The sequence below is a fragment of the Nocardia fodinahabitans genome (assembly GCF_052983615.1).
In genome coordinates this window covers 2,004,087-2,058,824 of the sequence record NZ_JBRJJC010000001.1, presented here as the reverse complement: position 1 = coordinate 2,058,824, position 54,738 = coordinate 2,004,087, and the positions used below count along the sequence as shown (strand labels likewise).

General features: G+C 69.2%; 62 protein-coding genes and 1 tRNA gene (2 of these 63 running past the window's edge). 22 read left to right on the top strand and 41 right to left on the bottom strand.

The features are described 5' to 3' along the window. Both NV348_RS09625 and NV348_RS09620 read right to left on the bottom strand, forming a co-directional pair. Positions 1-59, bottom strand: partial view of a hypothetical protein gene (locus NV348_RS09625; RefSeq protein ID WP_447146735.1) — the 5' end (the start) only. It extends 1,180 nt beyond the left edge of the window; only the first 59 of its 1,239 coding nucleotides appear in the window; its start codon is at positions 57-59; the stop codon falls past the left edge of the window. Between the two features lie 133 nt (positions 60-192). Next, entirely contained in the window at positions 193-678 is a 486-nt protein-coding gene (locus tag NV348_RS09620) for a hypothetical protein (RefSeq protein WP_447146734.1), read from the bottom strand. A gap of 73 nt (positions 679-751) precedes the next feature. Between NV348_RS09620 and NV348_RS09615 the strand changes: the two genes are divergently transcribed. After that, complete coding sequence (locus NV348_RS09615; RefSeq protein ID WP_447146733.1) at positions 752-955, top strand: hypothetical protein; 204 nt, start codon at positions 752-754, stop codon at positions 953-955. 512 nt (positions 956-1,467) lie between these two features. Here the strand turns inward: NV348_RS09615 and NV348_RS09610 are convergent. After that, positions 1,468-1,698 (bottom strand): hypothetical protein, encoded by a 231-nt coding sequence (locus NV348_RS09610; RefSeq protein ID WP_447146732.1) that lies wholly within the window; start codon positions 1,696-1,698, stop codon positions 1,468-1,470. Between the two features lie 177 nt (positions 1,699-1,875). Between NV348_RS09610 and NV348_RS09605 the strand changes: the two genes are divergently transcribed. Both NV348_RS09605 and NV348_RS09600 read left to right on the top strand, forming a co-directional pair. After that, positions 1,876-2,844: an XRE family transcriptional regulator gene (locus tag NV348_RS09605; protein ID WP_447146731.1), complete on the top strand. Its 969-nt coding sequence runs from the start codon at positions 1,876-1,878 to the stop codon at positions 2,842-2,844. A gap of 25 nt (positions 2,845-2,869) precedes the next feature. After that, positions 2,870-3,520 carry a hypothetical protein gene (locus NV348_RS09600; protein WP_447146730.1) on the top strand — a complete coding sequence of 217 codons (651 nt, stop codon included), beginning with the start codon at positions 2,870-2,872 and terminating at the stop codon, positions 3,518-3,520. A 431-nt stretch (positions 3,521-3,951) separates the two neighbouring features. Here NV348_RS09600 and NV348_RS09595 read toward each other — a convergent pair. From NV348_RS09595 to NV348_RS09585, 3 genes are all read right to left on the bottom strand, one after another. Further along, positions 3,952-4,025, bottom strand: a tRNA-Leu gene (locus NV348_RS09595). Positions 4,026-4,140: 115 nt separating this feature from the next. Beyond that, on the bottom strand, positions 4,141-5,649 hold the full coding sequence (locus NV348_RS09590; RefSeq protein ID WP_447146729.1) for an amino acid permease: 1,509 nt from the start codon (positions 5,647-5,649) through the stop codon (positions 4,141-4,143). Between the two features lie 49 nt (positions 5,650-5,698). Beyond that, positions 5,699-7,186, bottom strand: a complete 1,488-nt coding sequence (locus NV348_RS09585; protein ID WP_447146728.1) for a peptide MFS transporter — start codon at positions 7,184-7,186, stop codon at positions 5,699-5,701. 162 nt (positions 7,187-7,348) lie between these two features. On the opposite strand from NV348_RS09585, the gene NV348_RS09580 reads away from it, so the two are divergent. Beyond that, complete coding sequence (locus NV348_RS09580) at positions 7,349-7,795, top strand: SRPBCC family protein (RefSeq protein ID WP_447146727.1); 447 nt, start codon at positions 7,349-7,351, stop codon at positions 7,793-7,795. Between the two features lie 9 nt (positions 7,796-7,804). Further along, a complete protein-coding gene (locus NV348_RS09575; RefSeq protein WP_447146726.1) occupies positions 7,805-7,987 on the top strand; it encodes a hypothetical protein in 183 nt (60 codons plus the stop codon). Between the two features lie 6 nt (positions 7,988-7,993). On the opposite strand, the gene NV348_RS09570 is transcribed toward NV348_RS09575, so the two are convergent. The 3 genes from NV348_RS09570 to NV348_RS09560 form a co-directional block, all read right to left on the bottom strand. Then, complete coding sequence (locus NV348_RS09570) at positions 7,994-8,209, bottom strand: hypothetical protein (protein ID WP_447146725.1); 216 nt, start codon at positions 8,207-8,209, stop codon at positions 7,994-7,996. 29 nt (positions 8,210-8,238) lie between these two features. Continuing rightward, positions 8,239-8,394, bottom strand: coding sequence for a DUF6131 family protein (locus NV348_RS09565; protein ID WP_447146724.1), 156 nt, complete (start codon positions 8,392-8,394; stop codon positions 8,239-8,241). A 120-nt stretch (positions 8,395-8,514) separates the two neighbouring features. Then, positions 8,515-9,117 carry a TetR/AcrR family transcriptional regulator gene (locus NV348_RS09560; RefSeq protein WP_447146723.1) on the bottom strand — a complete coding sequence of 201 codons (603 nt, stop codon included), beginning with the start codon at positions 9,115-9,117 and terminating at the stop codon, positions 8,515-8,517. A gap of 53 nt (positions 9,118-9,170) precedes the next feature. On the opposite strand from NV348_RS09560, the gene NV348_RS09555 reads away from it, so the two are divergent. Beyond that, positions 9,171-9,296, top strand: a complete 126-nt coding sequence (locus NV348_RS09555; RefSeq protein ID WP_447146722.1) for a hypothetical protein — start codon at positions 9,171-9,173, stop codon at positions 9,294-9,296. Between the two features lie 43 nt (positions 9,297-9,339). Then, positions 9,340-10,932, top strand: coding sequence for a GMC oxidoreductase (locus NV348_RS09550; protein WP_447146721.1), 1,593 nt, complete (start codon positions 9,340-9,342; stop codon positions 10,930-10,932). A gap of 43 nt (positions 10,933-10,975) precedes the next feature. On the opposite strand, the gene NV348_RS09545 is transcribed toward NV348_RS09550, so the two are convergent. From NV348_RS09545 to NV348_RS09510, 8 genes are all read right to left on the bottom strand, one after another. Beyond that, the gene (locus NV348_RS09545; protein ID WP_447146720.1) at positions 10,976-11,254 is read right to left on the bottom strand and encodes a hypothetical protein; all 279 of its coding nucleotides are present in this window, start codon (positions 11,252-11,254) and stop codon (positions 10,976-10,978) included. Positions 11,255-11,317: 63 nt separating this feature from the next. Next, positions 11,318-12,049, bottom strand: coding sequence for a GntR family transcriptional regulator (locus NV348_RS09540; RefSeq protein ID WP_447146719.1), 732 nt, complete (start codon positions 12,047-12,049; stop codon positions 11,318-11,320). 163 nt (positions 12,050-12,212) lie between these two features. Continuing rightward, entirely contained in the window at positions 12,213-12,587 is a 375-nt protein-coding gene (locus NV348_RS09535) for an SHOCT domain-containing protein (RefSeq protein ID WP_447146718.1), read from the bottom strand. A 182-nt stretch (positions 12,588-12,769) separates the two neighbouring features. Further along, entirely contained in the window at positions 12,770-14,101 is a 1,332-nt protein-coding gene (locus NV348_RS09530; protein WP_447146717.1) for a serine hydrolase domain-containing protein, read from the bottom strand. 62 nt (positions 14,102-14,163) lie between these two features. After that, positions 14,164-14,679 carry an Rv2240c family protein gene (locus NV348_RS09525; protein ID WP_447146716.1) on the bottom strand — a complete coding sequence of 172 codons (516 nt, stop codon included), beginning with the start codon at positions 14,677-14,679 and terminating at the stop codon, positions 14,164-14,166. Between the two features lie 171 nt (positions 14,680-14,850). Then, entirely contained in the window at positions 14,851-15,474 is a 624-nt protein-coding gene (locus NV348_RS09520) for a DUF305 domain-containing protein (protein ID WP_447146715.1), read from the bottom strand. A 72-nt stretch (positions 15,475-15,546) separates the two neighbouring features. Continuing rightward, the gene (locus tag NV348_RS09515; protein WP_447146714.1) at positions 15,547-16,182 is read right to left on the bottom strand and encodes a hypothetical protein; all 636 of its coding nucleotides are present in this window, start codon (positions 16,180-16,182) and stop codon (positions 15,547-15,549) included. A 62-nt stretch (positions 16,183-16,244) separates the two neighbouring features. After that, the gene (locus NV348_RS09510) at positions 16,245-16,823 is read right to left on the bottom strand and encodes an AMIN-like domain-containing (lipo)protein (protein WP_447146713.1); all 579 of its coding nucleotides are present in this window, start codon (positions 16,821-16,823) and stop codon (positions 16,245-16,247) included. Positions 16,824-17,224: 401 nt separating this feature from the next. On the opposite strand from NV348_RS09510, the gene NV348_RS09505 reads away from it, so the two are divergent. After that, complete coding sequence (locus tag NV348_RS09505; protein ID WP_447146712.1) at positions 17,225-18,373, top strand: class I SAM-dependent methyltransferase; 1,149 nt, start codon at positions 17,225-17,227, stop codon at positions 18,371-18,373. Positions 18,374-18,528: 155 nt separating this feature from the next. Then, on the top strand, positions 18,529-19,389 hold the full coding sequence (locus NV348_RS09500) for a Bax inhibitor-1/YccA family protein (protein ID WP_218719499.1): 861 nt from the start codon (positions 18,529-18,531) through the stop codon (positions 19,387-19,389). A 180-nt stretch (positions 19,390-19,569) separates the two neighbouring features. Here the strand turns inward: NV348_RS09500 and NV348_RS09495 are convergent, their stop codons facing one another. Then, complete coding sequence (locus NV348_RS09495; RefSeq protein WP_447146711.1) at positions 19,570-20,790, bottom strand: acetyl-CoA C-acetyltransferase; 1,221 nt, start codon at positions 20,788-20,790, stop codon at positions 19,570-19,572. Between the two features lie 60 nt (positions 20,791-20,850). Beyond that, positions 20,851-21,720 carry an SGNH/GDSL hydrolase family protein gene (locus NV348_RS09490; RefSeq protein ID WP_447146710.1) on the bottom strand — a complete coding sequence of 290 codons (870 nt, stop codon included), beginning with the start codon at positions 21,718-21,720 and terminating at the stop codon, positions 20,851-20,853. 245 nt (positions 21,721-21,965) lie between these two features. Here NV348_RS09490 and NV348_RS09485 point away from each other — a divergent pair, with 245 nt between their 5' ends. Beyond that, complete coding sequence (locus NV348_RS09485; protein ID WP_447146709.1) at positions 21,966-23,354, top strand: cystathionine beta-synthase; 1,389 nt, start codon at positions 21,966-21,968, stop codon at positions 23,352-23,354. A 43-nt stretch (positions 23,355-23,397) separates the two neighbouring features. On the opposite strand, the gene erm is transcribed toward NV348_RS09485, so the two are convergent. The 4 genes from erm to NV348_RS09465 all read right to left on the bottom strand — a co-directional run bounded on the left by erm (position 23,398) and on the right by NV348_RS09465 (position 26,385). Then, positions 23,398-24,222 carry an ErmE/ErmH/ErmO/ErmR family 23S rRNA (adenine(2058)-N(6))-methyltransferase gene (erm, locus tag NV348_RS09480; protein ID WP_447146708.1) on the bottom strand — a complete coding sequence of 275 codons (825 nt, stop codon included), beginning with the start codon at positions 24,220-24,222 and terminating at the stop codon, positions 23,398-23,400. Positions 24,223-24,579: 357 nt separating this feature from the next. Continuing rightward, positions 24,580-25,764 carry an FAD-dependent oxidoreductase gene (locus NV348_RS09475; RefSeq protein ID WP_447146707.1) on the bottom strand — a complete coding sequence of 395 codons (1,185 nt, stop codon included), beginning with the start codon at positions 25,762-25,764 and terminating at the stop codon, positions 24,580-24,582. Beyond that, a complete protein-coding gene (locus NV348_RS09470; protein ID WP_447146706.1) occupies positions 25,761-25,997 on the bottom strand; it encodes a hypothetical protein in 237 nt (78 codons plus the stop codon). The genes NV348_RS09475 and NV348_RS09470 overlap by 4 nt, the downstream gene beginning before the upstream one ends. Further along, positions 25,957-26,385 carry a helix-turn-helix domain-containing protein gene (locus NV348_RS09465; protein ID WP_447146705.1) on the bottom strand — a complete coding sequence of 143 codons (429 nt, stop codon included), beginning with the start codon at positions 26,383-26,385 and terminating at the stop codon, positions 25,957-25,959. The genes NV348_RS09470 and NV348_RS09465 overlap by 41 nt, the downstream gene beginning before the upstream one ends. Positions 26,386-26,606: 221 nt before the next feature. On the opposite strand from NV348_RS09465, the gene NV348_RS09460 reads away from it, so the two are divergent. Next, positions 26,607-27,443 carry a mechanosensitive ion channel family protein gene (locus NV348_RS09460; RefSeq protein ID WP_447146704.1) on the top strand — a complete coding sequence of 279 codons (837 nt, stop codon included), beginning with the start codon at positions 26,607-26,609 and terminating at the stop codon, positions 27,441-27,443. Between the two features lie 50 nt (positions 27,444-27,493). On the opposite strand, the gene NV348_RS09455 is transcribed toward NV348_RS09460, so the two are convergent. Then, complete coding sequence (locus NV348_RS09455; RefSeq protein ID WP_447146703.1) at positions 27,494-27,766, bottom strand: DUF6401 family natural product biosynthesis protein; 273 nt, start codon at positions 27,764-27,766, stop codon at positions 27,494-27,496. 419 nt (positions 27,767-28,185) lie between these two features. On the opposite strand from NV348_RS09455, the gene NV348_RS09450 reads away from it, so the two are divergent. After that, positions 28,186-28,515 carry a hypothetical protein gene (locus tag NV348_RS09450; protein WP_447146702.1) on the top strand — a complete coding sequence of 110 codons (330 nt, stop codon included), beginning with the start codon at positions 28,186-28,188 and terminating at the stop codon, positions 28,513-28,515. 21 nt (positions 28,516-28,536) lie between these two features. Here the strand turns inward: NV348_RS09450 and NV348_RS09445 are convergent, their stop codons facing one another. After that, positions 28,537-29,718: an acyl-CoA dehydrogenase family protein gene (locus NV348_RS09445; RefSeq protein WP_447146701.1), complete on the bottom strand. Its 1,182-nt coding sequence runs from the start codon at positions 29,716-29,718 to the stop codon at positions 28,537-28,539. A gap of 99 nt (positions 29,719-29,817) precedes the next feature. Here NV348_RS09445 and NV348_RS09440 point away from each other — a divergent pair, with 99 nt between their 5' ends. After that, entirely contained in the window at positions 29,818-30,960 is a 1,143-nt protein-coding gene (locus NV348_RS09440) for a cystathionine gamma-synthase (protein ID WP_447146700.1), read from the top strand. A gap of 93 nt (positions 30,961-31,053) precedes the next feature. Here the strand turns inward: NV348_RS09440 and greA are convergent, their stop codons facing one another. Together greA and NV348_RS09430 are read right to left on the bottom strand one after the other, a co-directional pair. After that, positions 31,054-31,545 carry a transcription elongation factor GreA gene (gene greA, locus NV348_RS09435; protein WP_447146699.1) on the bottom strand — a complete coding sequence of 164 codons (492 nt, stop codon included), beginning with the start codon at positions 31,543-31,545 and terminating at the stop codon, positions 31,054-31,056. A 237-nt stretch (positions 31,546-31,782) separates the two neighbouring features. After that, positions 31,783-32,241 (bottom strand): DUF4307 domain-containing protein, encoded by a 459-nt coding sequence (locus NV348_RS09430; protein WP_447146698.1) that lies wholly within the window; start codon positions 32,239-32,241, stop codon positions 31,783-31,785. Between the two features lie 121 nt (positions 32,242-32,362). Here NV348_RS09430 and mca point away from each other — a divergent pair, with 121 nt between their 5' ends. Both mca and NV348_RS09420 read left to right on the top strand, forming a co-directional pair. Beyond that, on the top strand, positions 32,363-33,223 hold the full coding sequence (gene mca / locus NV348_RS09425) for a mycothiol conjugate amidase Mca (protein WP_447150989.1): 861 nt from the start codon (positions 32,363-32,365) through the stop codon (positions 33,221-33,223). After that, positions 33,223-33,483, top strand: coding sequence for a hypothetical protein (locus NV348_RS09420; protein ID WP_447150988.1), 261 nt, complete (start codon positions 33,223-33,225; stop codon positions 33,481-33,483). Before mca ends, NV348_RS09420 begins: the two co-directional genes overlap by 1 nt. A gap of 1 nt (position 33,484) precedes the next feature. On the opposite strand, the gene NV348_RS09415 is transcribed toward NV348_RS09420, so the two are convergent. Further along, positions 33,485-33,658 carry a hypothetical protein gene (locus NV348_RS09415; protein WP_447146697.1) on the bottom strand — a complete coding sequence of 58 codons (174 nt, stop codon included), beginning with the start codon at positions 33,656-33,658 and terminating at the stop codon, positions 33,485-33,487. A gap of 168 nt (positions 33,659-33,826) precedes the next feature. Here NV348_RS09415 and NV348_RS09410 point away from each other — a divergent pair, with 168 nt between their 5' ends. Then, positions 33,827-34,462 carry a Uma2 family endonuclease gene (locus NV348_RS09410; protein ID WP_447146696.1) on the top strand — a complete coding sequence of 212 codons (636 nt, stop codon included), beginning with the start codon at positions 33,827-33,829 and terminating at the stop codon, positions 34,460-34,462. Between the two features lie 27 nt (positions 34,463-34,489). Here the strand turns inward: NV348_RS09410 and NV348_RS09405 are convergent, their stop codons facing one another. The 8 genes from NV348_RS09405 to NV348_RS09370 form a co-directional block, all read right to left on the bottom strand. Further along, a complete protein-coding gene (locus NV348_RS09405; protein WP_447146695.1) occupies positions 34,490-34,888 on the bottom strand; it encodes an NUDIX hydrolase in 399 nt (132 codons plus the stop codon). 10 nt (positions 34,889-34,898) lie between these two features. After that, entirely contained in the window at positions 34,899-35,309 is a 411-nt protein-coding gene (locus NV348_RS09400) for a hypothetical protein (RefSeq protein ID WP_447146694.1), read from the bottom strand. A gap of 34 nt (positions 35,310-35,343) precedes the next feature. Then, complete coding sequence (gene eutC / locus NV348_RS09395; RefSeq protein WP_447146693.1) at positions 35,344-36,144, bottom strand: ethanolamine ammonia-lyase subunit EutC; 801 nt, start codon at positions 36,142-36,144, stop codon at positions 35,344-35,346. Positions 36,145-36,209: 65 nt separating this feature from the next. Continuing rightward, a complete protein-coding gene (locus NV348_RS09390) occupies positions 36,210-37,622 on the bottom strand; it encodes an ethanolamine ammonia-lyase subunit EutB (protein WP_447146692.1) in 1,413 nt (470 codons plus the stop codon). A 34-nt stretch (positions 37,623-37,656) separates the two neighbouring features. Next, positions 37,657-39,084, bottom strand: coding sequence for an ethanolamine permease (eat, locus tag NV348_RS09385; protein ID WP_447146691.1), 1,428 nt, complete (start codon positions 39,082-39,084; stop codon positions 37,657-37,659). 163 nt (positions 39,085-39,247) lie between these two features. Beyond that, positions 39,248-39,643, bottom strand: a complete 396-nt coding sequence (locus NV348_RS09380; RefSeq protein WP_447146690.1) for a DUF779 domain-containing protein — start codon at positions 39,641-39,643, stop codon at positions 39,248-39,250. Next, positions 39,643-41,160, bottom strand: coding sequence for an aldehyde dehydrogenase (gene adh, locus NV348_RS09375; RefSeq protein ID WP_447146689.1), 1,518 nt, complete (start codon positions 41,158-41,160; stop codon positions 39,643-39,645). Before adh ends, NV348_RS09380 begins: the two co-directional genes overlap by 1 nt. Positions 41,161-41,247: 87 nt before the next feature. After that, a complete protein-coding gene (locus tag NV348_RS09370; RefSeq protein ID WP_447146688.1) occupies positions 41,248-42,459 on the bottom strand; it encodes a helix-turn-helix domain-containing protein in 1,212 nt (403 codons plus the stop codon). A 150-nt stretch (positions 42,460-42,609) separates the two neighbouring features. Between NV348_RS09370 and NV348_RS09365 the strand changes: the two genes are divergently transcribed. The 3 genes from NV348_RS09365 (at position 42,610) to NV348_RS09355 (ending at position 45,036) form a co-directional block, all read left to right on the top strand. Further along, entirely contained in the window at positions 42,610-43,044 is a 435-nt protein-coding gene (locus tag NV348_RS09365) for a type II toxin-antitoxin system VapC family toxin (RefSeq protein ID WP_447146687.1), read from the top strand. A 66-nt stretch (positions 43,045-43,110) separates the two neighbouring features. Then, positions 43,111-43,944 (top strand): helix-turn-helix domain-containing protein, encoded by an 834-nt coding sequence (locus NV348_RS09360; protein ID WP_447146686.1) that lies wholly within the window; start codon positions 43,111-43,113, stop codon positions 43,942-43,944. Positions 43,945-44,118: 174 nt separating this feature from the next. Beyond that, positions 44,119-45,036: an alpha/beta hydrolase gene (locus NV348_RS09355; protein WP_447146685.1), complete on the top strand. Its 918-nt coding sequence runs from the start codon at positions 44,119-44,121 to the stop codon at positions 45,034-45,036. On the opposite strand, the gene NV348_RS09350 is transcribed toward NV348_RS09355, so the two are convergent. Next, positions 44,990-45,748: a TetR/AcrR family transcriptional regulator gene (locus NV348_RS09350; RefSeq protein ID WP_447146684.1), complete on the bottom strand. Its 759-nt coding sequence runs from the start codon at positions 45,746-45,748 to the stop codon at positions 44,990-44,992. The two genes, NV348_RS09355 and NV348_RS09350, sit on opposite strands and share 47 nt — an antisense overlap. 130 nt (positions 45,749-45,878) lie before the next feature. Between NV348_RS09350 and NV348_RS09345 the strand changes: the two genes are divergently transcribed. Next, a complete protein-coding gene (locus NV348_RS09345) occupies positions 45,879-47,069 on the top strand; it encodes a DUF418 domain-containing protein (protein ID WP_447146683.1) in 1,191 nt (396 codons plus the stop codon). Positions 47,070-47,147: 78 nt separating this feature from the next. Here NV348_RS09345 and NV348_RS09340 read toward each other — a convergent pair whose 3' ends face one another. Next, positions 47,148-48,086, bottom strand: coding sequence for a sigma-70 family RNA polymerase sigma factor (locus tag NV348_RS09340; RefSeq protein ID WP_447146682.1), 939 nt, complete (start codon positions 48,084-48,086; stop codon positions 47,148-47,150). A gap of 10 nt (positions 48,087-48,096) precedes the next feature. Further along, positions 48,097-49,287, bottom strand: a complete 1,191-nt coding sequence (locus NV348_RS09335) for an NAD(P)/FAD-dependent oxidoreductase (RefSeq protein WP_447146681.1) — start codon at positions 49,285-49,287, stop codon at positions 48,097-48,099. A gap of 140 nt (positions 49,288-49,427) precedes the next feature. Between NV348_RS09335 and NV348_RS09330 the strand changes: the two genes are divergently transcribed. Next, a complete protein-coding gene (locus tag NV348_RS09330; protein ID WP_447146680.1) occupies positions 49,428-51,479 on the top strand; it encodes a thioredoxin domain-containing protein in 2,052 nt (683 codons plus the stop codon). A 111-nt stretch (positions 51,480-51,590) separates the two neighbouring features. Here the strand turns inward: NV348_RS09330 and NV348_RS09325 are convergent, their stop codons facing one another. Together NV348_RS09325 and trhA are read right to left on the bottom strand one after the other, a co-directional pair. After that, complete coding sequence (locus NV348_RS09325; RefSeq protein ID WP_447146679.1) at positions 51,591-53,075, bottom strand: adenylate/guanylate cyclase domain-containing protein; 1,485 nt, start codon at positions 53,073-53,075, stop codon at positions 51,591-51,593. 115 nt (positions 53,076-53,190) lie between these two features. Then, entirely contained in the window at positions 53,191-53,859 is a 669-nt protein-coding gene (gene trhA / locus NV348_RS09320; RefSeq protein WP_447150987.1) for a PAQR family membrane homeostasis protein TrhA, read from the bottom strand. Between the two features lie 200 nt (positions 53,860-54,059). Between trhA and NV348_RS09315 the strand changes: the two genes are divergently transcribed. Continuing rightward, positions 54,060-54,738, top strand: the 5' portion of a protein-coding gene (locus NV348_RS09315; RefSeq protein WP_218719531.1) for an isoprenyl transferase. Its footprint extends 101 nt past the window's final position; the window shows 679 of its 780 coding nt (coding positions 1-679); its start codon is at positions 54,060-54,062; the stop codon falls past the right edge of the window.

Below are 54,738 nucleotides of genomic sequence, written 5' to 3'. Positions count from 1 at the left end.
GCCAGCACCGTCGCCACCACACAACCGACGCGAACGATCAAAGCCACAACCGACTGCATGACGATCCCTTCGTTGCGCTCGAACTGCCGAACTACCGAAGAATCCGCACGTCCACGTCACCGTGGTCGGCTCGCGACCAACATAGACCACCCCATTGTGTCGAACCCCTCCGGGGACGCCGATCGATCAGCGTCATTCCCTCGGTCCGACGTTCTCGTCGCTCCCGCGCGCGCGGGGAATGATGTCGTCGACCACACGCGTCAGGTGCTGCGCGACTTCGCTCCGGGGGTGAACCGACAAGGCCTGGCTGACAATCAGCCAATCCGCGACGACATCACCTCGGACATACTTGCGGAAACAGTTGTAGATCGCGTAATAGGCGAGCTCGACCGAGTCGGGGAATGCCAGATCGTCGTCTTGCATCGCGACGATGGGCTCGAGATACCTACCGCCGATATCCGCGCGATCCACACCGGCCCGAGCCGCGCGAAGGGCATCGGCGGGCAGCTCGACATCGACGTGGTGCCACATCCCCACGACCGAGTCGCGGTAGCGAAGCGCAGCGGGCTTTCCCCGGACGTAACCGTTCCAGGTCAGCAGGGCATCGTCGCACAGCGAGAGATGAACCAGTCGTCGGCTGTCGGCTCCCAACTGGAAGAAGGGGTGCTTCGATCTCATAGGCGATTCTAACGATCATCGACCCCGATATTCGGGGCAGCCGACATCGCGGGCCCGACTCTACGATTCGGTCATGATCCTTCTGACTCGAATACTGCGCGCCGGTGTCGCGGCTCTCGCCGTCACTACAGGCCTTCTCATCGCGGCAGGCCCGGTCGCCGCGGAAACCACCGGCACGGGCAGCAGCTCCCTCGGCACCGGCTCGGCACAGAACCTCGTCGAGGCCTTCGCCTGCGCCGTGGGCGCCATGTCCTGCCCCATCGTCATACCCCAGTGACCGCGGTCGGAAGGGCTGGCTGACGTATCCGCACAGGCCTGTCCGTTCCGAAACCGGCCTAATCGGTCAACCGGCGCAACATGTCGCGGTGGACGCCGGATTTTGTGTCGTGACTGCGCCGCGCGGCGCCTACCTGTGCCGATGAAGTGCCCCCACTGGGACTCGAACCCAGACTGAACGGATTTTAGGAACCTCCGGCTCGATCCGGCGACGCCCCGGTTACCTGCGGAAATACGCGGCGGCAGCTCTCAAAGTCACACTGGCCTTGTGGTTTTGGGGTGGTCTGCGGGGGCTTGCGGGGCCTATAGGTAGGTTCGCGGGGCCTTGAGAACGCCCCTAGCGGGGTGGGCCGGAGCTGGGGCCGCGTCTCCGCAGGTGGGAGACATTTTCGCTCTCGATGCGCTGCTGGATGGCTGACACGGTGCGGTCCGGCGGGATGCGCTCGGGCCACAGCACTACTCCGACGATCACGGCCAGCGGCAAGCCCACCGCAACGACGAACCCGAGCGTGATCACCCGTCCGCCCGCCCGCTGGTCTCGCCCACGGTCATGGGGCACCAGTCGCGCTGTTCGGCTGCGGTGAGCCACGCGGCTACGTTGTCGAGCGATCCGTGGCAGACGACCCGGAACGGGCTGTACAGCTCCCACCCGTAGGGCGGTTCTGGCGCGCGGCGGATTGCCATCGACCTGTTCGCGGCCCGTTCGGTCAGCGCATCAAGCTGAGATTTGATCGCGTCGCTCATCAGTCCCCCTGTGGGTCATTGGGTGAATGCGCCCACCGCCGCAGAGCTTTCGCCATCGTCCGCGCAGCTCACTACGCCCGATGTGCCGAGCAGCGTTGCCCGACATACCCCGGCGGTGGGGCTAAGAGATACTCTCGGGGACTACCGAGAAAATGGCCCGAGCAATACGGTTTACCTATGTTTACCGATGGCGGGGCGGTGACCGGGGGCCTGTTGCGCGAGCTGCGCACGATCGCCGGTATCGGCCTGCGGACGATGGCCGCACGTACATGTTTCACGACCGGGTACCTGTCGCTGGTTGAGACCGGGCGCAAGCCGGTAACCCCGGTGGTTCTGGCCGGGTACCGCGCTGTACTGGGTGACCCGACGTTGGGGCTGGCGAATGTTGACCCGGAGCGGCTGCAGGCCACAGTCACCGACCCGTCCGGCGCTGGCAGTTCCAGCTTGGAGGACGTTGCGGTAATCCTTGAACGCACAAGGCATTTGGAGGATGTGGCGGGCGCGGAACTCGTCGCTCCGGTGATCCGGGGGATGGACGGCGTAGCGCGGGCGCTGGCTGCTGAGCGGATCGGCGGAACCGCGGCGGCGTGTATGGCGTCGGAGGTGGCCCGGTACCGGGGCTGGCTGGAGCACGCCATCGGTAGCCCGCACGTTTCCAACCGGGCACTGGAAGACGCGGCGCGCTTGGCAGAGGTGGCGGGGGACCGGTCCCAGCTCGCCCACTCCTACAGCTTCCGCGCCTACACGGCGCGCCACCAGGGCGACACCGCGCGGGCAGTTGCGCTCACGGACGCCGCTATCGGCGTCGACGGGGCACACCCGATTCTAGGTGTGTACGACCGGTACCAGCGCGCGGAACTGCTTGCGTTACGCAAGGAATTGCGCCAAGCCGGTAAGGCGCTCGCCCTGGCCGACAAGGCAGCCGAGGCAGCAGACGGGATCGAGTTGCCCGCCTTCGGCTACTGGTACACGGCTGGGTTCTGGGGCGTGCAGCGCGGCATCGTGCTGGCGCTGCTCGGGCGCAAAGCCGACGCGATCGCGGAGGCCACGCAGGGCGTAGCGGCTATGCCCCCCGGGCACAAGTCCGCCGGGTGGCTGGCATCAATGCTGGCGCAGATCGCCCCTGAGATGAAGCCGGGCCCATAGCCGCGATCTCTGGGATGATCTGTGCGTGCCTCCCGAGCAGATCATCCAGATCGTCCAGAGCTCGCCCGCGTGGTGGCAGGCGTGGCTCCCAGTGCTGGGCTCAGCTCTTGTGGCCACCGCCGCATACACCGGGGTCGTCAAAAGCAACCGCACCAACCGTGATGGGATTGCTGCGGCCGACGCGCGTGAGCACACCAAATGGCAACGGGAGGCTCTGATGGAAGCTTCAGCCGCCGTCATGGAGAAGTCCCGAATCGTGCGCGGTATTGCTGCGCGAGTCGCCGAAGGCGGGGATGAGCCCTACTACCATGAAGGGCCGACGCGCCCGAGCGGGCCAACATTCTTCGGGCGGTATAACCAGGCAATAGACGATCTTTCGCAGGAGATGCAACGACTACGAATGGTCGCCGATGTGAACGTGTACACGACCGTTCAATCAGTGCTAGATGCGCACAAGGCGGCACGCGGCGCAGCTTTCAACTGGGTTAAGTCGCTAGAGCTCGGCGATCTCGCTTCTGACGATCCCACAGCGACCCAAAGGAATCGGGAGATACGGGAAGCGCTGTGGGCCAGTGAGAACGCTGTGCTAGTGCGCGAGCATGAACTTGCTGATGCTGTATGCGCCAGCCTTGGCATCGAGCCGTTACTATCACCCGGCCGTACGCCGCCCGAATAGCGGCACCACGTTGGCCCCGTTCGAAAACTGCGGCGGCGTGACTACCGCCGAGGTGACGGGTTCTGTCAGGTTGTTAGCCGGGTGCTGTGCCCGAGCCACTTTGACACCTGGATGAAGTGCGTACCGGCCATCAACTGCATTACCGCGAACGTGTGCCACAGGTCGTCCACGCGCACGCCGGTCTGCGCAGGGATGGCCGGGGTGGTGTCGGTGGCGGGCACTTCGGGCTGTGGGCGGGCAGCCCCACGGCTACGAGCGCGGGCTCGAGTTCGCAGCTGGGCTGAGAACGACGCCCGGTGCGCTGCTGGACGGGCTACCTGCGCCTACTGGCGATGCCTGACCCGCTCAGGGGGGGTGACCGGGGGTGGGGCGAAAGCCCATCAAACGGCATGGAAATGACGCCGCGACCCATCTACATGGGTCTTCTTGAGTGCCCCCACTGGGACTCGAACCCAGACTGAACGGATTTTAAGTCCGCTGCCTCTGCCAATTGGGCTATAGGGGCGTCCGGGACAGCCTAGCGACTCGTACGGGTGTACCGGAATCGTGTCGGTATACAAGGTCGGCCCGGCGTGTCGCCGATGACAGCGCCGAACCGACCTTATCGCCGATGGGGCTGGTCAGCCGGTCGACGGGCGATTACCGAGGACGGAGTGGCGGCGGCCGTAGGCGAAGTAGACGGCGAAGCCGAGGACCATCCAGACGATGAAGCGCAGCCAGGTCTCCACCGAGAGGTTGACCATCAGCCACAGGCACGAGAGCACGGCCAGGATGGGGACCAGCGGGACCAGCGGGACGCGGAAGCCGCGGGGCAGGTCGGGGCGGGTGCGGCGCAGCACGAGCACGCCGACCGAGACCAGGACGAAGGCGAACAGGGTACCGATGTTCACCATTTCCTCGAGCGTGCCGAAATCGACGAAGCCGGCCAGCACGCAGCAGACGATGCCGACGATGACGGTCAGCCGGACCGGCGTGCCGCGCGAACCCGTGTGGGCCAGCCAGCGCGGCAGCAGCCCGTCGCGCGACATCGCGAACAGCACGCGGGTCTGGCCGAGGAACAGCACCATCACGACGGTGGTCAGGCCGGCCAGCGCGCCGATGGAGATGACGTTCTTGGCCCAGTCGACGCCGTGGATGGCGAACGCGGTGGCCAGCGTGGCGTTCTCGCCCGCCAGATCGGTGTAGGGCACCATGCCGGTGAGCACCAGCGACACCGCGACGTAGAGCACGGTCACGATGAGCAGCGAGCCCAGGATGCCGCGCGGCACCGCCTTCTGCGGGTTCTTGGTCTCCTCGGCGGCGGTGGCGACGACGTCGAAACCGATGAACGCGAAGAACACCAGGCTGGCCGCGGCGAGCAGGCCGTACCAGCCGAAGCTGCTGTCGCCCGCGCCGGTGAGGAACGAGAACAGCGACTGATGCAGGCCGCTGGCGCCCTCCGCTTCGGGCTGCGACGGCGGGATGTAGGGGCTCAGATTGGCGGCCTTGAAGTAGGTGATGCCGAGCACCAGCACCAGCGCGATGACGGCGAGCTTGATCGCGACCGCGATCGCCGACACCCGCGAAGACACCTTGGTGCCGATGGCCAGCAGCACACCGAGCACGACGATCAGCGTGACCGCACCCCAGTCGAAGGTGACCGACCCGAGTTGCACAGTGGCGGAATCGAATCCGAAGACGGTGCCCAGATACTGCGACCAGCCCTTCGCGACCACCGAGGCGGCGAGCGCGAATTCGAGAATGAGGTCCCAGCCGATGATCCAGGCCACCAGTTCACCGAAGGTCGCGTACGAGTAGGTGTAGGCGCTGCCCGCGACCGGCACGGTCGAGGCGAACTCGGCGTAGCAGAACGCGGTGAGACCACACGCGATGGCGGCGAACACGAACGCCAGCGAGACCGACGGCCCGGCCACATTGCCCGCCGTGCGCGCGGTCAGCGTGAAAATACCCGCGCCGACCACCACGGCGACACCGAAGATCGTCAGGTCCCAGGCCGTCAGGTCTTTGCGGAGTCTGGAATCGGGCTCGTCGGTGTCGAGGATCGATTGCTCGACCGACTTGGTGCGGAACAATCCGCTCTGTCGGCCGGATGGTCGGCCTGCCGCTGGCGTGGCGTCCGGTGTCGGCACGGGTCTTCTCCTTCTGTACGAACGTCTTCGGGGGGTACCCGGAGGCAGGTCAGTGCACGCCCTGCATATGGCGCTTGATCCACGGCGCGAACGCGGCCACGACGAGACCCGCCACGATGGCCGCGGCACCGCTGATGCCGAAGTACGCGGCCTCGTTGTCGGGGTTGTAGTAGCGGGCCAGGGTGCCGGCCATGGAGGTGCCGATTCCGACCGAGAAGAAGTACAGGGCCATCATCTGCGAGCGGTACGCGGCGGGGGCGAGATGGGTGGTCACCGCGAGACCGATCGGCGAGAGCAGCAGCTCGGAGACGGCGAAGCCGCCGAGGATCAAGAACACCGCCAGCACCGGCACGGTCTTGCCGTCGAAGCCGCTCAGCAGGGCGAACATCCAGAAGGCGATACCCATGCCGATGACGCCGAGCGCGAACTTGATCGGCGTGCTCGGCGCTCGGTTGCCCAGCCTGGTCCACATCAGTGCGAACAGCGGTGACAGCGCGATGATCCACACCGGTTCCACCGAGCCGATCCAGCTCGCCGGCGCCTCCCACCCGAAGATGCGCCAGTCGATGCGCTCGTCGGAGTACACCGCGAGCATGGTGAACATCTGCTGGAACAGCGACCAGAACAGCGCGTTGGCGATGAACAGCGGGATGAACGCGCGCACCCTGGTGCGCTCGACCGGGGTCACCTTGGCGCTGGTGAGCAGCACGGCGAAGTAGATGATCGAGGCGACCACGATGACGCCGGTGGTGACATCGGACAGGTTGTCCAGAGTGAGCAGCCCGGTCACCACCGCCACCAGCACCGCGACCGCGGCGAGGGCGATGCCGATGAGCACCGGGTTCAGCTCGCGGCGGGTGAGCGGGTTGGGCACGTCGCGGCCGTGCGTGCCGAGGTTGCGCCGGAAGACCACGTACTGGGTCAGGCCGAGGGCCATGCCGACCGCGGCGGCGGCGAAACCGGCGTGGAAGCCCCATTCGCGCTGCAGCAGACCGGTCAGCAGCGGTCCGGTGAAGGCGCCGAGGTTGATACCGAGATAGAACAGGGTGAAGCCACCGTCGACGCGCGCGTCCGACGGCGAGTAGAGCGTGCCGAGCAGGGACGAGGCGTTCGCCTTGAGCGCGCCACTGCCGAACGCGACGAGCACGAGGCCGGCGCCGACCCCGGCCAGTCCGGGCAGCACCGCCAGCGCGATATGGCCGGCCATGACCACGACGCCGCCGTAGAAGACGGTGCGTTCCATACCCAGCACCCGGTCGGCAATCCAGCCGCCGAGCACAGTCGACAGATACACCAGGCCGCCGTAGGCGCCGACGATGCCGAGCGCCGTGCTCTGGTCGAGGCCGAGCCCGCCCTCGGTGGTGGAGTAGTAGAGGTAGTAGCCCAGGATCGTGAGCATGCCGTAGAAGGAGAAACGCTCCCACAGCTCGACACCGAACAGGTTGGCGAGTCCGATCGGATGGCCGAACAGGGTACGTTCGCCGGCCTGGTCGGCGGGGCCGGGCGGGTCGCCGAGCCGCGTTTCTTCGGTGGACATAGGGGAACGATCCCACGTCCAAACGGTGTACAGCAATTTTCCCGCATCATCGCGGGTTCGGCGCGCCGCGCCGCCTCGGACGGGTGTTCTCACCGCGCAGCGGGCCCGCGTGCGAATTACCCTGGAGTGGCCGGATTCCCGCGACGGACGAGGAAATCAGACATGCTGACTGCCGAGGTGACCGTGCCGGTCGACCGCGCGGCGGCCTTCGCGACCCTGGCCGACGGCTGGCTGTACGCGAGCTGGGTGGTCGGCGCCTCGCATATCGGCCGGGTCGATCCCGACTGGCCGGCGGTCGGCAGCCGCATCCAGTACCGATTCGGCCTCTGGCCGGTGCTGATCAGCGACACCACCGTGGTCCGCGCCGCCGATCCGCCGCGTCGGCTGGAGTTGGAGGCGCGGCTCTGGTCGGTCGGGTCGGCCTGGATCCGGCTCACGCTGGCCGAGGCGACGCCGGGGCACACCACCATCCGGATGACCGAGCGCGCCTCGAGCGGTCCTGCCCAGCTGATCCCGGGGCTGGCGCAGGATCTGGTCTTCGCCGCGCGCAATCAGGAGTCGCTGGATCGGCTGGCCGATTTGATCAGGGCGCGGGCGCAGAACTCCTGATTCGGGTGGTTGATCGCGACCGTCTCGCTGGTGGTCACCGGGCTGGTGATCCTGGTCGGGCCGGCCGAACTGGAGGTCGACGCCGAGGATCGGGCGCGGCGCGAACCGGTGCGCGCGGCGGCTGGCGTCATGCGCAGCACCGATCCGGCCACGTTGTCCGACAGCGGCGGGCAGTGGCCGCGTCAGAGCTGAGCCCGTCTACTGGCTCGGTTCAGGCAATTCGCAGTCGTCGACCTTGGGGTTGACGCCCGCGTAGTTCAACGGTCCGGCCAGCACCGTCACCGCGATGGTGCCGAGGGTTGCGCAGTTCTGCTCGCGATCGGTGTAGTAGCCGCGTTGGCCCGCGGCGATGACGCCGATGATCAGCCACACCAGCACCAGGATCGAGAGCAGGCGAGGAATGTTCGCCGACATGGTCTACCTCCTGAGAGTCCGGTGGGGGATCAGTAGTAGTGCCGTCTGCCGCCGACCGGACGGCCGAGGCTGCCGGCCAGGGCCAGGACGAGGCCGATCACCAGCACGATCACGCCCACGGTGGACAGCAAGGAGATGCCGAAGACGAGACCGGCGATGAGGAGTAGTGCGCCGAGAAGAATCATGGAGCTCACCTTTTCGGTATGGGTACAACGTCGCGGCGCGCGGATCGCCCGCCACATCGGGCATATGCCCCGTGGTGCCGCCGGGAAACAGGCTTCGGCTGGGCGGGAACGGATCTGCGGTCAGCTGGTCGACGGCGGCGCGGCGGTGTGGCGCCGGGCGGCCGACTCGTTGTCGGCGGTCAGCCGGTAGACGGTGCGTTCGAGGGTCGCCAGGATCCCGGTGATCGGCAGGCTGCCCGCGGCGAATCGCCCGATCAGGGCCAGCGCCATATTGCCCAGGATCAGGCCGAGGTCGTCGAGGTAGCCGGGGTCGAGGTCGCGCAGGGCGACCTCGGCGGCCGGGAGCACCGCGGTCAGGCCCTGGCTGTCGAGGCGTTCGCCACCGGGACCGGTGCGGGCGTGATGGTAGGCCTCGAGCATCTTGGGGTTGCGTTCCCAGGGCTCGAAGACGGTGCGCAGCAAGCGGATCAGGCTGTCGTGCACGGATTCGTCGGGTTCGGGTGGGGTCACGTCCGCGTAGGCGTTGGCGGCCATCCACCGCTCCAGCGCGGCGATGATCAACTCGTCCCTGGTGCGGAAGAGCCGGTAGATCTTGGCCAGCGAGACATGGGCCTCGGCGGCGACGGCGCGGAGCTGGACGGCCTCGTAGCCCTCGGTGGTCAGCAGCCCCAGGACCACCGCGACGATCTTCGCCGATGCGTCCGATTCCGTTCCGCTGCTCACGGGTGAATGGTAGCGTCGCCCAGCGGTAACCCAGTTACTGCTGGGTCGGGTCGGTGCGCGCCGCCACCGCCGACGCGCTGCTCGACGGCGGCGAGGTCGAGCGCGCCGCCCGCGACATGATCACCGGCCAGGGCCGCGAGGCCGGGCTGCTCGGTCTGCTGCTCGACCGCCGCGCGTAAGCGGAGCACCCCGAAAATCCCTACCCCGATGAAGGTTTGCCGAATGTCGAAGTTCTCTCGCCGTACCCTGCTGACCGGTGTGGCCGCCGCGGGTCTCACCCTGGCCGCCGCGGGTACCGCCGGGGCGCGGCCCGTAGCCGCCCGCACCGGCGGTATCCCGCTCACCAGTGAGGACCGTCGGGTCGTCGTGATCGGCTCGGGCTTCGGTGGCGGCGTGACCGCACTGCGACTGGCCGAAGCGGGCGTTCCGGTCCTGCTGCTCGAACGCGGCAGGCGCTGGGCGACCGGGCCGAACTCCCAGACCTTCCCGCTGGCCACCCGGCCGGACAAGCGCATGCTCTGGTACCGCTCCGATCCGGTGGTGTTCGGGCGGCCGCTGGTGTTCGAGCCGTATGCCGGTCTGGTGGAAGCGGTTCCGGGCGCCGGGATGACCGCGCTGTGCGCGGCCGGCCTCGGCGGCGGTTCGCTGATCTACCAGGGCATGTCGTTGCAGCCCGCGCGCGAGGTGTTCGAGACGCACTTCCCGGCCGGGCTGGACTGGGACCGGATGGACCGGGTGCACTACCCGAAGGTGGCCCGCATGCTCGGGCTCGCCACCGCGCCGGACGAGCTGGTCGCCCACGAGAACTACGCCGCCGCACGGATATTCGCCGAACGGGTCCGAGGTGCGGGCCTGCCGCTGTCGAAGATCCCGATGCCGATCGACTGGAACTACGCGCTGGCCGAACTGCGCGGGGAGATGACGCCGTCCTACACCAACGGCGACGGCGCGCTCGGCGTGAACAACGGCGGCAAGCACTCCGTCGACGTCACCTATGTCGCGGCCGCGGAGGCGACCGGGCTGGTCGAGGTTCAGGTCCTGCACGAGGTGACCGGAATCGAGCGCGCCGCCGACGGCCGCTGGGTGGTGCGCGTCGACCGGGTCGACACCGCGGGCACGGTGCTGGAGAACAAGATCATCACCACCGGCACGCTGGTGTTGGCGGCGGGCAGCCTCAACACCACCCGGATGCTGGTGCGGGCACAGGCGCTGGGCCACATCCCCGATCTGCCCGACGAGCTCGGCCGGGGCTGGGGGACCAATGCCGACCGGATCTACGTCTGGCGCGACGGGTCGGCGGGATTCGGTGCGGCACAGGGTGGTCCGGTGGTCTACGGCAGCAAGAACTGGGACGACCCACAGGCCGCCTTCACCGTCATCCAGGCGTCGATTCCGTCGCTGCCGGTCGACCCGGGCGCCACCATGCTGGTCGGCTACGGCGTCAGCTCCGGGCGCGGCGAGTTCGTCTACGAAGCGGGCGCCGATGCCGCGATCCTGCGCTGGCCCGGCGACGGTGACCGGGCGATCCAGGACGGCCACATCGACCCGGCGGTGCGGCGCATCGCGGGCCCCGGCGGCACGCTCATCGACACCAACGCGCTGTTCCCCTCCACCTGGCATCCCCTGGGCGGTGCCAATATGGGCGCGGTCTGCGATCTCGACGGTCGCGTCCTCGGGCAGCGTGGGCTCTATGTCCTCGACGGGGCGCTCATGCCGGGCAATACCGCGGCGTGCAATCCGTCGATGACGATCGCCGCGGTCGCCGAGCGCGCGCTGGAGAATCTGGTCCGCACCGACGTGGGCACGGTGATCTGAGCGGGGTTCGGCGCGCCGCCGATGGTGGCGCGCCGAACGTGGATCAGCCCGCGGAGCCGGGGAACACCGCGGAGCCCGTCGAGGGCGGGCGCGGGCCCGCGGAGCCCAGGTCGGCGTCGACGGAGCCGGTGCCGCTGCCGAAGTCGGCGTCGACCGAGCCCATCGAGCTGCCCGTGGGTGGGCCGATTTCGACCGAGCCCGAGGGCCACAGGTCCCAATCGAGGCCGCCGGCGGCATGGGCGGTGCCGCCCGCGCCGAGCAGGGTTCCCGCGGCGAGCGCGGCCAGCAGGCCCGCCCTGGTGGTGAACTTACGGATGGACATGGGGTGATACCTCCGAGCACTTCGCTGTGATAGCGCCCATACAGTATCTGAAATATGTCAGTTTCATACCTGTGATCGTCGGCCGACTTCCATCTGCACGCGATAGCGGTCGGCGCGATACCAGCTGTGGGTGTGCTCGATCGGCACCTCCGCGCTGAACGACACCCGGTCGAAATGCAGGACGGGAGCGCCCTTCTTGACGCCGAGCAGCATCGCGACGCCTGCCTCGGCGGCCTGGGCGTCGACGGTCTGCTCGGCCCGTTCGATCGGCCTGCCGTAGCGGTCGGCGGTGGTCCGGTAGATCGAACCGGTGAGGTCGTGCGAGATCAGGCCGGGCAGCAGTTCGGGGTTGAACCAGGCGTCGTCGACGCTCACCGGTTCCTCGTCGGCCAGCCGCAGCCTGCGCACGTGATAGGCGCCCGTGTCCGGGGGCAGGCGCAGCGCGCGGGCGGTGGCCTCGGGCGGCACCGCCTCCTCGGCGACCAGTACCAGGGTGGTCGGTTGATGTCCGAGGGTGCGCATCTCCTCGGTGAACGAGGCCAGATGTAGCCGCGACTGCACCGGCCGGTGCGCGACGAAGGTGCCCTTGCCGCGGACCCGGACCAGGTAGCCCTCGTTGACCAGCTGACCGATCGCCTCGCGGACGGTGATCCGGCTGACGCCGTAATCCTGCATGAGGTTGCGCTCGCTGGTCATCAGATCGCCCGGCTGTAGCTCGCGCGTGCATTTCTGCAGCAGAATCGCGCGCAGCTGTTCGTGTTTGGGCACTGCGCTGTCGCGCAGCGGTGCGGGCATGAAGGTGGCTCCTTCGGTGAGGGTGCACCGGTCCCTACTGGTCCTGTCCGGTGTGTTCGAGAATACGCGACCGCGGACCCCTCGGCCCAGGAAATTCTCCCCGGAACGCCGAAAGCCCCGCTGACCGAGGGTATCGGCGCGGGGCCTGCGGTGGAACGGGAGATCAGGACAGCGCTTTGGCCTTGAGCTGTTCGTATTCGGCCTGGGTGATCGAGCCTGCGTCGAGCAGCCGCTTGGCGTCGGCGATCTGCGCGGCGGGGTTGGTGCCCGCCGTCTCCTTGATGTAGGAATCCTGCGCCTGCTGGATCTTCGCGGCCTCGACGTTCGAGCGCTCGGCCATGCCCTGACCGCGCACGATCAGGTACACCAGGGCGGTGAGGAACGGGAAGATGAGCAAGCAGACGATCCAGAGCGCCTTCATCCAGCCCGATGTCTTGTGATCGCGGAACAGGTCTCCGATGATCATGAAGAGCATGAGCAGGTAGGCGACAAAAGCGAAGCTCACAATGATGAGCCAGATGACTTCCCAGAATGACATGGCACACCTCGAGGGGGAGAGGGATCGATCGTCCGTTGCGGGCGATCGATTGAAGCACGCTTCTTGCTGGAAAATTGCCGGTCGTCGAGCGTTTCGTTGACCCTGTCCAGGGTGGGTACCAGTCAGCGTACGCGTAAGCACCCTCGCAGCGCAGGTGGCGGCGCATCGCCGCCACCGGCGCGTCAGCGGATGCCGGGTGTGGCGGGGTTGTTGCCGACGCAGCCGAGGACGACACAACCGGGCGGCCAGTCGGAGAACGGCGGCTTGGGCGTCTCGCCGAGGCAGTCCACGAAGCTGCAGCCCGGATAGGCGTAGGGGCCGATCCCGAAGGTGCCCAGCAGCGCGTCGGGACGGGCGATCATCGGATCGGTGACGCTCACGTCCGGGCGTTCCCGGTACGGGCCCGGGTCGGGGAGCTGCTGGTCGACGAAGGCCGAGACCAGCGTGCGCATCACGTTGTGGGTGTAGGTGGAGGAGGCGCCCGGCGTCGCGACGCCGGTCCAGTTCAGCATCAGGCCCAGGCTGGGCACGATGTAACTGTCGTTGCGCAGCATGCCCGACATCTTCACCGCGTCCAGCGGCAGGCCGGGGAACTCGAGCACGCACGGCGCGCCGTTGATCACGAACAGGAAGCCGTAGCAGGGCATGCTCGCCGAGGGCGACAGCGCCGCGCGCATGTAGTCGGCCGAGATCACCTGCTGGTCGTTCCAGCGGCCCCGATTGCCCACGAGCAGACCGAGTTTCGCGAAGTCGTCCGGCGGCAGGATCAGATGCGCGTGCCCGTAGGTGTTCCCGGCCCGGTCGCGGGCCCAGAAGTAGTCGCCGCGGGCGATGCCCAAGGGGTCGAACAGCTTTCGCTGCGCGAAGCTCTGGAAATCCTCACCGACGGACTGTCCGATGACGTAGACGAGCAGGTCGACCGCGCGCTGGCTGTAGCGGAACATGGTGCCCTGCGGGCGCTCGATCGGCATCGCCAGCGCCTGGGCGACGACATTCGGATCCAGCGCGGCCAGTCCGGTCGCGCCCTCGGCGGCGACCGCGACCTCCATGCCGGAGGACTCGGTGAGCAGATTGCGCACGGTGATGGACCGATGCGCCGCGTCGCCGAGGCCCTCGGGCAGGTAGCGCCCGATCGGCTCGTCGATGAGCAGCTTGCCCTCGTCGACGGCCAGGCCCGCGACCAGCGCGACCACGCTCTTGGTCCCGCTCCACAGGTTCCAGGCCACGCCACCGGACTCGGCGTTGCGCGGCCCCGTGGCCACCAGGCAGTTGTTCCGGTACAGCTGGATGTTGAAGCGGGTGGTGTCGATCGCCAGGTTCATGGCGTCGGCGAGCCGCGCGGGGTCGAGGGCGGCCTCGGCGGGCGTCGCGGTCTGCGGCGTGCGTCCCGAACTGACCTCACACTGCTTGGCGGTGACCGGTTCGGCCTGCGCCACCGCGGGCAGTACCGCGCCCGACGTCAGCGTCAGCGCCGTAACCGCCGCTGCCACAACATGTTTCAGATAGCTGCGCACTCCACCCTCCAGAAAGAGATTCCGGAAGTGAATCGTGAACAGTCACGTTCTTGTTACGGTGGTCAGTTTCCGTACGGCTTGCAGACCTCGATCGCGGTGTCCTTGGCTTCGTTGAACGTGTCGATCACGCCGTTGAGCTCGTCGGTGGGCGCGCGCCGTTCGAGCGTGTCGGCGAGGGTGTTGGTGTTGTCACGGTAGGCGCGCAACGGGGTGGCCAGCGCCGGGATCACGTCGTTGGTGATCTTGCGGCCGAGGTCCTTGGCGTTGTTGCGCAGCGTGGTGACCGCGTCGTCGGCCTTGGTGTCGGTGTCGGCCGCCCTGGTGTTGCTGGCGTCGATGTAGGCGTTGAACGCGGTCACCGAGCTCTTGTTGGCCGCGCGCAGGCCGTCGCAGGCCGCGTCGTTGGCCTTGGCCACCCGCGCCGCCGACGAGGCGGCGACCTCGGAAGTGTAGGAGGCGAGGTCGGTCTGGTTGGCCTGCGCGTCGCCGGGCACCTGCTTGGTGCAGGCGACCAGGATCAGGCCGGTCGCCACGGCCACGAGCGCCGTGCCGACCCCCATACGTTCCCGTTGTCTCATGTCTCCCTCTCCTCCCTCGGGACCGCCGGCCCGCGGACTGCGCCGGAGCCGAACATATCGACCGTACTGGCTGGCGGCGGGTGACGTCAGCTCGCGGTGGCGATTTCGATGACCAACCGAGACGTCGGCCGGTCGCGGCGCCGGGACCACCTGTCCCGGCGCCGCTCCCGCTCAGCTCTGGCCGAGCATGCCACGCATGGTGGCGATCTCGGCCTGCTGATCGGCGATGATCGTCGTCGCCAGCTGCCGGGACTCCGGGTTCACGCCGGCGTTCAGCTCGGTCTGGGCCATGGCGACCGCGCCCTCGTGGTGGGCGATCATCATCTCCAGCCACTGCTTGTCGAAATCGGCGCCCTGGGCGGACTGCAGCGCGCTCATCTGCGCGTCGGTCATCATGCCGGGCATGGCGTGTCCGTCGTGGCCGCCGCTCGCGCTCGGCGCCGGTTTGCCGAAGCTGGTCAGCAGGGTGGTGATCTGCTCCATCTCCGGCGCCTGAGCCTTCTCCACCTGCGCGGCCAGCGCGATCAGCTGCGCGTTCTGGGTATGCGTCGGCACCATCTTCGCCATGTCGACGGCCTGCGCGTGGTGCGGGTACATCATCTGCAGGAAGGTGACGTCGGCGTCGTTGAAGTCGGTGCGGGCCGCGGCCGAGGGCGCGGCCGAGCTGGTGGTGCTCGTCGCGGAGTGGGTGTCGTGCGTGGCACTGCCGTTGTCATCGCTACAGCCCGCGGCGAGCAGCAGGGCGCTGGCGGCGGTGACGGCGAGAACGGTGGCGCGGGTACGGGTGATGGACATGGGTGATCCTCCTGGGGATTCGGGTGGATGTGATTCGGTGCCGCCGCCGGGTGTGCCGGGGCGGTGGGCCTGTCAGATCCGCAGAATCGCCAGTTGGGAGAGGGAGAGCACGGTCCACGGCGGCGGGCGCTCACGCCTGCCACGCCAGGGCCGGGTGGCGGCGGCGCCACCCGCCGCAGCGTCGTCGGTGAGCCGGTAGAGCAGGACCAGGGTCAGGGCGGCGGCCAGCGCCGCGAGGACGAAGACGCAGCCGTGGATGCCCACGCGCTCGTCGCACCCCGACGCGCCGCAGCCGGCTCCCATGGCGTGCTTGTCCTCGTGGGGGAGGGCGAGGTGCGCGGCGGCGTCGCCGGAGCCGGCGATGTCGGCGTCCGCGAGTGGCCCGGGGAGTGCGAGGGCGCCCGCGAGGTGGTCGTGGCCGGAGCTGGTGATGTGGGTGGCCGCGAGTAGTCCGTCGGACGGCAGACTGGCGGTCATCGCGTTCGGAGCCGCGCTGTTGCCCGGTGCCGGTTCGGCGTGCACCGTCTCGGCGGAGACCGATCGGGCGGCGAACCCGGCCGGAAGCGCGGGCGACTCGGGTGCGCCGCTGTGGGCGTGGGCGGTGCCGAAGACCGCCGAGTGCATGGCGACGATCCCGGCCAGCAGCATCAGCACCGCGAGCACCCTGGCGATGCCGGGCGCGCGAACGCGCGAATGCTGGTCGGTCACGGCGCCCAGTCTATCCAGCGCGATCGAGGCTCCGGAATACCCGCACACCGTAGGGGTAGTGGTTACGGGCGCGCGATGTCGACGACCAGGCGCGGCGGGTCGGACAGGGCGCTGACCGCGAAGGCGGGCGTGTTGGCGTCGATGCCGATGAACGACTGGGTGGTGCCCTCGTACACGATCTTCTTGTAGACGCCGGTGATGCCCGGGACGCTCGGGTCGGTCACCGGGTCGGGGCCGGCGAAGGGCGGCACGGGCGAGTCGAACGGGTAGGCCGACCCGAGGATGCGTACCTCGAGGATCGAGCGACCGGCCACGTCGACGGTCTTGCCGCTGCCGTCCTGGACCGCGCGGTCGGTGTATTCGACCTGCCAGCCGGGGGTGCCGGTGCCGCCGAGCTCGAAGACCACCCGGTCGAAGCCGGGCTGCTCGCCGATCCTGATGTCGGTCACGGTCAGCGCCGCGCCCGCGGACGCCGCACCGGACTTGGGGGCGTTGTCGCTCGGCGCCGCGCCGGTGGCGTCGGCGAAGGTGCTGGTGGTGCTCGTCGGGGGTGGCGTGGCGGCCGGCGCGTCGTCGGTGCCGCAGCCGGGCAGTGTCAGCGCGGCGATGGCGACCAGTCCGAACACGAGAGCGTTACGCATGGGGCCGATGGTACTCAGCTCGGGCGGTCCGACGGGCGAAGGAACGCGGGGTGTGTTCGGGCTACGGCGAGTTTGCTGGCGTGCCGAACCGCGAGCGGAGCGATCGGATCGGCGCTGGTGCCGTGATCGGCCCGCGGTGGCGACGGATTCGCCCGCCCGGCGAACCGGCGTCACGGCGCTGTTCACGGCCGGTAGCCTCCGGTTCACCTGGCCGAAACATTGGGGAACAACGGGATTCGTGAGATCGGCCGATCCGCGACGATCTGCAAGGGTGTCGCAAATCGGCGGAAGCTGTTCGTACCCATCGGAATACATGCTCCGACAACGCACTGTGAGCAAGGCCACCAGCGGATATCAGGGCCGGATGTGACGGTGGGGCAACGATCTAGCACACTTGTCGCGTGGACAGAGTCGAGGACGTATTCACCCGGCTGCGCCGGTATCCGGACGTGGAGGCGCCGAACCTCTATGCCGTCGACGCTGCCGACCGGCTGCTCCTCGATACCGCGGCCGACGCCCTGGCCGCGGTGGGTAGCGGCGAGGTTGCGGTGATCGGCGACGCCTACGGCGCGCTCACCATCGGCGCGGCCACGCGCCACGACCTCACCGGCCTGCGGGTGCACCAGGACCTGCTCACCGGCGAACTCGCCCTCGCGGGCAATGCCAAGAACCTCGGCCTGACCGACCGCTACACCGCGCACGGCCTCGACGCCGAGTTGCTGACCGGCGCGCGGCTGGTGCTGATGCGCCTGCCCCGGATGCTGTCGGGGCTGGCCGAGATCGCCGAGGCGATCGCCAGGTACGCCGCGCCGGACGTCGTCGTGTTCGCGGGCGGGCGCGACAAGTACCTCACCCCGGCCATGAACGAGGTGCTCGCCGAATCCTTCGGGCAGGTGCGCGCGGGCCGGGGTCGGCAGAAGTCCCGGGTGCTGGTCGTCGGCGAGCCGTTGCCGGTCGGCGAGTCGCGGTTCCCGGTCGCCGAGCACATCGCCGAGATCGACGGTGACGTCCTCGCCTACGGCGCCGCCTTCTCCGGGCCCCGCCTCGACATCGGCACCCGCTTCCTGCTCGAGCACCTGGACCGGATGAAGCCCGACGCGCGCGAGGCCATCGACCTCGGCTGCGGCACCGGCATTCTCGCGGTGGCGCTGGCCAAGTCGCGGCCGCATCTGCGCGTCGTCGGGACCGACCAGTCCGCTGCGGCGGTCGCCTCGGCCAGAGCCACCGCGGCCGCCAACGGCGTCGCCGACCGGGTGACGGTGGTGCGCGACGACGCGATGTCCTCGGCCGCGGACAACAGCGCCGATCTGGTGCTGTGCAATCCGCCGTTCCATGTCGGCGCGGCCGTGCACACCGGCTCGGCGATCAAGATGTTCGCCGAGACCGGCCGGGTGCTGCGACCCGGCGGGGAGCTGTGGACGGTCTACAACTCGCATCTGAACTATCGCGGGGTGGTCGAGCGGATGGTCGGGCGCACCGATGTGATCGGCCGGAACCAGAAGTTCACGGTGACGCGGTCCGTTCGTGGTCTGCGCGACGTACAACGATAGAGCCGGTCGAACGCGGTAGAGTCCGATTTGTCCGATCGGTCGAGGCGGTTGATCCGCCGGGAACTTTGTCCGATCACGACGCGTTGAACAGGGCAGTTGGAGCTGTTGCCCGCCGTCAGGCGAACAGCGACTATTCACTCCAAGAAAGGCGCACGGTGCGTACCTCATCGAATCCGGTGTTCAAGAACTTACCTCGCCAGGAGGGTGTCGGCGGTTACGCGAACTTCGGTTCGGGCGTGGCCGGCGCGGGTCAGCTGGGCAACCAGCAGCAGTACGGCGAGTACGGGCAGCAGTACGGCCAGCAGTTCCAGCAGGCCCCCGCCACCCGTGCGATGACCATCGACGACGTGGTCACCAAGACCGGCATCACCCTCGCGGTGCTGACCGTCGCGGCGATCGCCTCGTTCGCGCTGTCCTCGGCGAACCCCTCGCTGGCTCCGCTGTTCGTCATCGGCGGCGGCCTGATCGGCTTCGTGCTGGTGATGGTCGCGAGCTTCGGCCGCAAGATGGACAACCCCGCCATCGTGCTGTCGTACGCGGCGTTCGAGGGCCTGTTCCTCGGCGCGCTGTCGCTGATGTTCACCGATGTCACCTTCGGCGGTGTGGGCGGTAGCGCCCTGATCGGCCAGGCGGTGCTCGGCACCTTCGGCGTGTTCTTCGGCATGCTGGTCGTCTACAAGACGGGCGCCATCCGGGTCACCCCGCGCTTCACCCGCATGCTGCTCGGCGCCATGGTCGGCGTGCTGGTCCTGATGGTGGGCAACCTGATCGCGAGCTTCTTCACCGACGGCGGCTTCGGCCTGCGCGACGGTGGCGCCCTGGCGATCGTGTTCAGCCTGGTCTGCATCGCCATCGCCGCGTTCAGCTTCCTGCTGGACTTCGACGCCGCCGATCAGCTGATCCGCGCCCAGGCCCCCGAGAAGGCCGCCTGGGGCGTCGCCCTCGGCCTGACCGTCACCCTGGTCTGGCTCTACGTCGAGATCCTGCGCCTGCTGAGCTACTTCCAGCGCGACTGAGATAAGCGGTAAACACACAAGCGGCTCCCCACCACTGGTGGGGAGCCGCTTCGCTATGTCCGGCGAGTACCTGGGTAACTCACCGGGTACGGGCCAACTCGGACCCGCCCGAACCTCCGGCCGCCTCGGGTGTCTCTCGGCACCCGAGTCCGGCCAGAAGTCGCGGAGAGGCGGAGGAGCCTAGCTCAGCCGCTCGATGATCAGCGCCATGCCCTGGCCGCCGCCGACGCACATGGTCTCGACACCGAACTGCTTGTCGTAGGTCTGCAGGTTGTTCAGCAGGGTCGTGGTGATGCGAGCACCGGTCATACCGAACGGGTGGCCCAGCGCGATGGCGCCACCGGAGACGTTGAGCTTGTCCTCGTCGATCTTCAGCTCGCGGGCCGAGCCGAGCACCTGCACGGCGAAGGCCTCGTTGATCTCGAACAGGTCGATGTCGGAGACCGACTTGCCCGCCAGCGCCAGCGCGCGCTGGACGGCCTCGACCGGGCCCAGGCCCATGATCTCGGGCGACAGGCCGGAGACGCCGGTGGAGACGATGCGGGCCAGCGGGGTCAGGCCCAGCTCCTTGGCCTTGGTGTCGCTCATGATGACCAGCGCGGCCGCGCCATCGTTGAGCGCGCAGCAGTTACCGGCGGTGACGGTGCCGTCGGGGCGGAAGACCGGCTTGAGCTGGCTGACCGCCTCGTAGGTGACGCCGGCGCGCGGGCCGTCGTCCTTGCTGACGATCGAGCCGTCGGGCAGGGTCACCGGGGTGATCTCCCGCTCGAAGAAGCCGTTCTTGATGGCTTCCTCGGCGCGGTTCTGCGAGCGCACGCCCCAGCGGTCCTGGTCCTCGCGGGAGATGCCGGTCAGCGTCGCGACGTTCTCGGCGGTCTGGCCCATCGGGATGTAGACGTCGGGGACCAGGCCGTCTTCGCGCGGGTCGTGCCACTGGCCCTTGCCGCCCTCGGCGGTCTCCTTGGTGCGGGCCTCGGCCTTGGCGAACTCGGGGTTCTTGGTGTCGGGCCAGCTGTCGGCCGAACCCTTGGCGTAGCGGGAGACGGTCTCCACACCGGCGGAGATGAACACGTCACCCTCGCCGGCCTTGATGGCGTGGAAGGCCATCCGGGTGGTCTGCAGCGACGACGCACAGTAGCGCTGGACGGTGGTGCCGGGCACGGTGTCGAGGCCCAGCTGCACGGCGACGTTGCGGGCCATGCCGAAGCCACCCTCACCCGCGGGGGAACCGACGCCGAGCATGATGTCGTTGATCGTGCTCGCGTCGAGCGCGGGGACCTTGGCCAGCGCCGCGCGCACCATTTGTGCGGTCAGGTCGTCCGGACGCATACCCGCCAGAGACCCCTTGACGGCACGGCCGATGGGGGAGCGGGCAACGGAGACGATTACGGCCTCGGGCATGAGGACTCCTTTTCGGATGGTTCAGTGAACGGCTGTTTACCTTGCCGGTCTTTCGTGAATCTAACTCTCGCCGTGCGCGACGGGAAGGGCAGGTCGGCTCCGCACCGACTCGATCAGGACGGGAAGCAGCTGAGCAGCGGCCAATTCGTACCCCGCCGCGGACGGGTGGAATCCATCGGTGGCGAACAGGATTTCCGGGGCCGCGCGGAACTCGGAGGCGACCAGCGGTGAACCCATCGGCACCGCGATACCACCTGCGAGCGTGGTCGCGACGGTCTGCGCCTTGGCCAGCCGCACACTCCAGTTCGCCACCACCGTGCGCAGCGGTTGCTGGATCGCGGTGACGGTGCCCAGGTTCGGGCAGGTACCGACGACGACCAGCGCGTCGGCCTCGCGCAGGCGCGACACCGCGGCGGCCAGCCTGCGCGCCGACGCCCGGATGGAGTGCTTCTTGGTGATGTCGTTGGCGCCGACCAGGATGACCGCGGCGTCCGGCGGCGGCCCCGCGACGAACATCGCGTCGACCTGTCCGGCCAGCCCCTTGGAGGTGGCGCCGGAGATCGCCTTGGTGCTGAGCCGGATCCGCAGGCCGGTGGCCTCGGCGAGCCCGCGCGCCACCCGCACGCCCGGCACGTCGGCGGCGCCGAGACAGCCGAGTCCGGCGGCGGTGGAGTCGCCGAAGATCATCAGGTGCAGGTCGCTCGGCACGCCCTTGCGCCACGGTTCGGGCAGCCGCGCACCCGGGGCGTAGACGCCGTCGGCCTCCGGCGGCTTGGAGGTGTCGCGCCCGATGACCGCCCTGGCCGCCCCGGCCTGCGTCATCAGCAACCGATACGTCGCCCAGGAGACGGTGCCTGCGCTCGATCCGGCGAGCACGGTGGTGGCCCCGGTGACGGCAGCGGTACGCCAGCTGATTCGAGGTGCGCTCACATCGGGAAATTCTACGGCGCGAATCGGGCTACACCGAGATCCCCGCCACGGACATGCTGCTGGCGGGCACTCCGGTCGGTGCCTGCCGCAAGTGCTCGGCTACGCTCGTGGCGGAAGAACAGATCTCGTAGGTACATGGGTAACTCGCCGGGTACGCCCAGACATGTCGGCAGGTGGACGCGAGTCCGAATGCCGACTTGGGTGGCACCTACGACCGGCAAACAACGCGGAGAGGCGGGTCAGCTATGCGTATCGCGGATCATGTCGTCGACCTCATCGGCAACACCCCGCTGGTTCGGCTGAACTCGGTGGTCGGTCCGAACGCGGGCCTGGTCGCCGCCAAGATCGAATACCTCAACCCGGGCGGCAGCTCCAAGGACCGGATCGCGGTCAAGATGATCGATGCCGCCGAAGAGGAAGGGCTGCTGAAGCCGGGCGGCACCATTGTCGAACCCACCTCGGGGAACACCGGTGTCGGTCTCGCGCTGGTCGCCCAGCAGCGCGGCTACAAGTGCGTGTTCGTCTGCCCGGACAAGGTCAGCGAGGACAAGCGCAACGTGCTGCGTGCCTACGGCGCCGAGGTCGTGGTCTGCCCGACCGCCGTGCCGCCGGAGCACCCGGACAGCTACTACAACGTCTCCGATCGCCTGGTCCGCGAGATCGAGGGCGCCTGGAAGCCCAACCAGTACGCCAACCCGGGCGGCCCGGACAGTCACTACGAGACCACCGGTCCCGAGATCTGGCGCGACACCGAAGGCAAGATCACCCACTTCGTCGCCGGCGTCGGCACCGGCGGCACCATCACCGGCACCGGCCGCTACCTCAAGGAGGTCTCGGGCGGCAAGGTGAAGATCATCGGCGCCGATCCCGAGGGCTCGGTGTACTCCGGCGGCACCGGTCGCCCGTACCTGGTCGAGGGTGTCGGCGAGGACTTCTGGCCCGCGGCCTACGACCCCACCATCCCGGACGAGATCATCGCCGTCTCCGACGCCGACTCCTTCGAGATGACCCGCCGCCTGGCCCGCGAGGAGGGCCTGCTGGTCGGTGGTTCCTGCGGCATGGCCGTGGTCGCCGCGATCGAGGTCGCCCGCCGCGATCCCGACGCCGTGGTCGTGGTGCTGCTGCCCGACGGTGGCCGCGGCTACCTGTCCAAGATCTTCAACGACAAGTGGATGAGCTCCTACGGCTTCCTCACCACCCCGCTCGAGGCCGGTCCGGAACCGCTCGTCGGCGACGTGCTGCGCGGCAAGTCGGGCGCGCTGCCCGACCTGGTGCACACCCATCCGTCGGAGACCCTGCGCGACGCCATCGAGATCCTGCGCGAGTACGGCGTCTCGCAGATGCCGGTCGTCGGCGCCGAACCGCCGGTGATGGCGGGCGAGGTCGCGGGCAGCGTCACCGAACGCGACCTGCTCTCGGCCGTCTTCGAGGGCCGCGCTCAGCTCACCGACTCGGTGGCCCAGCACATGAGCCCCTCGTTCCCGCTGATCGGCTCGGGCGAACCGCTGTCCACCGCCACCAAGGCCCTGTCCGACAGCGACGCCCTGATGGTCGTCGAGGACGGCAAGCCGGTCGGCGTCATCACCCGCCACGATCTCCTCGGCTTCCTCAGCACCGGCTCCATCGGCCACTGAGCCCGACGCCGCCCCGTGATGACGGGGCGGCATCGGCGCCCGGCTAGCGGGTGAGCGCGGAATGTAGCGCCACCCACTGTTCCGGGTGGACGTAGGCGACCACGGTGTCGCGGGCGATGCCCGCCTCGGCCAGGGCCGCGTCCACGCCCTGATACCGGGTGCGCAGCGAGGCCCGCACCGTGCCGCCGATTCCGGCGAATCCGGTGCGCACCAGTTCGGTGTAGGAATCCCGGTGGGCGACAAGCGGTTCCGGGCGACGGTCGATCCGCAGGATGGCGGAGTCGACGGCCGGGACCGGCCGGAAGCTGGTGCGGTGCACCTGTCCGTGCAGCCGCCAAGCGAACCACGGCCAGCTCGTCGCGGTCAGCAGACTCCATCGTCCGTAGTCGCCGGTGCGTTTGCGCGCGTATTCCCGCTGGGTGAGCAGGGTCGCCGAGGTGAGCGCCGGGGCGGCCAGGCACCAGTCGACGATCTCGGCCGTGACCGAGAACGGGATGTTCCCCACCACCGCGAACGGCGTGCGCGGTGCCTTCGCCTTGGTGAAATCGCCACGCACCACGCGGATTCCGCGCTCGGCTCGGGTCTGGGCCGAGAGCTTCGCCGCCAAGAGCGGATCGATCTCGTAGGCCGTGACCTGCGCGCCACGGCCGGCCAGCGCCCGCGTCAGCACGCCTTCGCCCGCGCCGGGTTCGAGCACGTCACCCGCCGGATCGGCGACCGTCACGATCGAGTCGACGGCGCTGTGATCCACCAGGAAGTTTTGGGAGAGCGTCCTTCTCGCGAGATCGCGCGAGGTCCGGCCACCGCTGTATCCGGTGACCTTGCGCTGAGTGTGTGAGTAGTTTCGGTGTGCAAAATCCTGCGCCACGGCAGTTGCCCCTTCGGGTCATCGAGTAGTGGAGAGCTCGATGGGCCCTGGGCGCGCCGGTGGACGCCGATGAGAGATCCGCGTCCGCTAGCGGGCCAGAGCCCGGGCGGAGCGGATGCGGATGAAAACGTTGCACGCGAACACGGAGGACATGCGGCCCACCCTAGGAATCGGGTGACCGGCGGCGCAACCGAATTTCAGCGCCTGGCACGGCTCGCGACTGGGCATGCGGCGGGGCGGACCTGGCCTGGGCCGATCCGATCGGCGCCGCACGGAATCGCATCGGTCCGACCGGCACTGGATCGGGTCGGTCGGACCGGAGCTGGATGGGCGTCGATCGGATCGGGTGAAGGCGGTTCAGGCGGGTTCGGTGCTCGGCCGGACGCCGGACCCCTTCCGTACCGCGGCGACCGCCGACGCGGCGGCAGTCAGGGCACTGTTGATCGAGATCTCGCCGCGCATCCCCGGCGCCGCGACCATGTCACCGGCCAGATACACCCCGTCGCCGCGGTCGATGGCCGGTCGGTCACGCCAGGTGGTGCCCGGCAGGTCGACCGCACCGGTGCGACCCTTCGCGGTCGAGGTCCGGTGGAACGTGCTGCGGGAGCGCCAGTCCGGGACGGTGGCCTCGGCGAGACGCTCGAGGCGACGGTGCGCATCGTCGCGGGATTCGTTGTCGCGCACCGGCATCTGGAGCTGGAACAGCGATTCGCCCGCGGGGGCGATCGTGTCGTCCTGGGCGGTGTAGCACTCGTGGAAGCCGCCCTCGTCCAGATCGAAGCAGACGAAACGATCGCGGCGGTCCTTCCGTACGCCCAGGTCGAGCAGTGCGGTGAAACCGCCGGTGCCACGCAGGGAGTCGTCGCCGAGGAGGCGGCGGGCGGAATCGAGATCGGTGGCGACGATGACCGGGCCGTCGGTCGGCAGCGCGTCCACGCGCGAACCGGTCTCGATGACGACGCCGAGTTCCCTCGCCCGCGAGATCATCCGATCGATCACCTGCTGCCACCCGCCGCGAATCCATCTGACACCGGGGATATGCAGGCCGAGTGCGCGCTGGAAAAGGTCCCAGACGAAGGCGGCCGAGAGCCTGCCCGTGTGCGCGTCGTAGGTGACGACGCTGATCGCGTTGGCGACCTGGGTGGCGGCGCGTTCACCCCACCGGTCGGCGGCCCACGTGTGGAAGTCGACGTCGACCGGGGCCCGCAGCCACTGGTGGGACTGGGCGCGCAGCATGCCGATCGGCGGCACCCGCCGCAGGCGTCCGTCGACCCGGAAGCCGACCTTCATGGCGTCGGTGATCCCGGGCCAGCCGAGCCCGGCAACGAATCCGCGTTCCTTCAACCAGGTGTAATGCGGGCCGTCAGCGTAGAAGACGTGCGCGCCCTCGTGGGCGACATGTGGTGGCGGGGTGGCCCGCCCGCGCCCGCCCAGCGTCTGGTGTGCCTCGTGCAGCCGCACCGGCACGCCGGTTTCCGCGACGGCGATCGCGGCCGTGAGGCCTGCCAGTCCGCCCCCGACCACGGTGATGGGTGTGTTCATCCTCGGTCCTCTCCCTCGGTACCCGCCCGGTCGAGCCGGGCGGCGATCATCTCTGCGGTGGCACGCAGGTAGCGGTCCTCGCCGATATTCGCCGGATGGCCGCCGTCGAAGATGTCGCGCATCATCCAGAAGTGCGCGAGCGCGCCGACCAGGACGGCGGCGGTGGCGTCCCAGTCCTGGTCACGCCCTCGGTCACCGGCGAGTTCGCTCAGTCCGCGGGTGACCGCGGCCATCACCACCGCGTACTCCTGCTGCCGGAACACTTCGAGCAGCTCGGCGGGGATCGAGTTGTCCCGCAACAGGATCCGGGTCACGTCGCGGTCGTGGTCGAGTCGCTCCAGGCCGATCCGGCACAGCGCGACGAGCTTGCCGACGAGGTCGCCGCCGGGCGGTGATCGAGTCCAGCGCAGCGGCGATGGAGAACTCCGGCGCCATGAACCGCTCCCACTCGCCGCGATCCTCGAGCCGGCTCGCCACGGCCCGCACCAGCAGTTCGTCCTTGGACTTGAAGTGCCGGTACAGCGCCCCCGATCCGCCGGACAGTCCCGCCGCCTGCTCGATCTGGGCGATCGAGGTCTTGGCGAACCCCTGTTCCCCGAACAGGCGCAAGGCCTCGGTCATGATCCGTTCCCGCGATGTCGGCGTCACATGCCCTCCGGTCGTAAGTAACCACTTACTTACACGATGGCCGAGAACGCGACAGGACGCAAGACCCGGTCTGACCGGCCCCTCGCCCCCGCCACGCCAAGAGCAAATTTCTCGCAAATCGACGATTCGGCTTCGGCGACTCGGGTATCCACCGACAGACGGGCATTCGGGTGGGACGAGCGAAAGGACGTGTTGTGGACAACTCCGTAATCGCGATCGATTTCCAGCAGGGTTTCACCGATGCCTGGAGTTCGGTCGCGCAATTCCTCCCCAAGCTGGCCGCGTTCGTCGCCATCCTGGTGATCGGCTGGATCATCGCGAAAGTGGTCGCCAAGATCGTCGACGCGGTGCTCGAACGCGTCGGGTTCGATCGGCTGGTCGAGCGCGGGCAGATCCAGAAGATGATGTCGCGCAGCAAATATGACGCCTCGGATCTACTGGCGAAGATCGCCTACTACGCCGTCCTGCTGATCGCGCTGCAGATCGGGTTCGGTGTCTTCGGCCCCAACCCGGTCAGTGATCTGCTCACCGGCATCGTGGCCTGGCTGCCGAAGGCGGCGGTGGCGATCGTGATCGTGGTGATCGCGGCGGCCATCGCGCACGCCGTGAGTGAGCTGGTCACCTCGGTGCTCGGCGGGCTGTCCTACGGCCGGATGCTCGGCCGGATCGCCGCGGTCTTCATCTGGGGTATCGGCATCATCGCCGCGCTCAACCAGATCGGCGTCGCGACCTCGGTGACCACGCCCATCCTGATCGCCGTGCTCGCTACCATCGGCGGCATCCTGGTGGTCGGTGTCGGCGGCGGCCTGGTCCGGCCCATGGAGCAGCGCTGGAACAGCTGGCTCGGCAATCTCGAGGCGGAGATGCCCGCGATGAAGGGCCACGCCGAGGCCTACCAGCGTGGGCGCGAAGACGCGGCGCGCGCGAGCGGGCAGGTCGCGCCCACCGAGGGCGCGCAGCAGTGGGTCACCCCCGGTGCGGGCTACCCGGAGCCGGGTCGCCAGGAGTGGGGTGGCGAAACGGCTCGCTGACCGACCGGCACCGGCGTTCCGTCACTGTCGCGGTGGCGGAGCGCCGGTGTTCAGGCCGGTTCGGCGTGCAGACAGACCGCGGCCAGGCGCAACTGCCACCAGTCGGCCGTGTGCCACGAGTGCGGGGCGGCAGGGAGCAGCGCCTCGGCGACCTGGTCGAGCAGCCCGCGCGCATAACCGGACAGCAGAATGGCGATCGGAATACGCGCCGATCCGTCGACGCCGAAAGCGAGAATGTCGCGAACGGCCGCGGCGTGCTGGTCGAGCTGAGCCGACAGGCCGGGGGCTCGCGCGGCAGCGGCCGCCGCGGGAACTCCGTACACGGTATTCAGTTGTCGCAGATTTCGACGTGCCGATAATTCGAGCAACGCGGGGCCGGGCGCAAACACCACCAAATGGTAACAATCCCGCGGATTCGGCCGACGGCTAACTCGGTGCTACCACGCATTCCGCTCGAATTGTGTCGAGCGCAACCATGGTTGAGCCCGCCTCCGCACTCGATCCGACCTGCTCCACCTCGATGAGGCCGGCGGATCGCCGAGGACGACAAGATCGGTGCGGTGTTCGCGGCCGACCTGCTCGGCGGCGACGTCGACCTGTCCGATCTCGATAGCCGGGGGTGTATCGCTGGTCGCGGGGTGCGGCGGAGTTGCGTCCACGGGGCGCCGGGAGGATTCTGGGCGGGTAGCATCGACTCGAGACAACTTCCAGCTAACCAGCACGGCGAGCGAAGGGGCCCGTAGTGGACGTCACCGAACCGGCCATCCAGCTGCTCGGCATGACCCCGGTATTTCCTGCTGTCGCAGGGTATTTGGCGCGCGAAGGCGTCGTCCGTTCGCTGCGACGGTCGCCGTACGCCCCGCTGCTCGGCCGGCTCGTCGCCGCGTTCGCCTGGGGTTGCGGTGGGTTGGCGTCGCTGACGGTGCTCGGCATCCCGGCAGCGATCACCGTTCCGATCGCGCTCACCGTCCTGACCGTCGTGGTCTCGATGCTGGCGATCGCCTTCGCCGGCGGCCTGATTCGGCCCGCGCCGGTCGCCGGGCGCGGGCCGGAGGTACCGGTCGGGCGTTGATCCCGACCGGCCCGGACCCGGCTACCGGAAGGCGTTCGCGTCGGTCAGCGCCTTGCCGATCACGAGCTGGTGCACCTCGGCGGTGCCCTCGTAGGTGAGCACCGACTCCAAGTTGTTCGCGTGTCGCAGCACCGGGTAGTCCAGCGTGATTCCGTTGGCGCCCAGGATGGTTCGGCACTCGCGGGCGATCGCGATGGCCTCTCGGGTGCTGTTCAGCTTGCCCGCGCTGATCTGCTCGCCGGTGATCTCGTGCCGGTCCTTCAACCGGCCCAGATGCAGCGCCAGCAACTGGCCCTTGCCGAGTTCCAGGGCCATGTCGGCCAGCTTGGCCTGGGTGAGCTGGTAGGCCGCCAGCGGCTTGTCGAACACCTCGCGGGTGCGCGCGTAGTCGATCGCCGACTCGAGGCAGTCCCGCGCCGCGCCCAGCGCGCCGAAGACGATGCCGAAGCGGGCCTCGCTCAGGCAGGCCAGTGGCGAGCTCAGGCCGCCCGACTCGGGCAGCACCGCGTCGGCGGGCAGTCGCACGTCGTCGAAATCCAGTGCGGCGGTGAGGGAAGCGCGCAGCGACAGCTTGCGGTGGAGCTCGCGGGTGGTGAAACCGGGGGTGCCTGCGGGTACCAGGAAGCCACGCACTCGCGGCTTGGCTTCGCCCGGCTCCTCGGCGTACGCCCAGACGACGGCGATATCGGCGACCGAGCCGTTGGTGATCCACATCTTGGACCCGTTGAGCACCCAGTCGTCACCGTCGCGCTTGGCTCTGGTGCGCATCCCGCCGGGGTTGGAGCCGTAGTCGGGCTCGGTGAGGCCGAAGCAGCCGATCAGCTCGCCGGCCGCCATCGCGGGCAGGTACTGCTGCTTGTGCTCCTCGGAGCCGAAGAAATGGATCGCGGTCATCGCCAGCGAGCCCTGCACCGAGACCATGCTGCGCACGCCGGAGTCGACCGCCTCGAGTTCCTGGCACGCCAGTCCGTAGGCGGTCGCCGACGCCCCGGCGCAGCCGTAGCCGTCCAGGTGCATGCCGAGCAGGCCGAGTTTGCCGAGTTCGGGCGCGATCTCCCTGGCCGGGAAGGTGCCGGCCTCGAACCAGTCGGCAATATGCGGGCGCAGCCTGCGCTCGCCGAAACGGGCCACCGTGTCGCGGATCTCGCGCTCCTCCGGGGAGAGCAACGGGTCGATCGCGAACAACTCTTCGACAGTCACCATGGCGCCAGCGTAGCCGCACGGTCAGCGGGGAATCCGGCACTTGGTACACCGCGAATACCCCTGCGCACGACCCCGAAACCGGCCAACTAGTCTGAGGCCATGAGTGAGCTGGGATTCTCGACCAGGGCCATCCACGCCGGATATGAACCCGATCCTCAGACCGGTGCGGTCAACGTGCCCATCTACGCGAGCTCCACCTTCGCCCAGGACGGCGTCGGCGGCATGCGCGGCGGTTACGAATACGCGCGCACCGGCAACCCGACGCGCACCGCCCTGGAAGGCAACCTCGCCGCCCTCGAATCGGGCGGTTTCGCGCGGGCCTTCGCCTCCGGCATGGCGGCCACCGACTGCGCGCTGCGCGCCACCCTGCGTCCCGGCGATCACATCGTGATCCCCGACGACGCCTACGGCGGCACCTTCCGGCTCATCGACAAGGTCTTCAGCCAGTGGGGCATCGAGCACTCGCCCGCCCACATCGCCGACCTCGACGCGGTGCGCGCGGCCATCCGCCCCAACACCAAGCTGGTGTGGATCGAGACCCCGACCAACCCGCTGCTCAGCATCGGTGACATCCCCGCGCTGGCCGACATCGCGCACGAGGCCGACGCGAAGCTGGTCGTCGACAACACCTTCGCCACCCCGTACCTGCAGCAGCCGCTGCTGCTCGGCGCCGACATCGTCGTGCACTCGACCACCAAGTACCTGGGTGGTCACTCCGACGTCGTCGGCGGTGCGCTGATCACCAACAGCGAGGAACTCGACACCGCGTTCGCGTTCCTGCAGAACGGCGCCGGCGCGGTACCGGGCCCGTTCGACGCCTTCCTCACCCTGCGCGGCATCAAGACGCTGGCCGTGCGGATGGAGAAGCACTGCGACAACGCCGAGGTGATCGCGGAGTTCCTGACCAACCACCCGGCCATCTCGCAGGTGATCTACCCGGGCCTGCCGACCCACCCGGGCTACGAGATCGCGCAGAAGCAGATGCGTCGCAGCGGCGGCATGATCTCGGTGCGGCTGGCCGGTGGCCGCGAGGCCGCGCTGAAGTTCTGCTCGCGCACCGAGATCTTCACCCTGGCCGAGTCGCTGGGCGGCATCGAGTCGCTCATCGAGCACCCGGGCGCGATGACCCACGCCAGCACCGAGGGCTCGGCGCTGGAGGTCCCCGCCGACCTGGTGCGGCTCTCGGTCGGTATCGAGGACATCAGCGATCTGCTCGCCGATGTCGAGCAGGCGCTGAGCTGACCGGGTCCACAGATGACGAAGCGGCCGCATCCGATGTTCGGGTGCGGCCGCTCGCGTTCGGGTTCGGGTGGTGCGGGCTCGGTCCGGCCGGAATCAGCCGTGGTACGGCTCGGCGCTGACCAGCGTCACCTTCATGGTGTTGCCGTTGGGCAGCGTGTACTCGCGGGTCTCGCCCACCTTGGCGTCGATCAGCGCGCCGCCCAGCGGGGAGTTCGGCGAGTAGGTCTCGAGGTTGGTGGCGCCCAGGCCCTCTTCGCGCGTCGCGATCAGGAAGGTCTCGGTGTCGTCGTCGTCGCCGTCGTAGTAGACGGTGACGACCGAACCCGGCAGAGCCACACCGGACTTGGTGGGGGCGACGCCGACCTTGGCGTTGTTCAGCAGCTCCTGCAGCTGGCGGATCCGCGCCTCCTGCTGGCCCTGCTCCTCACGCGCGGCGTGGTAGCCGCCGTTCTCCTTGAGGTCGCCCTCTTCGCGGCGCTCGTTGATCTCGGCGGCAATGACCGGACGATTGGCAATGAGCGAGTCGAGCTCGCCCTTGAGCCTGTCGTGCGACTCCTGGGTAAGCCAGGTCACATTCTCGGTCATCTCGATCACTCCCTAGTAGTTGTTCCCGGCGCACCGGGATTCCCTGAAACCGGCGCCAGACCCTCCGGGGGAGGGCATGCACCAGCCCGACGGCTGGAGCGATCCTGGGGGTGAACCCGTTACCCGGAAACAGCACCGCTGGCCGCCAATGCAGCAAACACGGCTCCGAGCCCCGGAACCGTGTATCAGGCTATTTTAGCATGTCTCATAAATAGGCAGGTCAGGCTAGGCGTGCCGCTATTCCACGCGCAGATAGCCCGGCACCTGCTCGGTGCAGCCGTAGATATCGCCCGCCGACGGACGCGCGGAGGACTTGACCGTGGTGGTCACCTGGACGCTGGTCGAGTCCGATCCGGGGACGAGTACCTCACGCCTGCCGACCTCGGCGCTGTCGCGATCCATGGCGCGCACGAAGCAGACGACGGGTTGCTCGGGGTTGTCCCGGGTGACCTTCATCCGCACCGTCAGCGTCGAGTCGTCGACGACCACGTAGCCGAGCTGCTCGGTCTCGATCGCCTTCGGGCCGTACTTCTGGAACCCGAGGTAGGCCACGCCGAGCCCGGCGGCCAGCACGCCGATCCCGAGCACCACCAGCAGCCACGTCCGACGCGCCGGGGGCTTTGTGCCGTAACGGTCGGCGTGTCGGGCTGCGGCGGCGGCCGAGGTCGCCGCGGAGTCCGGTGCGGGCTCGGTCATCGGTTTCTCGCTCCCGGGGGTGGTCGGAACAAACGGGGGGTCGGATGGAACTATAGGGAACGAAGTTCTGACACCCGCGAGCGAGAGCGATGGTGAACGAGACGTGAGTGGCCTTCGCCTCATGGCGGTGCACGCACACCCCGACGACGAATCGAGCAAGGGCGCCGCGACCATGGCCAGGTACGCGGCCGAGGGCGTCGACGTCCTGGTCGTGACGTTGACCGGTGGTGAACGCGGCAGCATCCTCAACCCCGCGATGGACACCCCCGGTGTCCTGGATCGGATCGAGGAGGTCCGGCGCGAGGAGATGGCCGCGGCCGCCCACGCGCTCGGCGTGCGCCAGCACTGGCTCGGGTTCGTCGACTCCGGCCTGCCCGAGGGCGACCCGCTGCCGCCGCTGCCCGAGGGCTGCTTCGCGCTGGTGCCGCTCGAGGAGTCGACCGAGGCGCTGGTGCGGGTCGTGCGCGAGTTCAAGCCGCACGTGATCACCACCTACGACGAGAACGGCGGCTACCCGCACCCGGACCACATCCGGTGCCACGAGGTGTCGGTGGCCGCGTACGAGACGGCGGGCGATCCGGCGAAGTTCCCCGCGGCGGGGGAGCCGTGGACGCCGCTCAAGCTGTACTACGACCACGGCTTCAGCATGAAGCGCCTGGAGGCCTTCGCCGAGGAGTACGAGCGCATCGGCGAACCGTTTCCGCTGCAGGAGTGGCTGGACCGGATGAAGCAGTACAAGCGCGGCGACTCGTGGGGCCGGGTCACCACTCAGATCGAATGCTCCAAATACTTCCCCCAGCGTGACGACGCCCTGCGCGCGCACGCGACCCAGATCGATCCGAACGGGGCGTTCTTCGCGATCCCGTTGGAGATGCAACAGCGGCTCTGGCCGACCGAGGAGTTCGAATTGGCCAAGACGAGGGTGAGCACCGCCATCCCGGAGACCGACCTGTTCGCCGGCATCGAGGACGCCGACCGGTGATGTTGGTCTACCTCGCTCAGAACACCCCGACCGGACCCGAGTTCGGCAAGGCGTCGCCGCTCGGCCTGCTGGTCATCCTGATCCTGCTGGCGGGCACCGTGCTGCTCGTGCGCTCGATGAACAAGCACCTCAAGGGCCTGCCCGAGACATTCGAGCCCGAGCACCCGGAACCGGACCAGAAGGCGGACGAGGGCACCGAACCAGGCGCCATCGAGCCGGAATCCGGCGATGGCGCTCCCAAGGCCCCGAAATCCGACTGAGTTAGGGCAGCTGCGCGATATCGGTCACCAGCTCGCCGACCAGATCCCTGGCGGCGGCCGCGTGCTCGGCCAGCTGCCGTGGCGCACCGGTCGCGCTGAGCTCGATCATCTTGTTCATCAACCCGAAGATGACCACGAGCCTGCGCAGGGCGGCCCTGCGCTCGGCCACGGTCAACTCGGCACTGTGGTTCAACTCTGTCCCCGTCACATGAGAGTGATCGGCCCACCGCCTCACAACGTTTCGCAGAAACCCGTTGACGTGGGACTACCTGTCGGAGGGCAGTGTCGGTCCGGTTCGGTTCATGCCGTTCGATCGGTCGTCGGTACGGCTACTGTTGGTCCGGTGAGTGAGGCATATGACTGGTCGTGGCTGCGCGCCGGTGTCCCCGAGATCGACATGGACACGTACCTGGCGATGCCCGACGACCTCTCGAGGGTGATCGAGGTCAAGGATGGCTTACCAGTGCACTGTGAGTCGCCTTCGCCCAACCACATCGCCATCACCGACGCGATCAAGCAGTCCCTGCGCGAGGCCGTCAGGAAACGCGGCAGCGGGCAACCCTGCCTGAAGGCCAGCGGTGAGCTGGACATGCTGGTCTCCGAGGTGCCCTTCAACTTCCGGCGCCCGGACGCCATCGTGTATCGCTGTATCGACGATCCGCGGGACAAGTGGAAGACCAAACCGACGGCAGGCGATACCCTCCTCGTCGTCGAAGTGGTTTCACCGGCGACGGTCACCGCCGATTGCGTGGACAAGCGCGCCGAGTACGCGCGCCTCGGCATCGAGCAGTACTGGATCGTCCGCATGGAGAACAACGACGGCCGCGTCAAGTCCATCGAGATACTGCGCCTGAACACCTCGGGCGTCTACGTCACCACCGAGACCAGGTTCCGTTCCCACAGCCCGATCGCGGTGGCGATCACCGATCCACTCGACGTCGGGATCACCTGGGATGCCCTCGACGCGGACCTCGACTGAGATCTCAGGGGCGAGTCCCGGCGTTGCTCACCAATCGATGAGGTCGAGTTCGTGGAGGCGGCGGAAGACCATCATGGAGCCGGGGGCCACGTGGTCCATGGCGGCGTATTCGCTGCCGGTGAAGTAGCGGAATTCGGCGATTTCGCCGGTGGCGTGGGGTTCGCCGGTGAAGTCGGCGAGGAAACAGGTCATGTGCAGGCCGGTGTTGCGGCCGTGGCCGAAGGCCTCGGCCTCGAAGATGCCGAGTTCGGCGACGCCGGACAGCCCGACGCCGAGTTCTTCCTCGATCTCGCGATGTAGCGCCTCTAAGGGGGTTTCGCCCGGATCGATCTTGCCGCCCGCCATGTAGAAGACGTCCTTGCCTTCCGGGCGCGTCTGGATCAGCCTGCGGTCGCGGACATGGGCGAGGGCGGCGGTGCGGATCATGGGGATCACTCTAGGGAGAGATCGGCTCCCGCTCTCGCCGAACGGGGTGGCGCAGGATCGTCCGTGTCGCGTCCGGGGCGGTGCGGCGCACGATCATGTCCGCGGTCACCGTCTCCGGCATGCGGATCAACAGCTTCCAGTGCCATTCGTCGCGGGGAACGGTGAGCGGCGGCAGGTCCGATTCCACCCACCACAGGCCCTCGAGCTCGGGCACCACGAAATCGTTCCCGGCGGCCTTGGCCTGCTTCTTCGCGCCGTAGGCCGCGCGGTACAGCGACTCGACGGCCGCGGCGTAGGCGGGTCCGCTGGGTGCGCCCCGGCCGGGCGCGGTCAGGTACGAGTACGTCGGGAAGGTGCGCAGGACGGGGTCGGCCGGGGCGGTGTAGTAGGGCCGGTCGGTCTTGGCCAGGTCCAGTTTCATGGCACCCAGCGTGAACTCTCCAGCGTGGGGAGAGTCAAGGTCCGTCGATGGTCAGCGTGTCGGGGGCGGTGAGGGCGCCGGTGCGCGAGGTGTCCTTGAGGTCGACACCCGAACGGCCGAGCTTGCGCGCGCCCGCCACCAGCCCCGCCACGACGCGGGCGGCGTCGAGGTAGGTGAGGCCGTCGGGCGGGTGGATGTTGGAGATGCAGTTGCGTTCGGCGTCGGCGCGGCCGGGTCGCGGGGCATGGGTGAGGTAGATGCCGAGGCTGTCGGCGACCGAGAGACCGGGGCGTTCCCCGATGATCACCAGGACGGTCCGCACGCCCATCGCCGCGGCGATGTGGTCGCCGAGGGCGACGCGGGCCTGGGTGGCGATCACCGGCGGGGCCAGGGTGTAGCGGTCGGTGAGCTCCTCGACGAGCGCGGCGAGCAGGCCCGCCGCGTGGTCGGTGAGCGCGCGCGGGGACAGCCCGTCGGCGAGCACGAAACCGATATCGGCACCGTGGTTTTCGATGCCGGACAGGTCGGCGGGCAGTCTGCCGAGGTCGGGTCGGCGCAGGTACTCCGAGCGGTCGGCGGCCATGCTGGTCACCGTCACGGGGTGACCCAGTCCCATGCTCGCGATCTGTTCGGTGAAGATGTCCACGTCGAGCGGGACGTGCACCGCGTCGCGCGCGGCGGCGTGCGCGGCCCGCAATGCCAGGACCTCGGTGGTGGGCAGGGCGTCACCGGTGCGGCCGAGCCCGATCCTGGCCTGGGTGTTGCGCCGCAGGTCGCGCCAGAACTCCTGGGCCACCGCGGCTTCGGCCCGCTCGTCCGGTGTCTGCTCGCCCACGGCGTGTCCTCTCGGCTCGGTCTTCGATCGCACGATGCGCAGCACGGGTTTCGTCGCAGCGGGTTTCATCGGTTCGCCGCCAGGGCGCGCAGCGGTGACGACAGCGGCGCCACCTGGCGGATCCGGCCGTTGGCGTCGAGCATGCCGAGCCCGGACAGCCAGGCCTCGAATTCCGGTGCGGGGCGCAGGTTCAGCACCTGCCGCGCGTAGAGCGCGTCGTGGAAACTGAGGCTCTGGTAGCCGAGCATCACGTCGTCGGCGCCCGGCACCGCGATGACGAAGGCGCAGCCCGCCGCCCCCAGCAGGGTGAGCAGGGTGTCCATGTCGTCCTGGTCGGCCTCGGCGTGGTTGGTGTAGCAGACGTCGACGCCCATCGGCAGGCCGAGCAGCTTGCCACAGAAGTGGTCCTCGAGCCCGGCTCGGATGATCTGCTTGCCGTCGTAGAGGTATTCGGGCCCGATGAACCCGACGACCGTGTTGACCAGCAGCGGTCGCAGATCCCGGGCGACGGCGTAGGCGCGCGCCTCGAGGGTCTGCTGGTCCACCGGCCGATCACCCACGCCCAGATGGGCATTCGCGCTCAGCGCCGACCCCTGCCCGGTCTCCAAGTACATCACGTTGTCGCCGACGGTGCCGCGCCCGAGCGAGCGCCCGGCCTCGTTGCCCTCGCGCAGCAGCGAAAGGTTCACGCCGAAGCCGGAATTGGCGCCCTCGGTACCCGCCACCGACTGGAACACCAGATCCACCGGCGCGCCCGCCTCGATCAGGCCGATGGTCGTGGTGACGTGGGAGAGCACGCACGACTGGGTCGGGATGTCGAAGCGCAGGCGGACCTCGTCGAGCAGGTGCAGCAGATCGGCGGTGGCCTGGGGCGAGTCGGTGGCCGGGTTGATGCCGATCACGGCGTCGCCGCAGCCGAGCAGGAGCCCGTCCAGGGTGGCGGCCGCGATCCCGCGCGGATCATCGGTCGGATGGTTGGGTTGCAGGCGGGTGCTCAACCGGCCGGGCAGGCCGATGGTGGTGCGGAAGCCCGCGGTCACCACGGTCGCCTTGGCGACGGCGATCAGATCCTGATTACGCATGATCTTGCTGACCGCCGCCACCATCTCCGGGGTCAGTCCCGGCGACACCGCGGCCAGCGTCGCCGCCGCGGTGTCGGTGGCGGCGACCGCGAGCAGCCAGTCGCGCAGCCCGCCGACGGTGAGGTGCGCGATCGGGGCGAACGCGGTCCGGTCGTGGCTGTCGATGATCAGCCGGGTGACCTCGTCGGTCTCGTACGGCACCACCACCTCGCTGAGGAAGGTGGTCAGCGGTACGTCGGCCAGCGCCCACTGCGCGGCCGCCCGTTCGGCATCGGTCGCGGCGGCGCAGCCGGCCAGCTGGTCGCCGCTGCGTTCGGGGGTCGCCTTGGCCAGCAGATCGACCAGACCGTCGAACGTGTAGGTCGTGGCGCCGACGGAACTGCGGTACACGGTCATCGGGTGCGGCCTCCTTTCGCGGGTTCGGTGCGGACTACTCGAGTTCTTGTTCGGCCTTGGCCAGCGCGGCGAATTCCTCGTCGGGCGACTTGGCGACCAGGTGTTTGCGACTGTAGAGGCCGAAGTAGGCCATGAAGGCGCAGAACACACCGAGGGTGAACAGCGCGGCCTTCGGGTCGACCAGGAAGGTCGCCGCCACCGAGGCCGCCGCGATGACCAGGGCGAACGAGGTGGTCGCGATGCCGCCCGGGGTGCGGTACGGGCGCGGCATGTTCGGCTCCCGGACGCGCAGCACGATGTGGCTCACCATCATCAGCACGTAGCTCACCGCGGCGCCGAACACGGCCATGTTCAGCAGCATCGCGCCCTCGCCGGTGAGCGAGAGGGCGAAGCCGATCAGGCCGGGCACGATCAGCGCCAGCACCGGCGCCTTGCGGGAGTTGGTCACCGACAGGCTGGTCGGCAGGTAGCCGGCCCGCGAGAGCGCGAAGGTCTGCCGGGAGTAGGCGTAGACGATGGAGAAGAAGCTGGCGACCAGACCGGCCAGGCCGATGTAGTTGACCACCTTGGCCGCCGGGCTGTCGCCGAGCGCCTCCACCAGCGGGTTGCCCGAGGACGCGGCGTCCTGCGCGCCGAGCGCGCCGGTCACCAGGAACAGCACCACCGCGCCGGTGACGACCAGCAGCAGCATCGCGACGATGATGCCCTTGGGCACGTTCTTCTCCGGCTCGGTGGCCTCCTCGGCCGCCAGCGGCACGCCTTCGACGGCGAGGAAGAACCAGATGGCGAACGGGATCGCGGCCCAGATGCCCAGGTAGCCGAACGGCAGGAACGACGAGGAACCGGTGGCGTCGGGGTCGGGCGCGATATTGGTCAGGTTGGCCGCGTCGAACGCGCCGAGCGCGGCGATCGCGAAGACGACCAGGCCGACCAGCGCGATCGCGGTGATCACGAACATCGCCTTGAGCGCCTCACCCGCGCCACCCAGGTGGATGCCGATGAACAGCGCGTACACCGCCAGATACACCCACCAGCCGTCGGTGATCCCGAACAGGTTCAGCGATTCCACGTAGGCGCCGATGAAGGTGGCGATGGCGGCGGGCGCGATCGCGTACTCGATGAGAACCGCTGTGCCGGTGGCGAATCCACCCCACGGGCCGAGCGCGCGGCGGGCGAAGGTGTAGCCGCCGCCCGCCGCGGGCAGCGCCGAGGACAGCTCGGCCATGCCGAGCACCATGGCCAGATACATGGCGGCGATGACGATCGCGGCGATCAGCAGACCACCGAAACCGCCCTCGGCGAGGCCGAAGTTCCAGCCGGAGTAGTCACCGGAGATCACATAGCTCACGCCGAGACCGGCCAACAGCACCCAGCCGGCCGAGCCGGAGCGCAGGGTGCGTTTGGCGAGATAGTCGTCGGCGGGCGTATCCGCACCCGTGGCGGGAATCGCGTCGGTACTCACAGGGGTAGCTCCTCATCAACAAACAAGCGCGTAGCGACGGCAACGGTGATCGTCGAGGGTTGAAGAATGGTTGACGACTGTTACGGCCGTGGATCCCACAGGTCAGCGGCGCGTATCGAGCGCCGCCGACCTGCGGAAACGATGTGACAACGCGTGTTTCACATCACTGCGGAACGGTGTCACCGGTGGGTGGCGGCGGCTGGGAATCCAGCTCGGCCACCTCGTCGTCGGTGAGCAGGCGGGAGCGGATCAGGAACCGCACGCCCTCGGGGGCTTCCAGCGAGAAACCGCTGCCCCGGCCGGACACCACGTCGACGGTGAGATGGGTGTGCTTCCAGTACTCGAACTGGTCGGCACTCATCCAGAACGGGGTGTCGCCCGGCAGATATCCCAGCAGCACGTCCGAGGCGCCCACGCGGAATTCACCGCGTGGGTAGCACATCGGGGAGCTGCCGTCGCAGCAGCCGCCGGATTGGTGGAACATGACCGGGCCGTGTTGCCCGGTCAGTTCCCGCAGCAGCGTCGCCGCCTGTTCGGTGAGGTCGACGCGCCGCACCATCAGAAGAAGCCGAGCTTCTGCGGCGAGTAGCTGACCAGCAGGTTCTTGGTCTGCTGGTAGTGGTCGAGCATCATCTTGTGGTTCTCGCGGCCGATGCCGGACTTCTTGTAGCCGCCGAAGGCCGCGTGCGCCGGGTAGGCGTGGTAGCAGTTGGTCCACACCCGGCCCGCCTTGATGCCGCGGCCGAGCCGGTAGGCGGTGTTCATATCGCGGGTCCACACGCCGGCGCCGAGACCGTAGAGGGTGTCGTTGGCGATCTTCAGCGCCTCGTCGGTGGAGTCGAAGGTGGTCACGGCGACGACCGGGCCGAAGATCTCCTCCTGGAACACGCGCATGTCGTTGCTGCCCTTGAAGATCGTCGGCTCGATGTAGAAGCCCTCGGCCAGCCCGTCGACGGTGCGGACCGCGCCGCCGGTGAGGACCTCGGCGCCTTCCTTCTTGCCGATGTCGATGTAGGACAGGATCTTCTCGAACTGATCGTTGCTGGCCTGCGCGCCGATCATGGTGGCCTCGTCGAGCGGATTGCCGCTGACGATGGCCTTGGTGCGCTCCACGCAGCGGGCCATGAACTCGTCGTAGATCGAGGACGCGATCAGCGCGCGCGAGGGACAGGTGCAGACCTCGCCCTGGTTGAGCGCGAACATCACGAAGCCCTCGACGGCCTTGTCCAGGAAGTCGTCGTCGGCGGCCATCACGTCGGACAGGAAGATGTTGGGGCTCTTGCCGCCCAGCTCCAGCGTCACCGGGATGATGTTCTCGCTGGCGTACTGCATGATCAGCCGGCCGGTGGTGGTCTCACCGGTGAAGGCGACCTTGGCCACGCGCGGGCTCGACGCCAGCGGCTTGCCCGCCTCGACGCCGAAACCGTTGACCACGTTGAGCACTCCCGGCGGCAGCAGATCCGCGACCAGCTCGACCACCTTCAGGATCGAGGCCGGGGTCTGCTCGGCGGGCTTGAGCACTACGGCATTACCGGCCGCGAGCGCGGGCGCCAGCTTCCAGGTCGCCATCAGGATCGGGAAGTTCCACGGGATGATCTGGGCGACCACGCCGAGCGGCTCGTGGAAGTGGTAGGCGATGGTGTCTTTGTCGACCTCGCTGATCCCGCCCTCCTGCGCCCGCAGCACGCCGGCGAAGTACCGGAAGTGATCGACAGCCAGCGGCAGGTCGGCGGCCAGGGTCTCGCGGACCGGCTTGCCGTTGTCCCAGGTCTCGGCGACGGCGAGGGCCTCGAGGTTCGCCTCGATCCGGTCGGCGATCTTGTTCAGGATGTTGGCGCGCTCGGCGGCGGAGGTCTCACCCCAGGCGTCGGCGGCGCGATGGGCGGCGTCGAGCGCCAGTTCGATATCGGCCGCGGTCGAGCGGGCGATCTCGCAGAACGGCTGTCCGTCCACCGGCGAGGTGTTCTCGAAGTACCGGCCCTCGACGGGCGGAACCCACTTGCCGTCGATGAAATTGTCGTACCGCGGCGCGTAGCTGACGATGCTGCCCTCGGTGCCCGGCTTGGCGTAGATCATGTGCGGAGGCTCCTCGCTGATTCCGGTGAAGCGTGACGCCCATCACTATCCGCCGCGAGGGTTGATGAAACGTTGAAGCCGGACCGATCAGGCGCGAAGAGCGCTGTGCAGGCGGGCCGCGGCGACCGCCCGGCGCGCGTCGCGCGGGGGCAGCAGGGCCAGGGCGTGTTCGTGGACCGCGATGTCGTCGGGGGCGGCCTCGCCGTAGGCCAGCGCGTGGTCGGCGTCGGGGCTGGCCAGCACGGCATTGCGCATGGCGACCTCGAGGTAGTCGCGCCACTCGCTGATGCCCGGCGTGTCCGAATCCGGAAGCAGCGGACCGTGATACAGCCGGACGGCGGTGTCGAGGTCACCGGCCTCCAGCGCGCGCAGGACGTCGACGGCGTCGCAGGACAGGGCCGTGGTGAAGCGGTAGACGCGGCTGGTGATGTCGCCGCCGGTGGCGCGGCGCAGGTAGGACATCTCCGATTTCAGGGTGCTCGCGCCGACCGCGCGATCGCCGTAGACGGCGTAGTGCAGTCGTTCGTGACTGTAGCCGTCGTCGTCGAGGGCGAGCAGGGTGAGGATCTCGAGCTGGCGCGGGCGCAGCCGGATCGGGGTGCCCTCGCGCATCAACCGGCCGGTGCCGAGACAGGTCAGCCGCATTCCCGCGGGTGCGGGCAACGCCGTATGCAATTTCGACTCGATGGCGCTGGTCATGGTGCGCACCGTGGCCATGGCCAGCGGATGCGAGCGCTTCCAGGTGGTCGACAGGTCGAGCACGCCGAGCAGGGTGCCGTCCGCGGCGCGGATCGGCGCGCAGTAACAGACCCAGCCGTGCAGGGCGGCGACCAGATGCTCGGCCGAGAACACGGTGTGCGGCTGATCGGTGCGCAGGGCGAGGGACAGGGCGTTGGTGCCCATGTGCGCCTCGTCCCAGCGGCCTCCCGGTGCGAAGTTCACCTGCTCGGCGCGCCTGCGCATGACCGGTCCGCCGTAGGTCCACAGAATCGTGCCGGAGGCGTCGGTCACCGCCGCCACGTATCCGGCGTCGTCGGCGACGCTGTGCAGCTGCTCCTTCAGCTCGGTCACCGGCCCGCGCAGCGGCGACTCCGCCCAGCGCGGCCCGATATCGGTCTCACTCTCCGGCGCGCAGTCCCGCCCCGGATCCACCGTCCGCAACGACCGCAACCACGATTGCGCCACCTCCGTCCGCACCGCCGAACTGCGCCCCAGCGCCGACTCCCCCGCGGGCACCCACTGCGCCCACTCCCGCTCCAGCGCAGCGCGCTGTGCCGAGAGTGTCAGCTGCGATGCCATCAGCGGTTTCGCGTCTTCCTGTTCGATTGCGAATCGGTTCCGTCACCCCTCATCATGCCTCAGTATCGGGCACTGAGCAGCGGTTTCGAGGGCGGTCGCGGAGTCGCGACGCACTGTAGCGCGGTGTAGCACGTCGGGCACCATGGCTGCATGAGGCAGATCAGCCAGCGCGAATTCCGGAACAACTCGGCGGCCATCATGGACGCGGTCGAGGCGGGCGAGACCATCCGCCTCACCCGTAACGGCGTCGAGATCGCCGGCGAGCTGGACCCGGCCTCACTGCCCGAGCTACCGGAGATCACCGCGATCACGCTGGCTGAGCTGAACCAAGGTGTCGCGATGGCGAAGGACCCGGTCATCCGCGCGGCGCGCTCGGAACAGCTCGGCGCCGCGATCGTGGAATTCGACCCGTTGCCGTTCGACGAGGCCGCGGCGACCAGGTACGCGACGCTGGTCGCGCTGACAAGCGCCGCGAACCGGGACCCGCGCCCGCGGCGGATGGATCTGCTCATCGCCGCGATCGCGTCCGCCAACGACCTGCCGGTCTCTACACCCGGAACACGGCCGACTTCAAGGGGCTGGTGAGCATGCTGGAGGTCGTCGCGCTGTGAGGCGGTGATCGTGGCCCGGCGTCGCTCGTACCATGGCGGTGTGCCTGTCGAGCCGGTTCGGATCGCCGGGGCTGTGGTGGATGTCGCGGTCCCGGCGCGGTCGGTGGCGGGCGTGGGGATGGCGGGGTTCGCCGGGCGGGCGGCGGCGGACATCGAGTTGCAGGTGGTGCCGTATCCGGCGTTGACGGTCTTTCTCGATTTCGGGGACGCGTTGCTGGTCGATGCCGGTGGCGGGGTCGGGCAGCGGGGCAGTGCGGTGGTCGGGCTCGGGGCAGCGCGGGTGCGCGGGCGCGCGCGGGATATCGAGCTGTTGCAGGTGCGGTTGTCGCCGGTGGTGGCGCATGCGGTGCTCGGGCCGATGGCGGGTGCGTCGGTGGTCGCGCTGGACGAGGTGTGGGGGCGGGCGGGCGAGCACCTGCGGGAGCGCCTGCACGCTGCGGTGGGGTGGGCGGAGCGGTTCGCGATCGTGCGCGCCGAGCTCGTCCGGCGGGCCGCGTCGGGCGGTCGCGTCGATCCGGAGGTCGACGTCGCGTGGCGTCTGATCGTGTTGTCCCGGGGAGGGATTCGGGTCGCGGCGCTGGCGGAGGAGGTGGGGTGGAGCCGCAAGCGGCTCTGGGCGCGGTTCCGGGCGCAGCTCGGGGTGACGCCGAAGCAGGCCGCGCAGCTGGTGCGCTTCGACTACGCCGCGCATCGCCTGGCCGCCGGCGACAGCGTCGCGCTGGTGTCGGCGGAGAGCGGATATGTCGACCAGTCGCATTTGAACCGTGCCGCAGCGGCTTTCACCGGGCTGACACCGGCGGCGGTGGCGAGCGCGCCGTGGCTGTCCGTCGACGATGTCGCATGGGCGGGTCGCCCGTACGCGACCGCCGGCTGAGTCGCGCTTTCTCGAAGAAGGAGGATAACTCGGCACCGGTCGACGGCAACAGCCCCCTGCGGCCGACGGGAACATTTGTCCAATACCTCGATCCGCGAGCGGCCGATGCTGAGTGTCGTGTCCGCAACCGCGCGACCGGCGACGACCGGCGCGGTGTGATCGAGGAGGAGCGACATGAACGACGTGACCGCGCGCGAACGAGCGCCCCGGGGCGTCCGGCTGCTGCACGCCCTGCAGCGGGAGCCGGACTGGCCGTCGCTGACACCCGAGGAGCTGGTCGTCGTCCGGGATGCCGCCAACCGCAGGGCGGCGGCCAGATTCGCCCGCGTGATCACCGGGTTTCCCGATCGGGGCGCCGCGATCGACTGGCGGGAAGTGACGCTGCCCGATCGCGTGCTCCCCGTCCGGGTGTACCGGCCGGTGCGTGGAGATGCGGCGCCGCTGCCGCTGATCGTGCATATCCACGGTGGTGGATTCGTCGGCACCGCGCCCCAATGCGACTGGGCCAACAGCCATCTCGCCGCTCGCCTGCCCGCGGTCGTCGTCTCGGTGGAGCATCGGCTGCTCGCGCCGGGCACTCCGCTGTCGGCGGCCGTCGAGGATGGCTGGGAAGTGCTGCGCTGGCTGGTGGCGCACGCCGAGGACTGGGGCATCGATCCGGGGCGGGTCGCCGTCGCCGGGGAGAGCACCGGCGGGCTGATCGCCGCCATGGCCGCGATCCGGGCCGCGGCCACCGAACTGCCGCTCCGGGCGCAGATCCTGGCTGAACCGCGCGCGTCTGGACCTGTTCCACCGGCTGGCCGTGGCGCCGACGCCCGCGCGGTCTCACCGCTCTACGCGGACCTGAGCGGTCTGGCCCCGGCACTGGTCCTGGTCCCGACGGTCGACCCGGTCGCCGACCAGGGCCGCCGCTACGCCGAGCGGCCGCGCGAATCCGGCACGCCGGTGCGGCTCACCGAACACCCGGGCGCACCGCATGCCTTCATCACCCTGCCGGGGCTGGTGCCGCAGGCGAAGACGGCACGGGCCCAGACGGTCGAATTCCTCACCGATCGGCTTGTGGCGCGGCGATCTCCGCGGCGACGCCGTTGAGGATGAGTTCGAGGCCGAAGGTGAAGTCGCTGTCGTCCGGCGTGCTCGGCGGCGACCGGAACAGCGGGGCGGCGAAGAGCCGGGCCGCCTCCGGGTACCGATCCGCGTCGACCAGGCCGGCGAGCGCGCTGCCGTAGTTCTGGTTGACCTGTGACTCGCTCAGGCCGGATCCCGCTCTGCCGTCGGTCAATTGCTGGGTGAGCAGGCTCGCCTGCCGGACGTGCATGCTCACCAGCATCACGATGCCCAGTTTGGTCCCCCAGTCGAGCCCGGTCGCCGCGAGGGGGCGCAGCGCGCCGTCCATCCAGCTGATCGCGTTGGGTCCACGGGGTGGTCCGGCGATCGGCAGTTGTGGCACCCACGGGTGCGCGGCGTACGCCGCGAGCAGGGCGTGCGCCCACTGCCGGAGTCCGTCGCGCCACTGGCCCGGTGCGGTCGTCCGGTCCGGCGCCGGGCCCAGCGCGAGGTCGGACATCAACTCGAACAGCTCGTTCTTCGAGCCGACGTGGCGATAGAGCGCCATCTTCGTGAAGCCGAGGGCCGAGGCGACTTTGCTCAGCGTCACCTCGGCCAGGCCGTCCCGGTCGGCCAGGTCCACCGCCGTGCGCACGACCGTGTCGACGTCGAGTTCGGCCGGCCGTCCGAGTCGCGCCTGCGCGGGCAGCCGCCAGAGCCTGGCCAGGTCGGCGGGCATCGCCTCGTCGGCCGTCACGGCAACTACCTCCTCGGGGTTCGGCGGCGCCGGTTCGGCCGCTCTCGAAAATACTATCGCCGTAGTTAGTATCTCAAGGATAGTATCCTATAGAAAGTATCTAGGACCGCTGCGAGAGATGGGCAATCGCATGACCGATCAACTGGTTGCGCCTGGATCCCGGGTGCACGACGTCGACGCGCTGCGCGGCTTCGCGCTGCTGGGGATCTTCATCGTCAACATCACCTTCATGGCCTCGGGATATCCGGGCAATCTGGTCGTCGACCCGCAGTTCACCTCGACTCTCGACGATGTCGTGCGTGGCGTGTCGTCGGTGTTCGTCGACATGAAGTTCTATCTGCTGTTCTCGTTCCTGTTCGGCTACAGCTTCACCCTGCAGATGGAATCGGCGGCCGCGGCCCGGACCGCGTTCGAGCCGCGCATGCTGCGCCGGATCGCGGGGCTGTTCCTGCTCGGCGTGCTGCATATCGTGTTCCTGTACGGCGGGGATGTGCTGACGACCTACGCGCTGGCCTGCCTGGTGCTGTTCTGGATGCGGCGCTGCCGGGACCGCACGGCGCTGCGGGTGGCCGCCGCGCTGTACGGCGTCGTGCTGGTGAGCCTGGTGTCGAGCGGGCTGTTCCTCGACGCGTCGGCCGTGCTGCCGTCGGCGGAACAGGCCCGCGCCAACGCCGAGCAGTCGACCGTGGCGATGCTGGGTGGCTGGGGCGACGTCATCGGCCAGCATCTCGACGGCCTGCCGCTGCTGATCCTGCAGGCCGTCACCATGCAGGGCCCGACCGCGCTCGCGATGTTCCTGCTCGGCCTCGTCGCGGGTCGCAGGCGGTTGCTCGCGCGGGTGCGCGGCGACGAGCCGATCCTGCGGCGCATCCAGTGGATCGGCTTTCCGGTGGGTGTGGCCGGCGGCCTGCTGTACGCCTTCGGCGGGGGCAATGGGCACACGCTCGCCGTCGCCGCGAGCGTCGCCACCGCGCCGCTGCTGGCCGCCGCCTATGTCGCGACGCTGCTGCGTCTGATGCACAGCCCGCGCACCGCGTGGATCCGCGCGGCGCTGGCACCGGCGGGACGGATCGCCCTGACCAACTATCTCGGCCAGTCTGCGATCGGGCTGGTGCTTTTCACCGGAGTCGGGTTCGGCCTGGCCGGACAGTTGTCGCCGCCGGCCACGATGGCGCTGGCGCTGGCGATCTTCGCGCTCCAGCTGTGGGTGAGCGCGGTGTGGTTGCGCCGGTATCGATACGGGCCCGCCGAGTGGCTGCTGCGGTGGGTCACCCTTGGGCGCAGGCCCGCCTGGCGGGTGACGCCGGCCCTGGTCGGCTGAGGTCTTCGATCTACTCGCCGTTCAGCCTGCGGTTCTTCGGCACGCACATGACCGTCTCGGCGCGGAAGGCCCAGCGGCTCACCACTCCTCGACCAGCGGGGCATCGTGTGCCTGCCGCTGCCATCGCTCGGTGAAGCGACCGAGCCGGGCCGGGGCGGCGATGCCACGGAGGCAGCCGATCTTGCCGTCCCGGATCTCCAGGATCGCCACCCCAAGGACGCGATCGTCGAGCGTGAAGAGCATGGCCGGGCAGCCGTTGACCACGGCGGCATGGATCGAGGGCGCGCCGCCGACGAGTTTGTGCTTGGCGGGTGTCGGGGTGAAGCCGACTCGCACCGCCGCGGCGAGCTGCTCCGGGGTCGGGTACCGGATCAGCTTCGTGGCCAGTCCCAGCGCGCCGTCGGAGACGCCGGTCGCGTCGTCGGTCAGCAGGGCCACCAACCGCTCGGTCCGGCCCGACGCCGCGGCGGCGACGAACGCCTCGACGATCCGTCGCGCGGAGACCTGGTCCAGGTCGGTGGCGTGGCCTCCGGCCGCGATTCGGCGCTTGGCTCGATGGGCGTGCTGCTGACTCGCGGATTCGGTGATACCGAGGATCCCGGCTATCTCGGCATGACTGTGCGAAAAGGCTTCGCGCAGTACGTAGACGGCCCGTTCGACGGGCGAGAGCCGCTCCATCAGCATCAGCACCGCCAAGGTCACGGATTCGCGCTGCACGGCGGTCTCGGCCGGGCCGAGCATGGGGTCGCCGTCGAGCAGCGGCTCGGGCATCCACGCGCCGACGGCGCGCTCACGGCGTACCTGCGCCGAGCGGAGCCGGTCGACCGCCAGGTTGGTGACGATCTTGGTCAGCCAAGCCTCGGGCACCTCGACGTAGTCCCGGTCGGCGGCGTGCCACCGCAGGAACGCGTCCTGCACCGTGTCCTCGGCGTCGGCGGCCGAGCCCAGCAGGCGATATGCCAGCGAGGCCAGCCGATTCCGGCTGGCCTCGAAGTGCTCCACGGCAGCGGTGTCCATGCGCACGACCCTAGGCGGAAACCGCCCGGGACGAGACCGCGCGAGCGGTGGCCAGGCGGTATCGGTGATTCGACTTCCCGAAGGTCGGGCGGCTGATCGCCCAGGCGCTGCCCGCCACGATCAGCGCCTTGACCCGGGCCGCCGACCGCCCGCGCAGGGCCCCGGACTTCGCTTGCGCGTGCCGGTCGACCAGCTGGAAGAGCCCGTCCTTGCGGCCGAGGCTGATGTGGTTGCCGACATAGGACAGCGCGGTCGCCTTGATCTTGCGCCCGGTCAGATCCCCGACGATCGCCGCGGCCGCCTGCATCCCGGTGAAGCCCGCCGACGCGCACGACATCGGCAGCGGCAGTCCGTTCTCGCCGAGGACGAAGACGCTGTCACCGGCCACGTACACCTCCGGGTGCGAGATCGACCGCATCTGCCGGTCGACGGTGATCCGGCCGTCGGGTTCCACCGCGAGACCACTGCCCGCGGCGATCGGCGGCACGGCGAACCCGGCGGCCCACACGGTCGCGTCGGCGGCGAACACGGTCCCGTCGGTGGCGAAGGCGGCCGCCTGCTCGACTCGCTCGATCTCGGTGTGCTCGTGGACCGTGATGCCGAACCGGTCGAAGGCGCGCAGCAGGTGCGCGCGCGCTTTCGGGCCCAGCCAGCCACCGAGCTCGCCGCTGGTGGCCAGGCCGACGCGCAGTCCCGGATGGGCTTCGGCGATCTCGGTGGCGGTCTCGATCGCGGTCAGATTGCCGCCGACCACCAGGACCTGCCCGTCCTCGCCCAGCTCGTCAAGGCGGGCGCGCAGGCGCAGCGCGGAGGGCCGCGCGGCGACGTGGAAGGCGTGCTCGGCGACGCCGGGGACGCCGTGGTCGGCGGCGGTGCTGCCGAGGGTGTAGAGCAGGGTGTCGTAGCCGAGCCGGTCGGTGCCCGCGTCGTCGGTGACCGTCACCGTCCGGCGGTCGGCGTCGACGCCGGTCACCCGCGCCACCCGGAGCTCGATGCCGGTGCCCGCGAAGACCTCGGTCAGCGGCCGGTGGGGGAGTTCGTGCCCGGCGGCGAGCTGGTGCAGACGCAGCCGCTCGACGAAATCGGGCTCGGCATTGACGACGGTGATCTCGACGTCGTCGGAATGCAGCTGGCGGGCCAGATATCCGGCGGTGTAGGCCCCGGCGTAGCCGGCCCCGAGTACGACGATGCGGTGCTTCATGGTTCGCTCCTGTCTGGTTCGCGTGCTCCTTGAACGAGACAGCCCCCGATTCCCTGACAGCGTCCGGCCATGACCTGGGTCACTCGCCGGGAAAGGGCGGCGCACTAGGCTGGCCGAACCGAATCTGGAAGGCTGGCATTGTGAACCGGTTGGGTAGCGCGACTTCGCCGTATCTGCGTCAGCATGCCGACAACCCGGTGCATTGGCGGGAGTGGGATGCCGATGCGCTCGCCGAGGCGGCCGAGCGGGATGTGCCGATCCTGTTGTCGATCGGCTACGCGTCGTGTCACTGGTGTCATGTGATGGCGCACGAGTCGTTCGAGGACGCGGCCACGGCCGAGCAGATGAACGCCGGGTTCGTGTGCGTGAAGGTGGACCGGGAGGAACGCCCCGACCTCGACGCGGTGTACATGAACGCGACCGTCGCCATGACCGGGCAGGGCGGGTGGCCGATGACCTGCTTCCTCACGCCCGACGGCGCGCCGTTCTACTGCGGCACGTACTACCCGAAGCTGCCGCGCGGCGGGATGCCGTCGTTCACCCAACTGCTCAGCGCGATCACCGATACCTGGCGCAACCGTCGTGAGGACGTGGACAAGGCGGCCGAGCAGGTCACCGACGCGCTGCGCGCGCAGGCGACCGGGCTGCCCGATGCCGAATTCGCCGTCGTACCGGATCTGCTCGACAAGGCGGTGCTCGCGATCGCCGCCGACGAGGATCGCGAGCACGGCGGTTTCGGCGGGGCGCCGAAGTTTCCGCCGTCGGCGCTGCTGGAAGGTCTGCTGCGGCACTGGGAACGCACCGGCGATCAGGCCGTGTTCGACCTGGTCGAGCGCACCGCCGAGGCGATGGCCCGTGGCGGCATCTACGACCAGCTGCGCGGCGGCTTCGCCCGGTACTCGGTCGACGCGGGCTGGCTCATCCCGCACTTCGAGAAGATGCTCTACGACAACGCCCTGCTGCTGCGCGCTTACGCCCACCTCGCCCGCCGCGCGCCCGCGACGCCGCTGGAGTCGTTGCCGCACCGCGTGACTCGCGAAACCGTCGAGTTCCTGCTCGCCGACCTCGGCACCGCGGACGGCGCGTTCGCCTCCGCGCTCGACGCCGACACCCACCTGGAACCGGGCGGCCCCGGGGTCGAGGGCGCCACCTATGTGTGGACGCCGTCGGAGCTGATCGGCGACCTCGGTCCGCTCGACGGGGTCTGGGCCGCAGAGGCTTTCGGCGTCAGCACGGGCGGCAATTTCGAACAGGGCACCTCGGTGCTGACCCGCCGCAGCGATCCCGTCGACGCCGAACAGTCGGCCCGCTTCGACCGCCTGCGCACCCGCCTGCTGGAACTGCGTGCCCAGCGGCCGCAGCCCGCCCGCGACGACAAGGTGGTCACCGCCTGGAACGGCATGGCGATCACCGCGCTCGCCGAAGCCGGTGCGGCACTGGAGGAACCGTCGTGGGTGGCGGCCGCCGTCCGCTGCGCGCGCTTCCTGCTCGACGTCCACCTGGTCGACGGCAGACTGCGCCGCGCCTCGCTCGACGGCGTCGCGGGCACCCCGCCCGGTGTCCTCGAGGACTATGCCTGGCTCACCACCGGCCTGCTCGCCCTCTATCAGGCCACCGGCGAACCCGACTGGCTCGCCGCCGCACAGGTGTTGCTGGACAGCGCGATCGACCACTTCGCCGACCTCGACCGCCCCGGCAGCTGGTTCGACACCGCCGACGACGCCGAAACCCTCGTCGCCCGTCCACGCGACCCGGTAGACGGCGCCACTCCGGCAGGCTCCTCGGCCCTCGCCGAAGCCCTCCTCACCGCCTCCGCCGTCGCCGACCCCGAGCGCGCCCTCCGCTACCGCGAACTCGCCGACCACACCCTGGGTCGCGGCGCGGTCCTGCTGGCCCGCGCGCCCCGCACCGCGGGACACTGGCTCGCGGTCGCCGAAGCCTCGCTCCGCGGCCCCATCCAGGTGGCCGTCACCGCCATCGAGAAGTCCTCGGCCGCAACCGAACTCCTCGCCGCCGCCCGCACCTGGGCCCCCGGCGGCTCGATCGTTCTGGCGGGCCCGCCCGACTCCGCGCCACTGCTGGCCGACCGCCCACTGGTCGACGACGCCCCCGCCGCCTACGTGTGCCGCGGCGCGGTCTGCGACCTCCCCGTCACCGACCCCGCCGCCCTGACCGCCGCCCTGCGCGAGTAGCACCGCCGCGCCTGATCGACGCGGGCGGCGCGTCGATGCGCGGTTCCGGCCGACCACCGGCCGGCGGATTCCCTACCGTCAGTGGTGCGTTCGGCGACGCGCTTGATCAGCTCACTGCCGTCCCGGCTTGATGTCGGTCCAGGTGCGGGTGCGGCCGGGGATGCCGCGTAGGCGCAGTTCCTTGTAGCGCTTCCAGTTGGCGCGTTCGGTGGCGGTCGCGGCTTGCAGGACCGCGTCGCTGACGAGGACGCGGCGGTCGACCTCCTTGGCCATGGCGGTGAGGCGGGCGGCCTCGTTGACCGCGTCGCCGATGACGGTGAATTCGAGGCGGGTGTCGGCGCCGACGTCGCCGGCGAAGACCTGGCCGCGGGCGACGCCGATGCCGACGTCGAGTTCGCCGGTGGCGACGACCTCGTCGCGGATGCGGCGGGCGGCGCGCAGGGCGGGGGTGGCGTTGTCGTCGAGGGCGGAGGGGGCGCCGAAGATACACAGGGCGGCGTCGCCCGCGAACTTGTTGACCAGGCCGCCGTTGTCCTCGGTGGCGGCCACGACGGTGGCCAGCAGCCGGTTGAGTTTGTGGACGAACTGTTCCGGCGCCATCTCGGCCGACAGCTGCACCGATCCGGTGACGTCGACGAACAGCGCCGAGACGATCCGCACGTCACCGGTCAGGCCGGTGCTGCCCGAGAGCGCGCGTTCGGCGACGGTCGAGCCGACGTGCCTGCCGAAGACATCCTCGGTGTGCTGCTGATCCTGCAGGGTCGCAGCCAGTTCGTTGACGGACTGTTCCAGCCGCCCGATCTCACTGGCGCTGCCGACGGGCACCCGCACGTCGAGTTCGCCGCGGGTGATCCGGTCCAGCGCCCGGTACATCGTGCGCATCGGGGTGGCGACCGAGCGGGCGAGCAGCGCGGTGGCCAGCGCGCCGACGGCCAGGGCGACGAGGGTGAAGATCCAGGCGGCACGCACCCGGTCCTCGGCCGGGGTGGCCGGATCGTTGAGCACCGTGATGATGATCAGCCCGGGCAGCGCGCTCGACACCGCCCAGGTGACGAGCACCCGCACGAGCACGGTGGAGCTCGGATGCACGGTGGGCCCGAGCACCGAGGTGATGATCGGGACGGCGGGCCGGATCAGCCGGTCGAGGATCAGGTAGGTCGCGCCCGCCGATTCCAGGGCGCCGAGCGCGAATCCGGCGATCACGACCGCTTTGTTGTCGTAGTCGGTGAACCGGTCGACCAGCCAGACCGTCAGCGCGATGCCCGGGATCCACAGCACGATCGCGCGCACGGTGATCGCGGCGGGCAGCGCGATCAGGCGTCGCGCTTCCTCCGGTGTCGGCTTGCGGCCGTTGTCGAGCCAGCGCAGATATCGGCGCCGGTCGTAGATGGCCATCGCGATGCCGACGCCAACGGCGAACGTGGGATAGATGGCCAGCAGCCAGGCCGCTTCCCGCCAGTTCGGGCCGACCCGGCTGAAGACGCCGTCCGCCCAGGCGATGAGGAAGATGGCCGCGAGGCCGACGACATTGGCGGTGATGACGACCAGCGCCAGGCCCCAGTAGCTGCGCAGCGCCCAGCGGACCAGCCGGTTCATCGCGCACGCCCGGGCTCGGCGCGCCGAAACGCCCGGCTATCACGAGCTGCGCTGACAGATGACACGAATATCGAGCATAGAAGGCCCGGTCGCGCCCACCGCGCGCACGCGCCGGTCAGCCGAGGACGACCAGCCAGATCGCGAGGTAATGGCAGAGCGCCGCGATCACGGTCGCGGCATGGAAGAACTCGTGATGCCCGAAGTGCGTCGGCCACGGATTCGGCCATTTCGTGGCGTAGAGGATCGCGCCGACGCTGTAGATCACGCCGCCGACGGCCAGCAGCACCAGCGGCAATACCCCCACGTTGTGTAGCAGTTCGGGTGCCACCGGCACGATCGCCCAGCCCAGCAGCAGATACAGCGGCACCCCCACCCAGCGCGGCGCCGTCGGCCACAACAGCTTCAACGCCACCCCGGCGAGCGCCCCCGCCCACACGACGACCAGCAAGGTCCGCCCGGTTGTCCCCGGCAGCCCGAGCAACGCGAACGGTGTGTAACTGCCCGCGATGAACAGAAAGATCATCGAATGATCGGCCCGCTTCATCCGCACCCGCGCCCGCGTACTGCGCCAGGTCACCCGGTGATACACCGCGCTGATCCCGAACAGCGCACACACCGAGATCCCGTAGAGCAGCGTCGACCACCCCGCGGTAGCCGACTCCCGGAACCCGAACACCACGAGCACCGCCACCGCGACAGCGGCGACCCCCACCGCCCAGGTATGAATCCACCCCCGCAGCAGCGGCTTGCCGAGCACGACCGGCTCCTCGACCCCAGCCCGCACAGCCTCCACGCATCCTCCAAGGTCCAAACCTACGGTACCGTAAGTTACCGCCCACAGTACGTCAGAACCCACCCCCACCACCACAAACGTGCCCACCCCCACAGCGTCCGCTACCGTCTCCGCCGGTCGGGTACGCAGCTCACGCCCTCCTCGCGACCGGCAAAATACCCGGAGGGGCGTTCCAGGCGTAGGGTGCGGGCGTGGAGTTTCTCGGTCGGGTGCGTGGTCTGCCGTATCGCATTTACGAAGCCAGACTGTCCAAGCAGCTGGCCGATAAGCAGCATCCCCGCCATGTCGCCGTGATGTGCGACGGCAATCGCCGCTGGGCGCGGGAGAACGGGTTCACCGACGTCAGCCACGGCCATCGGGTCGGCGCGCTGAAGATCGCCGAGCTGGTCGGCTGGTGCTCCGACGAGGGCATCGAGATGGTCACCGTCTATCTGCTGTCGACGGAGAACCTGCGCCGGGATCCGGACGAGCTGGAGACGCTGTTCGAGGTCATCACCGATGTGGTGGAGGAGCTGTCCGCGCCGGAGCAGAACTGGAGCGTGCGGATCGTCGGCTCGCTGGCGGGTTTCCCGGAGCTGATCGCGAAGCGGCTGCGGGTGGCGGCCGAGCGCACGAGCGGCCGCGACGGTGTGCATGTGAATGTGGCGGTGGGCTACGGCGGGCGTCAGGAGATCACCGACGCCGTGCGTTCGCTGGTGCGTCAGGAGATCGCCGCGGGCGAGTCGGGTGAGGATCTGGTGCAGTCGATCACGGTCGACGCGATCGGTCAGCATCTCTACACCTCCGGCCAGCCGGATCCGGATCTGGTCATCAGAACCTCTGGTGAGCAGCGGCTTTCGGGTTTCCTGTTGTGGCAGAGCGCCTATTCGG

Excerpts from the sequence above, each read along its gene's own strand:
- NV348_RS09620 (WP_447146734.1), bottom strand. The coding sequence starts at position 678 with ATGAGATCGAAGCACCCCTTCTTCCAGTTGGGAGCCGACAGCCGACGA.
- NV348_RS09615 (WP_447146733.1), top strand. The coding sequence starts at position 752 with ATGATCCTTCTGACTCGAATACTGCGCGCCGGTGTCGCGGCTCTCGCC.
- NV348_RS09610 (WP_447146732.1), bottom strand. The coding sequence starts at position 1,698 with ATGAGCGACGCGATCAAATCTCAGCTTGATGCGCTGACCGAACGGGCC.
- NV348_RS09605 (WP_447146731.1), top strand. The coding sequence starts at position 1,876 with ATGTTTACCGATGGCGGGGCGGTGACCGGGGGCCTGTTGCGCGAGCTG.
- NV348_RS09585 (WP_447146728.1), bottom strand. The coding sequence starts at position 7,186 with ATGTCCACCGAAGAAACGCGGCTCGGCGACCCGCCCGGCCCCGCCGAC.
- NV348_RS09580 (WP_447146727.1), top strand. The coding sequence starts at position 7,349 with ATGCTGACTGCCGAGGTGACCGTGCCGGTCGACCGCGCGGCGGCCTTC.
- NV348_RS09570 (WP_447146725.1), bottom strand. The coding sequence starts at position 8,209 with ATGTCGGCGAACATTCCTCGCCTGCTCTCGATCCTGGTGCTGGTGTGG.
- NV348_RS09565 (WP_447146724.1), bottom strand. The coding sequence starts at position 8,394 with ATGATTCTTCTCGGCGCACTACTCCTCATCGCCGGTCTCGTCTTCGGC.
- NV348_RS09550 (WP_447146721.1), top strand. The coding sequence starts at position 9,340 with ATGTCGAAGTTCTCTCGCCGTACCCTGCTGACCGGTGTGGCCGCCGCG.
- NV348_RS09545 (WP_447146720.1), bottom strand. The coding sequence starts at position 11,254 with ATGTCCATCCGTAAGTTCACCACCAGGGCGGGCCTGCTGGCCGCGCTC.
- NV348_RS09540 (WP_447146719.1), bottom strand. The coding sequence starts at position 12,049 with ATGCCCGCACCGCTGCGCGACAGCGCAGTGCCCAAACACGAACAGCTG.
- NV348_RS09535 (WP_447146718.1), bottom strand. The coding sequence starts at position 12,587 with ATGTCATTCTGGGAAGTCATCTGGCTCATCATTGTGAGCTTCGCTTTT.
- NV348_RS09525 (WP_447146716.1), bottom strand. The coding sequence starts at position 14,679 with ATGAGACAACGGGAACGTATGGGGGTCGGCACGGCGCTCGTGGCCGTG.
- NV348_RS09520 (WP_447146715.1), bottom strand. The coding sequence starts at position 15,474 with ATGTCCATCACCCGTACCCGCGCCACCGTTCTCGCCGTCACCGCCGCC.
- NV348_RS09510 (WP_447146713.1), bottom strand. The coding sequence starts at position 16,823 with ATGCGTAACGCTCTCGTGTTCGGACTGGTCGCCATCGCCGCGCTGACA.
- NV348_RS09495 (WP_447146711.1), bottom strand. The coding sequence starts at position 20,790 with ATGCCCGAGGCCGTAATCGTCTCCGTTGCCCGCTCCCCCATCGGCCGT.
- NV348_RS09485 (WP_447146709.1), top strand. The coding sequence starts at position 21,966 with ATGCGTATCGCGGATCATGTCGTCGACCTCATCGGCAACACCCCGCTG.
- NV348_RS09475 (WP_447146707.1), bottom strand. The coding sequence starts at position 25,764 with ATGAACACACCCATCACCGTGGTCGGGGGCGGACTGGCAGGCCTCACG.
- NV348_RS09470 (WP_447146706.1), bottom strand. The coding sequence starts at position 25,997 with ATGGCCGCGGTCACCCGCGGACTGAGCGAACTCGCCGGTGACCGAGGG.
- NV348_RS09465 (WP_447146705.1), bottom strand. The coding sequence starts at position 26,385 with ATGACCGAGGCCTTGCGCCTGTTCGGGGAACAGGGGTTCGCCAAGACC.
- NV348_RS09445 (WP_447146701.1), bottom strand. The coding sequence starts at position 29,718 with ATGGTGACTGTCGAAGAGTTGTTCGCGATCGACCCGTTGCTCTCCCCG.
- NV348_RS09440 (WP_447146700.1), top strand. The coding sequence starts at position 29,818 with ATGAGTGAGCTGGGATTCTCGACCAGGGCCATCCACGCCGGATATGAA.
- greA (WP_447146699.1), bottom strand. The coding sequence starts at position 31,545 with ATGACCGAGAATGTGACCTGGCTTACCCAGGAGTCGCACGACAGGCTC.
- NV348_RS09430 (WP_447146698.1), bottom strand. The coding sequence starts at position 32,241 with ATGACCGAGCCCGCACCGGACTCCGCGGCGACCTCGGCCGCCGCCGCA.
- mca (WP_447150989.1), top strand. The coding sequence starts at position 32,363 with ATGGCGGTGCACGCACACCCCGACGACGAATCGAGCAAGGGCGCCGCG.
- NV348_RS09420 (WP_447150988.1), top strand. The coding sequence starts at position 33,223 with ATGTTGGTCTACCTCGCTCAGAACACCCCGACCGGACCCGAGTTCGGC.
- NV348_RS09405 (WP_447146695.1), bottom strand. The coding sequence starts at position 34,888 with ATGATCCGCACCGCCGCCCTCGCCCATGTCCGCGACCGCAGGCTGATC.
- NV348_RS09400 (WP_447146694.1), bottom strand. The coding sequence starts at position 35,309 with ATGAAACTGGACCTGGCCAAGACCGACCGGCCCTACTACACCGCCCCG.
- NV348_RS09390 (WP_447146692.1), bottom strand. The coding sequence starts at position 37,622 with ATGACCGTGTACCGCAGTTCCGTCGGCGCCACGACCTACACGTTCGAC.
- NV348_RS09380 (WP_447146690.1), bottom strand. The coding sequence starts at position 39,643 with ATGGTGCGGCGCGTCGACCTCACCGAACAGGCGGCGACGCTGCTGCGG.
- adh (WP_447146689.1), bottom strand. The coding sequence starts at position 41,160 with ATGATCTACGCCAAGCCGGGCACCGAGGGCAGCATCGTCAGCTACGCG.
- NV348_RS09370 (WP_447146688.1), bottom strand. The coding sequence starts at position 42,459 with ATGGCATCGCAGCTGACACTCTCGGCACAGCGCGCTGCGCTGGAGCGG.
- NV348_RS09365 (WP_447146687.1), top strand. The coding sequence starts at position 42,610 with ATGAGGCAGATCAGCCAGCGCGAATTCCGGAACAACTCGGCGGCCATC.
- NV348_RS09355 (WP_447146685.1), top strand. The coding sequence starts at position 44,119 with ATGAACGACGTGACCGCGCGCGAACGAGCGCCCCGGGGCGTCCGGCTG.
- NV348_RS09345 (WP_447146683.1), top strand. The coding sequence starts at position 45,879 with ATGACCGATCAACTGGTTGCGCCTGGATCCCGGGTGCACGACGTCGAC.
- NV348_RS09340 (WP_447146682.1), bottom strand. The coding sequence starts at position 48,086 with ATGGACACCGCTGCCGTGGAGCACTTCGAGGCCAGCCGGAATCGGCTG.
- NV348_RS09335 (WP_447146681.1), bottom strand. The coding sequence starts at position 49,287 with ATGAAGCACCGCATCGTCGTACTCGGGGCCGGCTACGCCGGGGCCTAC.
- NV348_RS09325 (WP_447146679.1), bottom strand. The coding sequence starts at position 53,075 with ATGAACCGGCTGGTCCGCTGGGCGCTGCGCAGCTACTGGGGCCTGGCG.